The following is a 50532-nucleotide window of genomic DNA, read 5'->3' on the forward strand; positions in this document are numbered from 1 at the left end:
AGGGTTTGTTTTGTTGCCGCGACGCTGGGTTGTTGAGCGGACCTTTGGCTGGCTGAACCACTCACGCCGTCTGAGCAAGGACTACGAGCGCTTGATGTCGAGCAGCGAAGCCTGGATTTATCTCGCAATGATTCGACTGATGGCTAACCGCTTGGTTTGAGGCGGTAGTTTCCAAACAGCTTCTGAGACGCTTGCTGAAGAACCCGTTGGTGTGTCCAACCGAGATCATGCAGCCGTTGGCGATGGCCGAACTGGCGCAGGCGGCCCGTCACGATCAGACGGTGTGCCTGAGTCTGGATCAAACCGATTTTGGGGATCGGATGGCGTTGCTGGTGTTGGCCTTGCGCGTGGGCGAGCGGGCGTTGCCGTTGGTTTGGTGGGCCAGGAAAGGCGCGGCGAACATCGGCTGTGCGGGCCAGAAGCCCTCCTGGAGACGGTGTTGGCTTGGCTGCCGGCTGGGGCGCGGGTGCTGCTGTTGGCGGATCGGTTCTACCCATCGGCGACGTTGTTCGCGTGGTTGCATGCGCACGAATGGGGCTACCGGTTGCGCTTGAAGGGGAATCTGCGGTGGACACCGGCGTGGCGGAGACCACGACCGGGGATTTGGCCAAGGGTGTGCGAGAAGCGTATTTCCGGGTGTGCGCCTGTTCGCCTCTGGGGTGGTGACCCACCTGGGAATTGTGCATGAATCCGGTCATCCGGAGCCGTGGATGATTGCCATGGATGCGGATTCGACCCGTGCGCGCGTACTGGACTATGCCACGCGCTGGGGCATCGAGCCGATGTTCTCCGACTTCAAGGGGCGAGGATTTGGCTTGGGGGATTCGCACCTGCGCCCTGCGGATCGTTTGGAACGCCGGGTGTTGATCATGGCCTTGGCGATGTATGGGTGTGTGCGCATTGGGCGCGAACAGGCGTGCCACCCTCCGACCCCGCTCGAAAAAAAACCAAGCACAGGACGATCCGAACCACTGGAGCTTCCGCAAGCTCGCCCGCAGCCTGGTTTCGTGGTTCACACGTGGCTTGCGCTACCTGATGCGCTGTCTGCAAAACGACCTGCCGCTGCCGGCTTTTCGTGCCCGTGAGTAAATTGATAGGTGGTAAGGGGCGCAGGGTTGCATGGCGCTCCATAGAATGCGGCATCAAGATGATGCCGTCACGAAAAACTCCCCTCCTTTTTAAGGAGGGGTGGCGCGCAGCGCCGGGGTGGTTTAAAAAGCCTTAAAACCAACCCCCTCCCCGCCTGCGGCGGGACTCCCCCTTGGCAGGAGGGAGAGTTTTTGACGTGGCGCTATGTGGTGGTATTGAGGGCGGTTATGCGGGTGTATTCCTGCATCCCTAAGACCAGGGTGCGCAGGTCTAAGACCAGTAGCACTGAGCCGTTGCCCAGCAGGGCGGTGCCGGAAAAGCCGTGGAGTTTGCCCAGAAAGCCTTCCATGGGTTTGAGGATGATTTCGATGCCTTCATGAAAGGCATCGACGATGACGCCGACCAGTTCTTCGCCGATACGAATCACCAAGACCGGGAGTTCTTCGCGTGCCCGGTGGTTTTCATGCAGATCAAGCAGTCGTGCCAGACGCACTAATGGCACGACCTGTTCGCGTAGCACAAAGGTTTCCTGGTGTTTGATGATATTGATGGCTCGCGGGTTGATTTTGACGGTTTCGGAAACCACGTCAATGGGTACGCCAAAGCGCTGTTCGGCGACGGTGACGCCCATTACCTGGGTGACGGTCATGGACAGCGGCAGACTGAGTTTGACCTGGGTTCCCTGACCCAGTGTGCTGCTCAGTCGCAGGCTGCCGCCGGAGGCGTTGACTGCCTGGCGCACCACATCCATGCCCACGCCGCGCCCGGAAAGGTCTGACACAATGGCCGCTGTGGAAAAACCGGGCAGCAAGACCAGTTGAATGGCCTCTTCATCGGTGATTGCTTCCAGGCGTTCTTCGGATAATAAGCCCTTTTCAAAGGCTTTGAGTTTGACAATCTGGGGGTCAATGCCCTTGCCATCGTCGGTGATGTCAATGATCACCCGGTCGTTGTCCGGGTAAGCCTTGATGCGGATGGTGCCTTCCTCGGGTTTGCCGGCGGCCTTGCGCTGCTCGGGCAGTTCGATGCCATGATCAATGCTGTTGCGCAGGATATGGATCAAGGGATCGGCCAGCGACTCGATGATGTTTTTATCGGCCTCGGTTTCCTCGCCTTCTACCACCAGATTGATGCGTTTGTTGAGCTTGCGGGACAAATCGCGCACCAGGCGCGGAAAACGCTGAAAAATATTAGAAACAGGGAGCATCCGCACCTGCATGATGGCGCCTTGCAATTCCTGGCTGATGCGATGCACGATGCTGTATTGCTCCTTGATCTCGCGGGATAATTCGCGCACGCCGAATTGTTGCTCGGCGCGGTTGGCCAGATAGGGCAGGGCATTTTTGGCCACCACCAGCTCGCCGATGAGATCCATGAGCAGGTCAATGCGCGCCTGATCAATCTTTAATACCTTGGGAATCAATTGTTCGCGGCGTGTCCCATCGGCGGCGCTGGCCGCACTGCCGCCTTCGGCTTTGTGGCTGATGGGGCTGGTGCTCTCCTCGGCGGTGTCTTCTTCCAGGGGGAGATGCATGGCAATATCGCTTAAGATGTCGCCGAGCAGATTCACCAGGGTTTCGCTGCTTTTGTGTTCCAGGGCGCTTTCGCGGCATTCTGCGACCTCATCAACCAGATCGACCAGCCCCACATAGCGCAGCGCGTTGCTGACGGTTTCGCTCATTGACAAAATCCGCCCGCGCCAGCATTCCTCTTCCACCGGAATCACCAAAATGGCCAACTGCGTTTGCAACAGGGCGGCAAAGCTGGCCCATTCTGCGGGGCTGACCTCGCGTGTTTTATGAAGTGTGACGGTGCCCTGTGTCGAGGATGCCCGCGCTGAGGAATCTGCCGCTGTCTGTTCATCGGCATGCCTTTGCAGGGGTATCCAGTCCGGAGCTTGCTGGGTACGCATCGCATCGAGCAAAGCCTGTAGCACGGGGCGCTCGGGCTGGGTCTTGAGCAGGCACTGTAGCCAACGCAGGATGGAGGCGGGCCAGGATTCGGGATTGGCCAATGCCAGCAGCGTCTGGGCGGCACGTTCCAGGCTGGCCAGATCGTTTTGCGCAAGCCATGTTTGTGCCTCTTCCATAAAGTCTTCATAGACCGGCCCCTCGTTCGGGGTGCCGGTGGGGATGACATAATCCAGTGCATGCAGCGGGGTGATTTCAACTGCTTCGGCCATGTAACGGAAATGTTCCACCAAGGCGCTGCGTTCACTATCACAGACCAGGCGCAAATCCAGGCTGCACTGATAGGGGTCGAGTTCTGTCGGGGGCGGTAAGGGGGCGGTCAGGGCAATCGCCCGACCAACCACCCCAGGGGCATTGCAGACCACAAACAGGGGGTCTTCACCGCTAAAAAAAGCGTCGCGTATGGGGCGGTAACGTACTCCGAACAGGGGTGACGAGGGTTCACCGTCGGGGCGGCCTTCGGCATCGACGCCCAGGGTGCGCAGATAAAACCCCACGCGCTGGCTTTCGGGCAGGTCTTTAAGCCACGCCACCGATTTGACCGGCGGGGCACTCGCCGTTGCAGAGCTTAGGTCGGCCTCCTCATCGCTTTCTTTGGGCACCAGGGCGCGCAGCCGAACGGCCAAGGCCTGCGAAGGCTCCTCGGCATCCGCTGGCAGCGCCTCGTCGGTTTCCAGGACATCAATCCACAAAGACACCAGATCGAAGGTGGCCAGCAATAAATCACCGATTTCGGCGCTGTAGCTCAGGCGATGGTCACGCAAGGCATCCAGCAAATCCTCCGCCGCATGCACCAGCCGCGTCATGGGGAGAAAATCAAACAGGCCCGAGGCCCCTTTGATGGTGTGTACGGCGCGAAAGACCTCATCAATCACCGCGCTATCATCGGGGTGACGCTCCAGTTGCAACAAACCACGACCGGTGGTTTCCAGCAGGTCACGGCTTTCGCTGATAAATTGTGCCAGTATCGGTGTCATGGAAATTAGCCTTAGCCTTCCCCGGTGAGCATGCGCACCTCAAGGATGAGTTTGTCTGGATTGACGGGCTTGACCAGATAATCATTGGCGCCAGCGGCAAAGGCACGGTTGGCGTCTTTTTTTTTGGCCTCGGTGCTGATCATGACGATGGGAATATGCGCCAAGGTCCGCTCCTGGCGAAATTTGGTCACGGTGGTATAGCCATCCATGACCGGCATATTCACGTCGCACAGCACGAGATCGAAGTGGTGTGAGAGCGCTTTTTCCAGACCTTCCAGGCCGTTGGTGGCCTCATCGACATAAAAGCCCTCGGCTTCCAGCACTTGACGCACATATAAACGCACGGTGGCGGCATCATCAATCACCAGGATTTGTTTCATCACCATCCCCTACAGCGGTTTTTGGTACACGATGGCCTCTGGAAACTTGCGCACCGTAAACAACGAAGAAATGCGGCTCATCGATTCCGAATGCCCCAGACAGATAAACCCGCCGGGATTGAGCGCACCAAAAAACACTTCTGCGGCCTCGCGCCGCGAAATATCATCAAAATAAATCAACAAGTTGCGGCAAAAGATGATGTCAAAGCCCCGGTATTGTCGAGTGGTGGCGCGATCCGAGAGATTCACCTGGGTAAATTCCACCGAGCCACGCAAATCCTCAATGATCTGATGTTCCTGATTCCCGACCGGTTTGAAATATTTGCGCAACAGGTTGGGCGGGAGATTCTGTAAAGAGCGGGTGCCATAGCGCCCTTCTCGTGCCAGATCAAGGATTTTGGTATCAATATCCGAGGCGACGATCTCGATATCCCATTCATCCACCTGCGGCCAGTATTCCAGCAGCCAGATGGCAATGGAGTAAGGCTCTTCCCCCGAGGAGCTGGGAATCGACCAGATCTTGATCGGGCGCTTGGCGGCGCGATAGGCGGTAAGCTCGGGCAGCATTGAACGCACCATGCAGCGAAACTGGTAATCCTCGCGAAAGAAATAAGTCTCGTTGACCGTCATCGCGTTGATCAGGGTTTGCAATTCCCGTCCTGATGCCTCAAAGCGCAGATTCATGAAATAGGCATGAAAGCTGTCTACGCCGGTTTTGGCCATGCGCTCTAAAATGCGCTTATCGACGAAATAGCGCTTGCTTTCTTCAAAGTAAATGCCTGTCTTACGATAAAAATATTCCCGAAACTTAAGAAATTCTTCATTCGTGATCACAGGCTCAGGCTGGCCATGCATAACACCCCCACCGCCGCGTTTCAGGTCTGTATCAAGATACAAGCAGGCATCTCTCCGCTCAGTTTGGATTGGCGCCACGGATCCGTCGGATCGCGATATCGGCGGCGAAGCGTAAAAATGGGTCATTGGCAAACCGTCCCGGCAAGGCGTCAATGCTTGCAATCATTTCTGGTGAGCCCACCTCGGCCAATAAATCCACGGCGGTGGCGCACACGTTGATGTGAGTGTCTTCCTCAATGACCCCCAGCAGCCACTCCGGGGTCATCGGGTGACATAAGGATTCGAGCACATTCACGGTAAAAATACGCACATCGGAATCCGGGTCATGCAACATATCCTGCATATATGGGGCCAAGGCATCGGGCATCTGGCGCAGCGCCTCAATGACTCCATTGCGCAAGGCCGCATCTTCGCTTTTTAACAGCGGAATCAGCCCCTTGACGGCGGCATTGTTATTGATGCGGATGAGGCTGGTAAACAGGGCATCGCGCACCGCCATGTTTTGCTCTTCTTCCAGACAGCGGCACAGGATTTCGGCGGCCTCGCTGTGTTCGCTCAGATCCAGCGCGGCCCAGCGGCGAATATCAGGTTTATCGGAACGCAATTGTTCCAGCAAGCCCGACAGATCACGCGCACTGTGACGGTGTTCCTCCGGGGGCGCTGAAACCGTTTTTTTGATCAAAGCCATGTGTACGACCTCAACGTAATAGGGATTGCCGGTCAGTAGTAAGGTATGCCGCCACCGTCATGCGCTTATTTGCTCCGGCGATGTGACACCGGCCCCGCACTAGGCCGAGGCCCAGCGATTCAGATGGCGCGCCACCTCATCACTGCGGCAGATAACATCCGCCCCGCCACGGGCAATCAATTCCGCCGGCATCCCAAAGACCACCGCCGAATCCTCCGATTCAGCGATACAGCGCCCGCCGCGTTTGCGCACCTCGGTCATGGCATCGGCCCCATCATAGCCCATGCCGGTGAGCATCACGCCGATTAACTGTTCAGCCGGATAATGCTCCAGGGCACTGCGCACCATCAGCTCGACCGACGGATGCCACAGATGCTGCGAAGATTCCGGACGCGGCAACAGCATCGGCCCGCTAGAGCGGCGGGTAAACACCAGATCCCCGCCCCCACGGGCGACGTAGATATAGCCCGGCTGTACTGGCGTAAGCGCCGTGACCTCCACCACCTCCAGCGCACATAAATCATTCATCCGCTGGGCAAAGGTGTGGGTGAAATTCGGGGGCATGTGCTGGCAGACCACCACCGGGAAGGGATAATCCGCCCCCAGCAGCGGTAAAATCTCTTCTAAAGTACGCGGCCCGCCGGTGGAAACACCGATCAACACCACATGCATCTCCAGCTTGCCCGAGGTTTTTGCCGTGGTGCTGCGGGTGGTGCGGGTTGAGGCCGCCTTGGTATTGGCCTCGCGAATCCGTTGCGTGAGTCCTTTCACGCTGCGCAACTTGGCCCGGGCCGCTGCTCGCACCTTGGCGACAATCTCCTGACCGACCTTGTCGATGTTAAGCGAAATGGTGCCGCCGGGCTTGGCGACATAATCAATCGCCCCCATATTCAGGGCCTCAAAGGTCGCCAAGGCACCCTTTTCTGTCAGCGAAGACACCATGATCACTGGCGTGGGCCGCTCCACCATGATATGTGACAGGCAGGTCAGCCCGTCCATCTCCGGCATATTGATATCCAGGGTGATCACATCCGGCTCAAAGGATTTAAGCTCCTCCAGGGCCTCCTTACCATTACGGCAGGTGGCGATGCGAAAATTACCCTCTGCCTCAAACAGCGTCACCAGATGACGGCGCATCAAGGCCGAGTCTTCGACAATCAACAGCTTGATCACAGCGCATCCTCGGCAGATTGAGCCACGGCATCAGCGGGTTCAGCCGGTGCCGGGGCTGCCGGTTTGGCCGGAGGTGCTGGCGGTGGGGCCGCCTCTGCGGGTTTAACTGGCACTGCAGGTTTAGCCGAGGCGGCTGCCGGCGCTGCGGGTTTGGCCGGAGGTGCTGGCGGTGGTGCCGCCTCTGCAGGTTTAACCGGCGCTGCCGGTGTCGGGCTGGCGGGTTTTTCTACCGACGCGCGCGCTGCACCGTTGGCACCGTTACCATTGCCATTAAAGCCTTGGCCGACCGCAACCTTGGATAAGACCTCAATCTCGTGGGCATCCATCATCTGGTCCACATCCAGCAGCAGGATCATGCGATGCTGCGCTTCCAGATTGGCGACGCGCTGAATGATTTCGGCCTGTTCGCTGGAAAGGCGCGGGGCGGGGCCTATAACGGCCTTGGGCACCTTCAGCACCTCCGAGACAGAATCGACGATAAAGCCGGTGCGCGTCCCGTTGATCAAAAACACCATGATGCGCTGGCGGTCATTGCGGGTCATATCCGGCAGACCGAAACGCCGCCGCTGATCCACCACCGGCAACACCGTGCCGCGCAGATTAATGACCCCTTCGACAAAGACCGGCGCCTTGGGAACCCGCGTCAAGACCTCGGGCACGCGCACAATCTCCTGTACAGAAGCAATCGGCACGCCGAATTCCTCATGCGCCAGCCGAAACACCACCATCTGCTCATCATCATCCATCACATAACTGCTCTCATCATCCAGGGTGCCCTCGTGGGCGGTGTCTTCGGTGTCTTTCATGGATTCCACAGTCTTGATGGCCTCATGAATGCTCTTGTGATTAAACATGCGCTCGGCGGATAAAATGGACACCAGGCGCTTGCCGCCATCAATGCGGCAGATCGATTCGATCTCCTGAATATCCTGATTGCGCGCCAGCAGCCCCGGCATCTCATCGACAATCGAGCGTTGCACCCGCAACACCTCGTTGACCGTATCCATCACAATCCCCACCGACACGCCTTCATCCAGCGAAATCACCACAATGCGATTATGCTCAGACAAGGCCTCCATCGGCAGATTAAACATCAGCCGCAGACTGACCAACGGCAACAGGCGATTGCGCAGCGTCATGATACCCAGCACATGCGAGCGGGAATTGGGTACCTGCATGATATGCTCAGGCACCTGCACAATCTCTTGCACCCGCTCAATGGCAATGGCGTATTCCTGCTCGGCCACGACAAAACTCACCAACTGCAACTCATCGTTATTGGCGCGGCCAAGCATATCGTGATGCTGCGCACTCCCGCCCTGCATCAAGGCCAGGCTGGAAGCATCGCGCATATTTGCGGAAAGCTCGGCAAATTCACGCTCAATCAGGGCGGAAAAATCCAGAATCATGATCATCTCATGACCGCCGGCGTTATTGATCACCCCTTCGAGAAAATCGCTGTTGACGGTGGACTGAATGCTGGTCACATCTTCAATGTGTTGAGGTTCCACCGAAATCACGCTGGCCACCCGGTCAACCACAAAGCCGACCGGGATACCATGATCAATCACCAGCACACGGGTACTGTCATCATCTTCACGCACCGAAAAATTAAAGATATGGCGCAGGCTGATGATCGGTAGCACCTGCCCGCGCAGGTTGGAAAGCCCTTTTAAACTGGGCGGTGACAAGGGAACGGCCATCACCTCCGGGGCACGAATGATCTCACGCACCGGGGCCATGGGCACGGCAAAGACCTCCTTATCCACCAAAAAGGTGACAAACTGGCGGTTTTCGCCTTGTTCCGATAAATCCTCTGTGCTGGCTTGCATATTCTTCTCCCGAAGGCATCGGTAAATGGCGATGATCAGGCATTGCTTTGCAGTTCATCGGCCAGCGAGGCAATCTCCTCAATGGCCGCTGCCAGTTCTTCCGCCCCCTGTGCCTGCTGCTTGCTGGCGGCTGCGGCCTGGCCCGATGCCTGCTCGGCCTCAGCGGCTGCCGCCGCAATCTGATCCGCGCCTTTTTTGGCCTCAATCAACTGCTCGACGATGCTTGCCGAACCGGCAGAAATGGTGCGATTACCCTTCAATACCTCGGTCATCTCGACTTCCATGCTTCCCAGGTTTTTGGTGATGGCAGCGGTTTTTTCCACCTCGGAGGTGGTATTGGCGGTAATATCATCCAGATCATGGCGCACCATCGCAATCTGATCCTGCACCGATTTCACCAGATCCTTGATACGATCCGCATTTTCGGCGGAATCATGCGCCAGATTGCGAATATCGGTGCTGACCACCGCAAAGCCTTTGCCAAACTCACCGGCACGGGCGGCCTCAATGGCCCCGTTGACCGCCAGCATATTGGTCTGAATCGACACTGTGGTAATCGCATCGACAATCTTGTCAATGCGCCGCGACACCATCTCCAGGGCATTGATCTGATCACGGCTTCTGCGCGCCTCATCCAGCGCCTTGGTAATCCCGTCGACCAGATTGTCCACGGACTCCTTGTTTTCATTCATAACGGCTGCCATGGTTTCGCATTTTTTCACCGCATCAGTGGAACGCTGGTCGGAGAGCTTGGCCCCCTTTTCAATCTGCGCTACTGCCGCACTGGATTCTTGCGAGGCGGCTGCCTGCTGCTGTGCGCCTTTGCGGATCTGATCAATGGCCGCCATAATCTGCGCCGATGAACGATTGATTTCCTGCACCGCTGAAGATAATTGCTCGGCGGCGGAGGCCACCTCTTCGGCGCTTTTGCTAATGTCAGTACTGTTTTTGAGATCCTCGGCCAGCTCGGAGAGATTTTGCGCGGCCTGTTCTGACTCCATCAGGGCCTGGGTTTGCTCGCCAACGGTTTTTACGGCCTCTTCACAGGCGGAGGACTGCTCTTCAGCGGCAGCGGCAATGTCTTCAGCGCCTTTTTGCGCATCTTTGCCCGCCCGTTCAGATTCCTGCGAGGTGCGCAAAATATCCTGGGCACCTTTCACAATGGAGTCCAGATCGGAGCGCATCTGGTTGAGTTGGGCGATGATCGTCGAACTTTTTTCGACCTCTTTGGAGACGGTATCCGCCGAACGGTTGATGCCCTCGGCGATGACCTTGACCTCCTTTTGAATCTGCGTCACCAGATCCTGAATATCCTTGGCGCTTTTTTCCGAGGTTTCGGCCAAGGTACGCACCTCATCGGCTACCACCGCAAAGCCCTTGCCATGCTGCCCGGCGCGGGCCGCCTCAATCGCCGCATTCAGCGCCAACAGGTTAGTCTGATCGGCAATCCGCGCCACCGCCTTGACAATATCACCGATATTGGCCGCCTGACGCTCCAGCTCCTCAACCCGCTTGACCGAACCGCTTTGCTGTTCAGCCGCCGCCCGCACCGCGACGACGGTCTTCTCAATCTCTGAGGCCACCGACTGCACCAGAGTCTGCAACGACTCGGAGCGGTGCATAGAATTGCGCGCTGCCTCTGAGGTTTCTAAAATATTGCGCGCAATCAGTGTCATGGCGCGCTGCGATTCCTGTGCCGCGCCGGAGGCCTGCTCGGCACCGCTGGCGATTTGATCCATCGCCCGTTTGAGTTCTTCAGCGGCAGAACTGGCCTCATTGATACCGCTGGAAAGCTGCACACTGGCTGAGGCAATGCGCTCCGCCACCTGCTGCTGTTTGGCCAGTGTGCGCGCCTTGCGGCGCTGTTCGTCCGCCATACGTTGCGACTGGCGCTGGGCGGCATCCTCAGATGCCTCATGCCCGCTGGCCAATCGACCCTGATTTTTCTTTACTAAAGTCATAACGGCCCCCTTGTGACCTGATTCAAGCACGTTTCGCCAAACATCTCAAAAGCCTTAATCCCGACACCCACGCTCGCCGTATAACTCCCTGCACAGCGGCGCTACACACCCTGCAAAGCAAGGCCCTGCCACCGCAGCTACCCAGGAAACGAGGAAAGAAAAGATCGCCACCTGCCTGCGCCGCGCCTGCCTGCCGCGACGCACGCGGCGCAGGCAGGAATGCGTGTTGTGTGCCCGGATAGTTAAGCCAACCGCCTTAACTTAATCATTTTTGATGCAAAATACCCGCCAAACCCCCTGCCTGCGCCGCGGCAGGCAGGCAAGTACGCCCCAAACAGGCCGGTAGCGCCAAGCGCTGCGGATGGCATCTTCACGGAGCGTGACAAACAGCGGCCCACGCCTGCGCAGATGAGGCAGATATTGCCGCTTGATCCAAGCGCTTGCTGCGTGTTTTTCTGATTTTGGATGATCTGGGCAAAGCATACAGCGACGACACTCTGGTGCTATGTGATGTATCGGCCAGACGGCCAAATAGTTGAATGGGCATTATAACGCCCCATAGAAAATAATGATCCTGCCTGTTATGGCGCAGCAGGGCTTGACTTCAGGTGATATCCCCCAGAGGTGCCATGAAACTTTAGTCGTTAATCGGTTATCATAGCCGCCCCTAACACAGCAAATTGACTCGTTCACTACATCATGCTCACCGGTATCATCAAAAAGATTTTCGGCAGTCGCAACGATCGCATCGTTAAACGCTATAGCAAGCACGTTGCCCAGATCAACGCGCTGGAAAGCCAGTATCAAGGGCTTGATCTGGCTGCACTGGCGCACAAGACCACGGAATTTCGGCAGCGTCTGCAACAAGGCGAGGCGCTGGATGCCTTGCTGCCGGAGGCCTTTGCGGTGGTTCGCGAGATGGGCCAGCGAGTCTTGGAGATGCGCCATTTTGACGTGCAGCTGATCGGCGGCATGGTGTTGCATGATGGGCGTATTGCCGAGATGCGCACCGGTGAGGGTAAAACCCTGGTGGCCACGCTGGCGGCGTATTTGAATGCTTTGCCTGGTCAAGGCGTGCATGTGATTACAGTCAATGATTATCTGGCGCGCCGCGACGCGGTATGGATGGGGCGCTTGTATCATGCGCTGGGACTCAGCGTCGGGGTGATCAATTCCTCCGGCGGGCTGGGGCCGGATATGGCCTCGTATCTTTATGACCCGGAGTATCAGCCGGAAAACGGTCAGGGCTTTGCCCATCTGCGCCCGGTCAGCCGTAAAGAGGCCTATGCGGCAGATATTATTTACGGCACCAATAACGAATACGGTTTTGATTATCTGCGCGATAACATGGCCTTTCGCGCCGAGGAGCGGGTGCAGCGCGGGCTGAATTACGCCATCGTGGACGAGGTGGACTCGATTCTGATCGACGAGGCGCGCACGCCGTTGATCATTTCGGGCGCTACCAACGAAAACTCCGATCTGTATCAGCGCATGAATGCCATCGTGCCCAAGCTCTCACGTCAGGAAGAGGAGGAGGGTGCGGGGGATTACAGCGTGGATGAAAAGCTGCGTCAGGTCTTTTTGACCGAAGAGGGTCAGGAAAAGAGCGAGCAGCTTTTACAGGAGGCGGACATCCTGCAGCCGGGGCAGGGGCTGTATGATGCGGCCAGCATTTTGGTGTTGTATCACCTGAATGCGGCACTGCGCGCCCATGCCCTGTTTCAGCGCGATGTGCATTATCTGGTGCGCGATAACCAGGTGCAGATCATTGATGAATTCACGGGCCGCATCATGAGCGGGCGGCGCTGGTCTGAGGGACTGCACCAGGCCATTGAGGCCAAGGAAGGGGTCACGATTCAGCGCGAAAATCAAACGCTGGCCTCCATCACCTTCCAGAATTATTTCCGCCTGTATCAGAAGCTGTCCGGCATGACCGGGACCGCTGACACCGAGGCCTTTGAGTTTCAGCAGATTTATGGGCTGGAAGTGGTGATTATCCCGACCAATAAGCCGATGATCCGCAATGATATGCAGGATCTGGTGTATCTGACCCAGGAAGAAAAATTCCAGGCCATCATTGAAGACATCAAGGACTGTCAGCAGCGCGAGCAGCCAGTGCTGGTGGGCACGGCCTCGGTGGAGACCTCGGAATATCTGGCCGGTTTACTGAAAAAAGCCGGGATCAAGCATCAGGTGCTCAATGCCAAGCAGCATGATAAAGAGGCGCTGGTGGTTGCCCAGGCGGGTCGTCCAGGCGCGGTAACCATTGCCACCAATATGGCCGGACGCGGTACCGATATTGTGCTGGGCGGCAGCCTGGAGGCCGAACTGGAAGATCTGGGCTCAGGGCTTGATGCTGCCAAGCTTGCCCAGGTCAAAGCCGACTGGCAGGCTCGTCATCAGCAGGTGTTGGACGCCGGTGGTCTGCATATTATCGGTTCGGAACGCCACGAATCCCGCCGTATCGACAACCAGCTGCGCGGCCGTGCGGGGCGTCAGGGCGATCCGGGTTCTTCGCGTTTCTTTTTGTCACTGGATGACAATCTGATGCGCATCTTTGCCTCTGACAAGATCAAGCACATGATGCAGCGCCTGGGCATGGAAAAAGGCGAGGCCATTGAGAATGCCTTGGTGACGCGGGCGATTGAAAACGCCCAGCGCAAGGTCGAGGCGCATAACTTTGATATCCGCAAAACCTTGCTGGATTATGATGATGTCGCCAACGATCAGCGCAAGGTGGTCTATGAACAGCGCCGCGAGCTGTTAGAAGTCGATGATATCAAGGAAACCATTGAGGCGATCCGCCACGATGTGGTTGACGGTGTTATCAGTCAATATGTCCCCGAGCAAAGCCTTGAAGAACAGTGGGATATTCCTGGCCTGACCCAGGCCCTGCAGCATGAATTCGGGCAAACGCTGGAGCTGGCCACTTGGCTGGCCGAAGACGATGAACTCAATGAAGAGTCGCTGCGGGCGCGGATTCATGCAGCCATTGCCCAGGCGATAGAAGATAAAGAGGCGGCAGTGAGTGCCGAGATTTTGCGGCGAGTGGAAAAGGATGTGATGCTGCAAGTGCTGGATACGCAGTGGAAAGACCACCTGGCGGCGATGGATTATCTGCGCCAGAGTATCGGTCTGCGTGGCTATGCGCAGCGCAATCCCAAGCAGGAATACAAGCGTGAAGCCTTTGAGATGTTTCAGGCCCTGCTGGAGCGCATCAAGCATGATGCCATCTCCATGCTCTTGCGCATTCAGGTGCGTTCCGCCCAGGATATTGAGCGTATGGAGGCACAGACCCAGCAGGCGCAGAATCTGCAATACCAGCACGCCAGTCCGCAAGGGCCGTTGTCCGCTTCAGAGACGAATCAGGACGAGGACAACACCCCGGCGCAGCCCTACAAGCGCGATACGCCCAAAGTCGGGCGCAATGATCCCTGCTGGTGTGGTTCCGGTAAAAAATTCAAGCAATGTCATGGCAAATTATCGTAAACGAGAGGACGCATGACGGTGCGTAGCGACACCTTGGGCGGTGTCGCCTACCACGCTTTTGCATGGAACATGCGCAATGAGTGGCTGACGTGGGTCACAGGGGCTTGTTCTGAGATGGCATCGAATACGCTACATGGCGGCATTAGCACGCCAACACAGGAATGGCTCCCAGAATCATGGTTTTTTCGCTATCATCATCGTGTTTGTGCAAAAATAGCTGTTTAGCCCTCCGCCAAAAAACTCAACGGACGGATCAACGTATGGGCAGTCACGGCAACACGCCAACCTCTAAATCCACCGCAAGCTCTGATGCTTGCCAGCCAACCGCTTGATTTAACGACTGTGGAATCGAATCACTATAATCGTACGCTGGCCTTAGCGGCAGTTTTTCAAAGTGCCTACCTGGTCAGGGAGGTTGCCTGGAATGGGCAGTGTGATCAAGCGCTGCTGGACATCATGATTTCCAGTCTGCTGACCTTTGAGGCGCAAAGCATTGAGCATGTCTATGATGGCGTGCATCATCTGCGCAAGGGACTGGAAGTGTGTGCGGCGATTTTGCTCGAATCGGGCAGCTCGGATCCAGAGCATGTGGAAATCGCCCGTTATGTTGTGGTGCTGTTATTTTTGCAGCGTAAGCTGATGAAGCGCCCGGATATGCTGGACACGGTGCGGGTGGGTATTGAAGCCGCTCAGGCGCAAACGGAATACTTTGATAAATTGCATGAAAATGTCATTGCCCGGCTGGCAGAGACCTATCAGAGCACGATCAGCCAGATTGGCCCACGGATTATGGTGCAAGGGGATCAGGTACATCTGGGACAGCGTGACAAAGCGGACAAGATTCGCGCCCTCTTACTTGCAGGGATTCGTGCGGCAGTGCTGTGGCAACAGGCGGGCGGCAGTCAGTGGCGCATGCTGTTTTCCCGCAAGGCGATGCAGCAAGAGGCGGCACAGATTTTGGCGCGTCTGGACAGTGCCTAAAGCGTGGCATCCTTGCGCTTGGTTGCGTGGGACGGTCGGCTTGGCTAGACTGCAGACTTAAGCCTTGCTCAAGGCAGCATCATTTCCAGCAACGTTCACATTATCTAGGATAATCAGATCCACGGGATACCCAGCAAATGCGTGCAATAAACGGCGAACTGCAAAGAATTATCGACGCCCGCCACCATGATCCGTTCAGTCTGTTGGGCTGGCATCCATTGGCAGGTGATCGCGCCGTTGTCAGAGCCTATCTTCCTGGCGCGCACGAGGTCGTGCTCGCCGATATCAACGCCCCGATGAAGCCTGTCGGCTCTACGGACATGTTTGAATGGAAAGGAAAAAAAGACGCCTTACCGATGCCGTATCGCATCCGCTGGAGCGATGGCCACGGCCATGAGCACATCGCGCACGATCCTTACTGCTTTCCGCCGCAGATCTCGGAGTTCGATCTGCATCTGTTCAATGAAGGTCGCCATTGGCACGCCTACCGCTTTTTGGGGGCGCACCTGCATTGCGTAGATGGCATTGATGGGGTGTTGTTTGCGGTCTGGGCACCCAGTGCCGAGCGGGTCAGCGTGATCGGCTCCTTTAATCAGTGGGACGGGCGCCGTCATCCGATGCGGGTGCGCGGGGGCAGCGGCGTGTGGGAGCTATTTATTCCGGGGCTGCAGGCCGATTGCCTGTATAAATATGAGATTCGCCAGCGCGACAGCGGGCAGATTCTGCTTAAATCCGATCCCTATGGCCAGCAGTTTGAGCTGCGGCCGCACACGGCCTGTGTGGTCACCGCGCCGAGCAAATTTGCCTGGGAAGATCAGGCCTGGTTACAGGCCCGTGGGGAAGATAACTGGCTCAAACAGCCCATGTCCATCTATGAGGTGCATCTAGGCTCCTGGCGGCGCGATGCCAACGGCCAGTTTCTGGATTATCGCACCCTGGCCCATGAGCTGGTGGCCTATGTCAAGCAGATGGGCTTTACCCACATTGAGCTATTGCCGATCACCGAGCATCCCTACGATGCTTCCTGGGGCTACCAGACCACCGGTTACTATGCTCCGACCTCGCGCTTTGGCAAACCCGACGATCTGCGCTATTTTATCAATCAATGTCACCTCAATGGCATCGGCGTATTGCTGGACTGGGCACCGGGCCATTTTCCCAAGGATGCGCACGGACTGGCGCGTTTTGACGGCTCTGCCCTGTATGAACATGAAGACCCCCGGCTGGGCGAACACCGCGACTGGGGCACCTTGATTTTCAATTACGGGCGCAATGAAGTCCGCAATTTTCTGGTGTCCAGTGCCATGTACTGGGTCGAGGAATTTCATATTGATGGCCTGCGGGTGGATGCCGTGGCCTCCATCCTCTATCTGGATTACTCCCGCGAGGCCGATGACTGGCTGCCGAATAAATACGGTGGCAATGAAAACCTCGACGCCATTGATTTTCTGCGTGAACTCAATGGCACCGTCCAGGGCCAGCATCCGGGTGCTTTGATCATTGCCGAGGAATCCACCGCCTGGCCACAGGTGACGCGCCCGGCCTGGCTGGGCGGGCTGGGCTTTGCGATGAAGTGGAACATGGGCTGGATGCATGACACCCTGGAGTACTTCAAGCACGATCCCGTACACCGTCACTATCATCACGACCAGCTTACCTTCGGTCTGCTCTACGCCTTTACGGAGAACTTTGTCCTGCCCTTCTCGCATGATGAAGTGGTCCACGGCAAACGCAGCCTGCTCTACCGGATGCCGGGCGATGAATGGCAGCGCTTTGCCAACCTGCGCCTGCTGTACACCTATATGTACACCTATCCGGGCAAAAAATTATTATTCATGGGCTGTGAATTTGCCCAAGGGCGGGAGTGGGATGCCGCCGCCGCGCTGGACTGGTATGTTCTGGATTATCCCTTGCATCAGGGGATGCAGCGTCTGGTGAGTGATCTCAATCACCTGTATCGTGACCAGGAGGCCTTGCACCGGCATGATTTTGACTGGCAGGGCTTTGCCTGGATTGATTGCCATGATGCGGCCCAGTCGGTGATCTCCTTTGTGCGCAAAAGCGAACGCGGCCAGACCATTCTGGTGGTGTTGAATTTTACCCCGGTGGTGCGCCATGACTACCGCATCGGTGTACCTAAGCCCGGCTGCTATCGTGAATTGCTTAACTCAGATTCCATGTACTACGGCGGCAGTAATGTGGGCAATTTAAGCCTGCACAGCGAACCGCAGGCCTGGATGGGACATCCCCATTCCATCAACCTGACCCTGCCACCTCTGGGGGCCTTGGTGCTATGCTGTGACGCTGCCACCGACGAGCCTTGTGCATAATGTTGCGCAGCGCCAATGCTAAGCACAAATAGACACATGTGCATTCGTGGTTCAAACCCCCGCATGGAAAGCGATTCGCACGGGTACTGATTTGATGCGTGATCCGGATACATCGCCCGCGATCTTTGTTCCGACGCAATTACTCTCACGCTTGATGGGGGATCAGGCCTTTGCTGAGCTGCTCTTGGATGCCTTCTTGGAAGACACCCCCAAACAGCTGCAGCGCTTGGCAGAACAGGCCCGGCAAGGTCAACTGATGGAAGTCAAGCGCCTGGCGCATTCGCTCAAAGGGGCCGCCGGCAACGTGAATGCCCCGCGCTTGCAGGCGTGTGCGCAGGTCATCGAACACGCCGCAGATAGCGGCAATACCGTCGAAGTTTGCGCAAAACTTCCCGAATTAACGGGACATTTTCACGAACTGGCGCACGCCATTGAAACCTTCAAAAGGCAACGCCGCTAACGGGCTTTGCTGTGATAGAGACACGGCAGTAGATAGGCTTTTGCATGAGAACATTGATCGTCGAAGATGACCTGACCAGCCGCTTGCTGCTGCAAACGATTTTACAAGATTATGGCACCACCCATGTTGCCGTCGATGGGCTTGAGGCGGTTGAGGCGGTGCGCCTGGCCATTTTGTCCGGTGAGCCTTATGAGCTGATCTGTCTGGACATCATGCTGCCTGAGTTAAGCGGACATGATGCGCTCAAACAGATTCGGGCGCTGGAAGAGACCCATGGCATCTTTTCTCCCGCTAATGCGAAAGTCATCATGGTGAGTGCGCTCAATGACCTGAAAAATATTCATGTGGCTTTTCATAATTTGTGTGATGCCTACCTCACCAAACCGATTGCCAAGATTCACTTGCTTGAAGAACTCAAAAATCTCAAGCTGATCTAGGGGGCCAAGGCGTGCAAGCGTCGCCAGCCGCAGTGAGTGATCGAGATTCATGCATTTTTGCTTTTTTATCTTAAAATAAGGAGCGGGCAAAAACGGACTGAGGTGCATTCATGGTGTGCCACAGGCTTTGGCGCGCACGCGATACTTAAAACAACATCATGGCTGGTAACGATGTCATCTGATCACACCGCTGACAGTATGCATAAACGGCATTCCCTTTCATTAGAACCCGAGCAGGTGCTGGTGATTGCCGATGATGATCAACGTATTGACCAAATCCGCATTGTCCTTGAGTTTATGGATGTGCGTCCGGTTCTGGTCAGTGCCCGACAATGGCAGGTTTCCGTCAATGGGCAAGATACAACATGGCTTGCCGCCTTGGTCAGTGATTGCGCCCAGGTGGATCTGGCAAAGCTGCTGACAGAGCTTAACCGTTGGAGTCCGCGCTTACCGCTGGCGCTCATCGGTGAAGATCCGCCAACTCCCGAAGATGTCCGTCTATCCACTCAGGTGGTCCGCTGTCTAAGCTATCCCCTGCGTCATCCTGAACTGGCCGATGCCTTGCGCCGTGCCCGCTATTTCTGGATCAGTGGCGATGCCACGCAGACCCAACGGCAGACAGAACTGATGCACTCCCTGGTGGGACGTAGCCAGACCATGCAACGCCTGCGCTATTTGATCTGTCAGGTGGCCGAATCGGATGCCAACGTCCTGGTCTTAGGCGAGACCGGCACGGGCAAGGAGGTCGTGGCGCGCAATATTCATTCGCTCTCCAGTCGGCACAACAAGCCTTTTGTCGCGGTCAACTGCGGTGCCATCCCCCCCGATCTGCTGGAAAGCGAACTGTTCGGCCACGAAAAGGGGGCTTTTACCGGCGCGATCACCTCGCGCCAGGGGCGTTTTGAACTGGCCAATGGCGGCACTTTATTCCTTGATGAAATCGGCGACATGCCCTTGCCGATGCAGGTCAAGTTATTGCGGGTCTTGCAGGAAAAAACCTTTGAACGGGTGGGCAGTAATAAAGCCTTAACCACCGATGCGCGCATCATCGCCGCCACCCACCGTGATCTGGATACCTGCATCAAGGAGGGGAGCTTTCGTGAAGACCTGTATTACCGGCTGAGTGTCTTTCCGATTGAAACTCCGCCGCTTCGCAATCGCAGTGAGGATCTCCCCTTATTGATCAGTGAACTGGTGGCGCGCCTGGAAAGTGCGGGCCGTGGCAGTGTGCGGGTGTCCAGCGGGGCCTTGCAGGTGCTGGCGCGCTATGAATGGCCAGGGAATGTGCGCGAACTGGCCAATCTGATTGAGCGTCTGGCGATCATGCATCCTGGCGAGACGGTCGAGGTGGCCGATCTGCCGCGCAAATTCCGCGAACACCTCGACGAGAGCACCCTCTCCGAGCTGTCCCAGAATCAGTCCATCTCCGGGCCTTTGGCCCTGCCTGCCGGGCGCTTACCGGAATCGGGCATTGATCTGAAAGAATACATCAGCGAACTGGAAATGCACATGATTCGCCAGGCCCTTGACGAAAGTGCCGGCGTGGTCGCCCATGCCGCCAAGCTGTTGGGAATGCGGCGCACGACCTTGGTAGAAAAGATGCGTAAATTTGGCATCCAGCGCGATGATGAAATGACGGGAATTTGACGGGCCGTGCGCCCGCCGCCCACTCATTACCGCTTCCTCCCTCCTGAGTTATTGTCTTTAAAGCCAAAATCATTCTTGGCACACAATCTGCTTAAAAGCATATAAACGTCATTTGACGTATCGGTATCTACCTGGGTACGCCATCCCCAAAGCGCCATACAGCGGTCTTTTGCGGATATGCGACCACTTCTTGATCTGCGAAATCATGCAAGAAGGGTAGGTCACAGAAGTATGTGCAACGGGTAGTTCAAGTGGAGCCAAGAGAACTCATGAATTCCAAAAGCGTATTGATTGCGGATGAAGACGAGGATTGGCGTGTCCGGCTCGGTGAGGCCCTCTCCGGTGAGCGTTACCGGGTGATTGACACGGCCGACGCGGCTCAAGTCCCGGCCATTCTAGAGCGTGAAACCATTCACGTCGTCGTCGCTGCGCTCAAAGGTCGTGGACTTGACGGCATCAGTTTACTGCGTCGTCTGCGGCGGCGTGGTGGTTTACTGGCCCCGGTACTATTGACCAGTCACGCCACCGGCATTGGGGTAGCCGTGGAAGCGATGCGCGAAGGGGCTGCCGATTTTGTCCTCAAGACCGCAGGCACCGAGGCCGTGGTCGAAGCGATTCGCCGCCTGATCGGAGGCATGCCAGATACTTCCACCGTGGATTTAATCGCCAAAGATCCCAAGAGTATGCAGCTACTCTCCCTGGCTGCCAAAGTCGCCGCCTCGGAGGCTACCGTGATGCTCAACGGCGAATCCGGGGTTGGCAAAGAAGTGTATGCCCGCTTCATCCATGCCCATTCCAGCCGTTGTGACGGTCCTTTTGTCGCCATCAACTGTGCAGCGATCCCGGAAAATATGCTCGAAGCAGTGCTGTTCGGGCATGAGCGGGGCGCCTTTACCGGGGCCTATGAAGCCCGCGCCGGGAAGTTTGAGCAGGCTCAGGGCGGTACTTTGCTGCTGGATGAGGTGTCCGAGATGGACATGGGCCTGCAGGCAAAGCTGTTGCGTGTCTTGCAGGAGCGCGAGGTGGAACGTCTCGGCGGACGCCGCGTGATCTCTTTGGATGTGCGCGTGCTGGCAACCTCTAATCGCAATCTGCGCCAGAGTGTCGAAAGCGGCCATCTGCGCGAGGATTTGTATTATCGCCTGAATGTTTTTCCCCTGTGGATTCCACCGTTGCGCGACCGTCCCGACGACATCCTGCCGTTGGCACAGCGCATGATTGAACTGCACGCCCGTGGCACCCGCCAACCCCAACTGACTTCATCCGCCATGGCGCGTTTGCTGGATCATCCCTGGCCGGGCAACGTGCGCGAACTCGATAACGTCATTCAGCGTGCCTTGATTCTGGCACCCGGTGAGCGTCTGGATGCCAGCGTCATCCGCTTTGAGCCGATGGGCAATGAGCCTGTCTCCGTCATCAGCGCCTTCGATGATCTCGATGATCTAGATTTCGATCACGATGAGGATGAAGATGATTTGCCGGGCTATCTGGATATGGATTTGCGCTCGCGTGAAGAGCGCCTGATCCTTGAAGCTCTGCGCGCAGAAAGCGGCAAGCGCAAGGAGGCAGCCGCCCGCTTAGGGATCAGCCCGCGCACTCTGCGCTACAAACTCGCCCGGCTGCGTGAGGCCGGTGTGGCCATACCCGGCTAAGCAAAAAGCCCTGCCGTGGCGATATCACCACGGCCCAAACACCTTAGAAAATCCCCGCTTCGGCGGGACTTACCAAGCAACCTACGTTCAAACAGGAGATTATCCTAATGAGTCAGCAAATTAACGACGTTGTATTCCAAATGCGCCATCTGGCCCACCAATCCGGTCTGGAGGTTGAGCTGCCCGCTGCGCGTGATGATGGCGTCAGTTTTGCATCAGCCCTTAAGTATTCGCTGGATCAGGTCAATGCCCTCCAGCAAGAGTCCAACCAGCTCTCCACCCGTTTTGAGCTGGGTGATCCAGAGGTGGATCTGGGTGAGGTCATGGTCGCCATGCAAAAATCCAGTCTGTCGTTTACCGCGCTCACTCAGGTTCGCAACAAGCTGTTAGAGGCGTATCAAGACATCATCAAGATGCCGATTTAGGCCCAAATCCATGCCCGGCGCCGTCCTGAATACAGGCGGCCCGGCAGTTCAGGTTTTCACATTACTCACAATTATTCGCCATTAAGAAAAGAGCAAAGAGGCAAAATCCATGGCCACCGCATTAAGCACCGTGCTGAACGACCAGGTACAAGGCTTTACCAAGCTGCCGGCACAGCAGCAGGTAGGCATCATGGTAGCTGCCGCCGCCGTGGTGGCCTTGGTTATCACTCTGTTTATCTGGATCACCCGTCCAACCTATGCACCGCTGTACAATAATCTCAGCGAACAAGATGCCGCACAGATCACCGAGGCATTAAGGATCAACGGGGTAAACTACCGTCTGGATCCAGCCACGGGCGCCATCATGGTGCCGGAAAGCAATATCCATGAGGCACGCCTGCAAATGGCCTCCGCCGGGCTGCCCAAAACCCCCGGCTTTGGCTTTGAGATTTTAGAGCGTGATCAGGGGCTGGGCACCAGTCGCATGGTGGAAACGGCCCGCTATCATCATGCCCTGGAAGGTGAGCTGGCACGCACCATCAGCACCATCGCCAGCGTGGAAAGCGCCAGGGTGCATCTGGCCTTACCGCGTGACTCCGTGTTTGTACGCGAACGCACCAAAGCCACAGCCTCGGTCATCGTGACCCTGCTGTCGGGGCGCTCACTCAATGAACAACAGGTCACCGGCATCGTGAATCTGGTGGCCTCCAGCATCGCCACCCTCGACCCGGAAAACGTCACCGTGGTGGATCAACAGGGCCGCCTGCTGACCAATCACGATGATAAGGATGAAATGAGCCTGCGGGCGGATCATCTGGAATACGCACAACGGGTTGAAGAAGGCTTTGAACGGCGTATTGTGCAAATCTTAAGTCCGCTGGTAGGTCTTGAAGGCGTCCGCGCTCAAGTGACTGCTGATCTTGATTTTTCACGGGTTGAGCGCACCCAGGAGGCCTATGACCCGCAGTTTTCGGCACTGCGCAGCGAACAGATCAGCGAAGAAGAAACCCGTGGCATGATCGGTATCATGGGGGTTCCGGGTGCGTTGGTGAATCAACCGCCTCCCGGTGGCGCCATTGCCCAGGGTGAAGGCGTGGAAGGCCAGCCTGAGCCAGAACTGCCCAGCAGCATGAGCCGTCGCAGTACCCGTAATTTTGAAGTGGATCGTACCATCAGCCATATCCGCGAAGCCCCCGGTTCCTTGCGCCGCCTGTCGGTCGCCGTGGTGGTCGATCATCGCCAGGTGGCCAATGCAGAAGGGGTCTTGGTACGTGAAGCCTGGCCTGCCGAGGAAATGGAGCGTATCAATGCCTTGGTGCGCGATGCGGTCGGCTTTGATGCACGGCGCGGAGATAGCGTCAATGTGATCAATGCCTCCTTTAGGCCCGCGCCGGTGGAGATGATGGCCGAACAGCCCTGGTGGCGTGAAGCCTGGATTCAGGAACTGGCCAAAACCGCTTTAGGTGCCTTGCTGATCCTGATTCTGATTCTGGCGGTCCTGCGTCCCTTGTTACGCACCTTGGCTGAAAAAGGCGCCGCAGAACGTGAAGCCCTTGAACAAATGGCCCTGGAGGACCAGATGGAAGATGACCAATTAACGCTGGGCCATGATGGTGAACATGCCCAGGGGCAGCTTGAAAGCCCTGAGAAAAAAGCCGAAAGCTTTCAGGATAATCTGGAACTGGTGCGCAATTTAGTGCGCGAAGATCCCAAACGTGTGGCCCAGGTGATTAAAGTCTGGATCGCCACCGACGCAGCCTAAGAGAGTGTGCTATGGAACCTGAAAATGCCACCCCGGTAACCCAAGGGGCAGAAACCATCCTAAATAAAAGCCGCCTCAATGGCGCCGAACGCGCCGCCGTGTTGATGATGAGTTTGGGCGAAGAGGTTGCGGCTGAAGTGCTCAAGCACATGGGACCCAAGGAAGTGCAGCGCATCGGGGCCACCATGGCCGCCTTGCAAAACATTACCAAAACCGACATCGGCCATGTGGTGGATGACTTTATCCGCCTGGTCGAGGAACAAACCGCGCTAGGCATCGGTTCAGATGAATACATCCGGCGCATGCTGGTCACCGCGCTCGGTGAGGATAAGGCCGGCAGTCTGATTGATCGCATCCTGCTGGGGCGCAATTCCAAGGGTCTGGAGGCGCTTAAATGGATGGATCCACGCGCAGTGGCAGAAATCATCAGTCTGGAACATCCGCAGATCATCGCCATTGTCTTGACGCATCTGGAGCCCGATCATGCCGCCGAGGTGTTATCCAATCTGCCCGAGCGTCATCAACCTGACGTAATCATGCGCATTGCCACGCTCAACGGCATTCAGCCCAATGCGCTCAAAGAACTTGACGATATTCTGGAAAAACAGTTTGCCGGGGAAAATGTTGCCCGTACCTCGAATATCGGTGGCGTCAAAACGGCGGCAGAAATCCTTAACTTTGTCGATCCCTCCAAGGAATCGATCATCATGGACAGCATCCGTCAGGCCGATGACGATTTGGGCCAGACCATTGAAGATTTGATGTTTGTGTTCGATAACCTGGTTGATGTGGATGATCGTGGCATTCAGGCACTGCTGCGTGAAATCTCCTCCGATGCGCTGGTTATGGCGCTCAAAGGGGCAGACGAACCGCTCAAGCAAAAGATTTTCCGCAATATGTCCAAGCGTGCCGGCGAAATGCTGCGCGATGACTTGGAGGCCAAAGGGCCGGTTCGTCTTAGCGAAGTCGAAGCCGCTCAAAAAGAAATTATTGCCATTGCCCGCCGCATGGCCGAGGAAGGCGAACTGGTCTTGGGCGGCAAGGGTGGCGAACAAATGCTCTAGGCGCTAAGGCAAACGCCTGGCGTGGCTATTGATGAGGATATATGAAATGACAGGCGTGATTCCTGAAAAATCGGCTGAGGCTGACAATGTACAGCGCTGGCAGGCCCCCGAATTGAGTGAAAAACCCACCAAAGCAAAGACCCCTCCCAAGGAGGACGCTGAAGCGGTGGAACCTGCCCCGGCTACCCCGGAACCGCATCGGCTGACCGCCGAGCAGATCGCCGAGATCCAAAAACAGGCCTATGACGAGGCCTACAGCCAAGGCCATGCCGAGGGTATGGTCAAGGGTGAACAGGATGGAATAGCGGCAGGCAATAAAAAGATTCAGGCGGCCGAGGCGAAACTGCGCGAGGCGGAAAAACAGACCCAGGCGGTTGCCCACACCTTCCAGACGCTGATGCACAATCTGGCCGATCCGGTGGCAACCCTGGATGAGGCCCTGGAAAAAGAAATTGTCGCCCTGGCAATTGCTGTGGCGCGGCAGTTACTGCGACGTGAAATCCGCCAGGATCCCAAGCAGATCATCGCCGTGGTGCGTGAGGCGCTGCGCGCCCTGCCCAGCGCAGAACGCAACCCCCGGCTGCACCTGCACCCTGATGAGGCCAAAGTGGTGCGCGACACCTTGCATCTGCAGGATGGCGGTCATGCCTGGTCTGTGGTTGAAGACCCGGCCATGACCCGTGGCGGCGTGCGAGTGGAAACCGAACGCTCCTACATCGACGCCACCCTGGAATCACGCTTTAATGCCGTGGTGGCGGCCATTTGGGGCGGCGAACGTCAGGCCGACATGCTCCCCGCCAATGCCATGGCGGAAGATGACAAACTCGAAGGCCTGGAAAAAATTGATCTGCCGCCTCCCTTAGCCCCGCCTGCGCCGCTGGAAAGCGCCCAGGAGGCTGAACCGGAGCCAGCCCCTGAAGCAGAGCAGATCCCCACGGAGGCCATGGACACAAACGCCGAGGCCGAGGCGCTGCCCGATGATCTGCCGCTCGAAAAAATCGAGATCGCCCCCAAGGCGAAAGCAAAGCCGGTGGAGGACACGGAAGAAACCGAGCCGCAACCTGACTTTGGAGCCTTGTTAAACGAGGAACTCGGCCCGGATTATCCGCTGGAGCCGATTGACTACAAAAGCGCGGGCAAAGCACCGGCTGAGCCGGTCGAAGCGCTTTCGGATGATGTTCCCACGCCAACCGATCCTGTGGCAGACGCGGTGGATGAACTCCCGGAAAGCAGCGAGGCCGTGGCGGAAGACGCGCTGCCTGCAGAAGAACTCCCTGCCGAAATGGCAGAAGCCGAGACGTATGCCGAAGAACCGGCGGCAGAGACAGAGGCGCTGACCGATGCCGAACTGCCGGAAAGCGAAGCAGTGGAAGCCTATCAAGAAGCAGATGAAACCGCTGCGGTTGAGGCCGTTGCAGAAGAAGAACAAGCTGCGGAAATAGCCGAGGCTGAAGCCTACGCGGAAGAACCGGCGGCAGAAAGTGAAGCGGTAGAAGCCTATCAAGAAGCAGATGAACCTGCCGTTGCTGAAGAAGAACAGCCCGCAGAAATAGTCGAGGCTGAAGCCTACGCGGAAGAGCCTGCGGCAGAAAGCGAAACACTGACGGAAGCTGAACTACCCGAAAGCGAAGCAGTAGAAGCCTATCAAGAAGTGGCCGAAACTGCCGTCGCTGAGGATGAAGCTGCTACGGTCGAGGCCGTTGCGGAAGAAGAACTACCCGCAGAAGAAGTTTCTGCCGAGATGGCCGAGGCTGAAACCTACGCGGAAGAACCGGCGACAGAGACAGAGGCGCTGGCCGAGGCCGAACTGCCGGAAAGTGAAGCAGTAGAAGCCTATCAAGAAGCAGATGAAACCGCCGTTGCTGAAGAAGAACAGCCCGCAGAAATAGCCGAGGCTGAAGCCTATGCCGAAGAACCGGCGGCAGAGACAGAGGCGCTGGCCGAGGCCGAACTGCCGGAAAGCGAAGCAGTAGAAGCCTATCAAGAAGTGGCCGAAACTGCCGTCGCTGAGGATGAAGCTGCTACGGTCGAGGCCGTTGCGGAAGAAGAACTACCCGCAGAAGAAGTTCCTGCCGAGATGGCTGGAGCGGAAGCTTATACCGAAGAAGCGGCAGCAGACAGCGAAGTCTTGACCGAGGAATTACCTGAAGTAGAAGCGGTAGACCCTTATCAAGAAGTCGCTGAAACGGCGGTTGATGATGAAGCCGTAGAAGCAGCGCCCGAAGAAGCTTATAGTGAAGAAGCGGCAGCAGACAGTGAAGCCTTGGCTGAAGCCGAACCCGAGGTCGCTGAAGATGACCGGCAAGCCGATGAAGCCATGCTGGAAGAAGCCATGTCTGCTGAACTGGGTGAAGATATCGCCTATGCCGAAGAACCGGCGGCAGAAAGCGAAGCAGTAGAAGCCTATCAAGAAGTGGCCGAAACTGCCGTCGCTGAGGATGAAGCCGCCGCCGTTGAGGCCGTTGCGGAAGAAGAACGACCCGCAGAAGAAATCCCTGCCGAGATGGCAGAAACCGAGGCTTATGTCGAAGAACCGTCGGCAGAGAGCGAAGTACAGACAGAAGCCGAATTGCCCGAAAGCGAGGCCGTAGAAGCCTATCAAGAAGTCACTGACAGCGCTGATGTCGTAGAAGCTGCACCCGAAGAGGCCTTGCCTGCTGAAATGACGGAGCAGGATGCGCCGACAGAGCCTAGCGCGGTCGCCAAGGCCGAGTTGGATCCTGATCCACCGATCTGGCCAGAGACGGATACCCCGTCAGATGCTGAGGTAGCGCTGAGCGCAGACACCGGTCCCGCACTGGATGAAAATCCGGATTTTTGGCCAGACATTGACACGGTTGAGCCCGATTTTGATGAAGACCGGCCAGAAACGCCAACGGCGTCAGGCATCCCTGCTGAAATGGCAAACTCCGTTGCCAGCGCGCTCACCGAGCAAGCAGCGGCACCCGAGGCAGCACCTGCCGCCCTGGCCGCAAAACCCGCAACGCCTGCGCCTAAACCAGCAGCACCCGCCGCCGCCCCGGCCGCAAAACCGGCAGCGCCTGCAGCTAAACCAGCAGCAGCACCCGCCGCCCCGGCCGCTAAACCGGCAGCGCCTGCGCCTAAACCAGCAGCACCCGCCGCCCTGGCCGCTAAACCGGCAGCGCCTGCGCCTAAACCAGCGGCACCCGTTGCCCCGGCCGCCAAACCGGCAGCGCCTGCAGCTAAACCAGCAGCACCCGCCGCCCCGGCCGCAAAACCGGCAGCGCCTGCAGCTAAGCCAGCGGCACCTGCCGCCCCGGCCGCCAAACCGGCAGCGCCTGCGCCTAGACCAGCAGCACCCGCCGCCCCGGCCGCCAAACCGGCAGCGCCTGCAGCTAAGCCAGCGGCACCTGCCGCCCCGGCCGCCAAACCGGCAGCACCCGCCGCCAAACCAGCGGCCAGGCCGCCAGCACCACCGCCACAAGGCTGATGGTTTAGGGCGAGACACCATTCAACGACACCACCCACACAAGCGGTGGGTGGACGGTTTCAACAAACGAAGGTGGCTGAATCGACGCGTGAGGGCCACTGTTATTCATTCAGCACAACAGGAGGGTGGGCTACTGAGCCACATTCGCAACGCCGCAACAAGCCGCCAGTGTGCCCACAAAACTTATGAATCAGTTAGTCACCGAAACCCAGACCTTGCCCAGCGAGCTTGCGCCAATACAGCGTAATGCACGCATCGCCGGGCATTTAGAACGCTATCGCAAGCGCGCCGAGCAAACCAAGCCGATGATGGCCGAGGGCCGCCTGGTGCGGATGATTGGTTTAACCCTGGAAGCAGAAGGCTGCCAGGTTCCCGTGGGCGGACGCTGCAAGGTGGTTTCCGCCGGCGGCCATGAGCTTGAAACCGAGGTCGTCGGCTTTTCCGGGCAGCGCACCCTACTCATGGCCGTGGGCGAACTGGTGGGCCTAACCCCTGGAGCGCGAGTCATTCCCACGCTCAGCGCCAGCGATACCCCGGTCGGTGAAGCCCTGCTGGGACGGGTTCTGGATGGTGCGGGGCGCCCGCTGGATGGACAACCCCCGCCGCAATGCGATACCCGCGTACCGCTACTGGGGCGCTCCATCAATCCCTTGGCCCGCCGCCCGATCAGTGAACCCCTGGATGTCGGTGTGCGCGCTATCAACGGTTTATTGACCGTGGGACGTGGGCAACGCATGGGCCTGTTTGCGGGCAGCGGCGTGGGCAAAAGTGTGCTCTTAGGCATGATGACCCGCTACACCGTTGCCGATATTACCGTCGTCGCGCTCATCGGCGAACGAGGCCGCGAAGTCAATGAATTCGTGCAAAATATTCTCGGCAAAGAGGGGCTGGCGCGGGCCGTGGTGGTCGCTGTACCGGCGGATCACTCACCCTTGATGCGCCTGCATGGCGCGATGTTAGCGACCAGCATCGCCGAATACTTCCGCGATCAGGGCATGAATGTCTTGTTATTGATGGACTCACTGACCCGCTTTGCCCAGGCCCAGCGCGAGATTGCCCTGGCCATTGGAGAGCCACCCGCCACCAAGGGCTATACCCCCTCGGTGTTTGCCAAATTGCCGCAACTGGTTGAGCGGGCAGGCAATGGCGATCACGGCGGCGGCTCCATCACCGCATTTTATACCGTGCTCACCGAAGGCGATGATGTCAATGACCCGATTGCCGATGCAGCGCGGGCCATTCTCGACGGACATGTGGTGCTGTCTCGCGAAATCGCCGAAGGCGGACGCTATCCAGCCATTGATATTGAGGCTTCCATCAGCCGCGTGATGAATGAAATCGCCCCGCAGGCCCAGATCCAGGCCGCCCGGCGCTTCAAGCAACTATATGCCACCTTCAGGCGCAATCGTGACCTGATCAGCGTAGGGGCCTATCAGAAAGGTGCCGATCCGCGGGTTGATGAGGCCATCGGCTTTTATCCGCTGCTAGAACACTATCTGCAACAGGATCTGCGTGAAGGCGTACAATTCAATGAAAGCATCATCTCGCTGGAGCGTCTGGTGGGCGATTCAGCCCCAGGCGGTGCCCGCTAGACGATCCATGACACGCCCCGGCCATCCGCTTGTGGGCGGTCGTAAAGACTTGGAGGCAAAACATGACCAACAACCGCTCCAGACGCATGGAACCGGTGGTGCAAGTGGCCCACGAGCGCCAGCAATCCGCAGCACGCCGCCTTGGCGACCGTCAGCGAGCGCTGGACAGCCACCTGCACCGCCTGGAAGAATTGGAAAGCTTTCAGCAAGAATACCTGCGCCGTTTTGATGCCGATGTCGGCGGTGGAATGTCCGGCATCGGCATCCGCGACTACCGGCTGTTTTTATCGCGCATCAACGAAGCGATTGAACAACAAGCGCAGATGATTGAACTGGCCCGCAAGGAAGTTGAAGCCTCACGCCATCAATGGATGCAAACCAAAATCAAAAGTGACGCGATTAACAAAGCCGTCGATCGTTTCCGCAAGGAAGAATATCAAGTCAGCGAACGCCGCGAACAATATGAAAACGACGAACGCTGCCAGCAGCTCTTCTTAAGAAAAAACAACATCACCTCATAGCCTTACCGGGAGCGCGGAGCTAAAGCTCCGCAGCCGTGAAAAACTCTCCCCCTGCCAAGGGGGAGTCCCGCCGCAGGCGGGGAGGGGGTCAGGTTCTCAGGTGTTTGCTTTTTACAACCACCCCGCCGCTACGCGGCACCCCTCCTTAAATAAGGAGGGGGTTTTTGACGTGGCGACACCTTCCAGGTGTCGCTTTTTTTCAGCGGCATCTGGAAGATGCCGCCACGTTTCTTGCCGTTCAGGATTTAGGTCGCAGCACTTGCAAGATATCCTCCAGTTCGATGCGCATCTGGCGGATGATTTGCTTGCTTTTGGAGACATCATCTTTGGCCTGATTGCCCGCAAGCTTTTGGCGTGCGCCGCCGATGGTGTAGCCCTGCTCGTATAGCAGGCTGCGAATCTGGCGTATCAGGATCACGTCCTGGCGCTGATAATAGCGCCGGTTGCCACGCCGTTTCGCTGGTTTGAGCGAGGGGAATTCTTGCTCCCAGTAGCGCAATACATGCGGCTTGACGCCGCACAGTTCGCTGACCTCGCCAATCGTAAAGTACCGCTTGCCGGGAATGACCGGCAGCTCTTTGTTATTACCGGCTTCCAACATAGGTTTCTACCCGCGCCTTGAGTTTTTGCCCGGGACGGAAAGTCACCACCCGGCGGGCTGAGATCGGAATCTCTTCACCGGTTTTGGGGTTGCGTCCAGGACGTTGGTTTTTATCTCTTAATGTAAAGTTTCCAAATCCAGACAATTTCACCTGCTCGCCCTGCTCCAGGGCACAACGAAGCTCCTCAAAGAAAAACTCGACAAACTCCTTGGCCTCGCGTTTGTTGAGACCCTGCTCATTAAAGAGCTTTTCTGCCATATCGGCCTTAGTGAGAGCCATGCTCAACCCCTTAAACGAATGCCTAAATGTTGTGCTAATTGTTGCGTAATCTGTGCCATGATGGCATCGACTTCCGTATCTGTAAGAGTGCGTGATAAGTCTTGTAAAATCAAGCCTAAAGCAAGACTTTTACAGGCATCAGGCAAACCTTTTCCAGTATACACATCAAACAGCACAATGTCTTTGACCTCTTTGGGTGCAAAGGTGCGTACTGCGTTGATCACGGTATCGGCACTTAGCGTTTGATCGACCAGCAGTGCCAAGTCCCGACGAATCAGCGGAAAGCGTGATTGTTCCTGATAACGCACCTGGGTGCTGCGTCTGAGGCGATCCAGCGCTATCTCAAATACATAGACCGCGCCGGGCAGATCCAGTTGTGCCTGTACCTGGGGATGCAAGGCCCCCAGACAGCCGATGGGCTGTTCATCCAGCAGCAGGCGCGCACTTTGCCCAGGGTGTAAGGCCGGATGGGTCTGTGCCTGATAAACGACCCTCTGTTCCAGACCCGCCAGCGCCAGCACGGCTTGCAGATCGCCCTTGAGATCAAAAAAGTCCACCGGACGCGCCGCACTGCCCCATTGTTCCGGCAACACCGGTCCGCACACCAGCACGGCGAGCTGGGCCTGTTGTTGCAGTCCCTGCGGCGTGGGCACAAAACTCAGCCCGGTTTCAAACAGGCGAATCCGCTCTTGCTGGCGATTGAGATTGTATTGTGCCGCCTTGATCAGGCCCGGCCAGAGCGTGGTGCGCATCGCGGCCATTTCGCTGGAAATCGGATTGACCAGGGACAGCGGCGATTGCTCGGGCGCTAACAGGGCTTCAATCGCCGGGTCTACAAAGCTATAGGTAATCGCCTCCCGATAGCCTCGCGCACTGAGGCTGCGGCGGATGGCGTGGATGGAGACCTGGCGTTCATCCTGCGCCCGGATACTGGCTTGCAGCGGCGGCATCTGGCGCGGGAGCTGATCATAGCCGTAAACGCGGGCCACCTCTTCGATCAGATCTTCCTCAATCGCCAGATCAAAGCGGAAACTCGGCGGCCAGACTTGCCATGTTGCTGTCTGCGCAGACTCCAGACGACAGCCCAAGGCCTGTAACAGGCGCTGCATCTGTGCGCTGGGGATCTGTGCGCCCAACAGTTGCTCCACCCGCGCAGGCCGTAAGGCAATCGCGGCGGGTTGGGCGATGCCTTGCGGCGCGATTACATCATGTACCGGCCCGGCCTGTCCGCCGACAATCTCCAGCAAAAGGGCAGTGGCACGCTCTAAGGCCTGCACCGGCAGTTGCGGATCAACGCCGCGCTCGAAACGGTGCGAGGCATCGGTGTGCAGACCATGACTGCGGGCGCGTCCAGCTATCGCCTGTGGACTGAAATGGGCGCTTTCCAGAAAGACATCGCGGGTGGTTTCGTCCACACCGCTCATATCGCCGCCCATAATCCCGGCCAGGGCCAATGGCCCTCGCCCATCGGCAATGAGCAAATCTGCCTCGCTGAGCTCAATCTCTTGCCCGGCCAGCAGCTGCAGGCGCTCACCAACGCGGGCACGACGTACCACAATGCCTTCATGCAGATGCGCCAGATCAAAAGCGTGCATCGGCTGGCCGAGTTCCAGCATCACATAATTGGTGACATCGACCAAGGGGCCCAAACTGCGAATCCCGCAGCGGCGCAGGCGCTCCCGCATCCACAGCGGGGTGGGCGCTTGCGGATTGACCCCACGGATCACCCGCCCGGCATAACGCGGACAATCCTGCGGCGCCTCCAGCGTGATCGGGAAGGTTTCGGTAATGGTCGGCGGCACGGGAGTTATCGCCAAAGGGATCAAAGGCCGCTCAACCAGGGTAGCCACCTCACGCGCCACCCCGGAAATACTCAGACAATCCGCCCGGTTGGGGGTCAGATCAATCTCCAGCACCACATCATCCAGGCCCAGCAGGGTGCGGACATCCATCCCCGGCGGACTGTCATGCGGCAGACCCAGCAGACCATCGCTGCTTTCCGCAAGCCCCAGCTCTTTGGCAGAACACAACATGCCAAAGGATTCCACACCGCGCAGCTTGGCCTTTTTGATCTGAAAATTATCCGGCAACACCGCACCGACACGGGCCAAGGGGGCATACATGCCCTCATGCACATTCGGGGCGCCGCAGACCACCTGCTGCAGTGTGCCGCTGCCATCGTCAACCTCACATACCCGCAACTTATCCGCATCAGGATGCGCCTGGACGCGCTGTACACGCCCGACCACCACGCCGCTAAATTCGGCGGCCACGGGTGTAATGGCATCCAGCTCAAGCCCGGCCATGGTCAGCCGGTGCCCCAGTGCCTCGGGTGTCAGGCCATGATCCACCCAGCTTTGTAGCCATTCGTTACTGATTTTCAAATAATTCTCTCCGGCAAAATGCGTAGCACACGTTCAGCGGACATCGTGACCGTCTCATACATCAGCGGGCGGTGTGCCTGGCGGATGTGGCTGGATGTCCCGCAACGAGCGGTGCCGTCAATAAATTACAGACAAGTGGCGTGATCAAGCCCGGATCGGCTAGGCAAACTGCCTGAGAAAGCGAATATCGTTGTCAAAAAACAAACGCAGATCGTTGACCCCATAGCGCAGCATCGCCATGCGTTCGACACCCAGGCCAAAGGCAAAACCACTATAGCGCTGCGCATCAATGCCCACATGGGCAAATACATTGGGATGCACCATGCCACAGCCCATCACCTCCAGCCAGCCGGTGTGCTTGCAGACCCGGCAGCCCTGACCGAAGCACTGCACACATTGAATATCCACCTCGGCAGAGGGTTCCGTAAACGGAAAATACGAAGGCCGGAAACGGGTTTGCAGATCCGCTTGTTCAAAAAATGCCTGCAAGAACTGATCCAGGACACCGCGCAGATGCGCAAACGTGATGCCTTCATCCACCAAAAGCCCCTCCACCTGATGAAACATCGGGCTGTGGGTCATGTCCGAATCACAGCGATACACCCGCCCTGGAGCAATTACCCGGATTGGCAACTGACCGCTTTCCATCACCCGCACCTGCACGGGCGAGGTGTGGGTACGCAGCAAGGTGCTGGCATCAAAATAGAAGGTATCGTGCATCGCACGGGCGGGATGATGCGCGGGAATATTCAGGGCCTCAAAGTTGTGGTAATCATCCTCCACTTCCGGCCCCTCGACCACACTGAACCCTGCCTGCGCCAATAAGTGTTCAATGCGCTCAATGGTCAGTGTCAGGGGATGTAAACCGCCGCTTTCCTGGCCGCGTCCCGGCAGCGTCACATCCAGCGTATCCGCTGCCAAGGTCTGTTGATGCGCCTGCTCTGCCAGCCGCTGATGACGCTGCTCCAGTGCTTCAGTGAGCGTCTGCTTGGCCTGATTGATCCGCTGACCATCGCTGCGCCGTTGTTCTGGCGGGAGCTGGCCCAGCGATTTCAGTTGTTCGGTAATGATGCCCTTTTTGCCCAGGTACTGTACCCGCAGGCTGTCAAGGGCCTTTAGTGATTGACAGGCCTTGATCTCATCCAGGGCTGTCGCAATAACATCGTTAAGATCCTGCATCGGTATTTCCACAAAAAAGCTCAGCATCTGACAAAACGCACCGGCAGCGTGCGATCCCAAATCACCCAAAGCCCATAGCGCCTTGTGCCGCCATCGCAACAAAAAAAGGGGAAAGGTATGGCCTTTCCCCTTGATTTTAGCACTTTATCTGTGCCGCATACGGCCTAAAAGCCTGTGATCCGCGTGGGATGCCAGGCACTCAGACTGCCGCAACCGCCGCCTTGGCCTTGGCGGCAATCTGCCCGAAGGCCTCAATATCATGCACCGCCAAATCCGCCAACACCTTGCGATCAATCTCGATATTGGCCTTATGCAGACCGTCCATCAGGCGGCTATAGGACAGCCCGAACTGGCGCGCTGCGGCATTGATACGCACAATCCACAGGGCGCGAAACTGACGCTTACGCTGGCGGCGGTCACGATAGGCATATTGACCGGCTTTGGTTACCGCCTGCTTGGCAACCCGGTAGACGTTTTTACGCGCACCATAATAACCTTTGGCCTGCTTTAAAACCTTCTTGTGACGGGCGTGAGCGGTCACACCTCTTTTTACTCTTGGCATTGACTAGCGACTCCCGTTATAGATTTGGCAACATCTTGCGCACAGCGGCCACATCGCAGGCAGCCACCAAGGTGGTGTCACGCAGTTGACGCTTACGCTTGGGGCTCTTTTTGGTCAGAATGTGGCGTCTATGCGACTGATTGCGCTTAAAGCCACCTGAACCGGTAGGCTTGAAACGCTTGGACGCGCCACTGTTATTTTTTACTTTGGGCATGTTGAGCTCCTTAAACACTAAAGGCAATGCACACAACAGCGTGTGCGGAAAACCCACGTCGGCCGCCCGTGCGCCGTGCGTGGAATAAAAAGCAAAAGCCGCGCGGGGCTTACGCTTCACGCGGCTTTTACTCGATGATAATGACAAGCCGATCATACAACTCAACGCGGGATGCCCGGCCAATAGCCCGGCGCGCCCCATACCAAGAACCGCTTAGCGCTCAGGCATCAGCGCTTTTTCGGCGCAAACACCATCACCATCTGGCGGCCTTCCATTTTGGGACGCTGTTCCACCGTGACCAGATCGCCCAGATCCGTCTCGATCCGGTTAAGCAGTTTACCCCCCAACTCCTGATGGCGCATTTCACGGCCACGGAAACGGATGGTCACCTTGGCCTTGTCGCCATCATTGAGAAAACGTATCAGGCTGCGCAGCTTGACCTGGTAATCCCCCTCGTCGGTGCCGGGTCGAAACTTGATTTCTTTAAGCTGCACCTGCTTTTGATTTTTTTTGGCGACTTGCGCTTTTTTGCTCAGTTCAAACTTGAATTTGCCGTAGTCCATGACCCGGCAAACCGGCGGATCGGCATTGGGCACGATCTCCACCAAATCAAGCTCCGCCTCATCGGCAATCTTTTGTGCCTCACGCACGGGCAAAATACCTACATTTTCGCCATCGGCGCCGATCAGGCGCACGCGCGGACAGGTAATCTGATCGTTGAGGCGGTTTTCTTTTCCGGTACTGATGCTTTAATCCTCCAAAACAAAATGAGTCTGCGGGACACGCTCAGGCTCAAGACGCACAATCAGCTCATCGAGATTCATGCTTCCCCAGTCTTCGCCGCTGCGCGTGCGCACCGCCACCGTGTGGGTTTCTTCTTCCCGATCGCCCACAATCAAGAGATACGGGATGCGTTGTAATGTATGCTCGCGGATTTTAAAGCCAATTTTCTCGTTTCTCAAGTCAATTGCAGCGCGTAGCCCCTGCTTTTGCAGACGCGCCTGCAAGGCCCTGGCATAAGCATCCTGACGATCCGTAATCGTCAGTACCGCCACCTGCACCGGCGCCAGCCACAACGGGAATACCCCGGCATAATGCTCAATCAATACCCCAAAGAAACGCTCCAAAGACCCCAGCAAGGCCCGATGAATCATAATCGGACGCTGGCGGCTGTTGTCTTCGGCCACATATTCCATGTCAAAGCGTTCCGGCAGATTAAAATCAAGCTGCACCGTCGAGCACTGCCATTGGCGCCCAATCGCATCGCGAATCTTGATATCAATCTTCGGCCCATAAAAGGCTCCGCCACCGGCATCAATGGCAAACGCCAGTCCTTTTTTCTCCAAGGCCGCCGTCAGGGCCTGGGTTGCATGTTCCCAGATCGCCGCAGAACCCACCGCCTTATCCGGGCGCGTTGACAGGTTAATATCAAAATCCTCAAAGCCAAAGGCCCGCAATACCCCCAAGGTCAGCTCAAGAATGCGTAAAATCTCGCCCTCGATCTGATCCTCACGGCAAAAAATATGCGCATCATCCTGCGTAAAGCCGCGCACCCGCATCAAACCATGCAAAGCCCCCGACATCTCGCGCCGATACACCGTCCCCATTTCGGCCCAGCGCAGGGGCAAATCACGATACGAGCGCAAACGATCCTTATACACCAGCACATGAAACGGGCAATTCATCGGCTTGAGCTGGAAGGACTGATGCTCATCCTCCATCGGCTCATACATCGACTCGGCATAAAAATCCGCATGCCCCGAGGTTTTCCATAAGGCCAGATTGGCAATATGCGGGGTATACAACAACTCATAGCCGGCGCGCTCGTGCATGGTATACCAAAACTGCTCAATCACCCGCCGCATCCGGGCACCATGAGGATGCCAAAACACCAATCCACCCCCAGCGGCCTCCTGCACCGAAAACAGATTCAACTCCGTACCGATACGCCGATGATCTCGCCGCTCCGCCTCCGCCAAGCGCTGCAAATAATCATCCAGCTGCTGCTTATTGGCCCACGCCGTGCCATAAATGCGCTGCAACATCTCATTTTGCGAATCACCGCGCCAATAGGCCCCAGCCACCTTGGTCAGTTTGAAGGCCTTAAGCTTACCGGTACTGGGTACATGCGGCCCGCGACACAAATCCACAAAATCATCCTGACGATATAAAGACAAGGCCTGATCCCTGGGAATATCCTCAATAATCTTAGCCTTGTAGTGCTCACCCTGGGCCTGGAAAAACGCCACCGCCGCCGCAGGCTCCATCACTTCCCGGCTCAAGGGAATATCCGCCTTCACCAGCGCCTTCATCTTCGCCTCAATCCGTTCTAAATCCTCCGGATGGAATGGCCGCTCAAAGGCAAAATCATAATAAAAGCCATCCTCAATCACCGGCCCAATGGTCACCTGTGCTGTCGGAAAAAGGCTTTTCACCGCATGGGCCAGCAAATGCGCGGTAGAATGGCGAATAATCTCCAGCCCCTGTGGATCACGCTCGGTAATCAAGGCCAGCGAGGCATCCACAGCAATCACATAGCTGGTATCCACCAGCCGCCCATCCACGCATCCCGCCAACGCTGCTTTGGCAAGACCAGGACCAATCGCCAACGCGACGTCAGCTACAGAAACCGGATGATCAAAACTACGCTGATTCCCATCGGGAAGGGTAACAACAGGCATGCAAACACATCTCCTGCGCCGACCTGTACGCGGGGCCGTGCGCCATTGGCTCAAAATAACAAACCGGCAACCGCCAACACAGCGGGCCAGAAAAAGGTCGATCAGGGTATCACAGCGCCCGCTAAATTGACATTGTTTGCGCAAGACGTGTTAGCCCAAAGCAGTAATGTCCCCTTCGTCCAATTCTAAAATGTCCCCTTTATATTTAAGCGGGAGGGGCACGCATGACGAAGGAGCACATTACGATGAGTCACAAAGAAATTGACCGACTAGAGATGATTCAGGCGGTGGCGAACAAGCATCTGCGGCAGGCCGAGGCGGCCCAGCGCCTGGGGTTGAGCGTGCGCCAGGTCAAGCGCCTGGTTCGCCGCTATCGTGAGCATGGGGCGACAGGGCTACGCAGTGGCCACCGTGGCCGACGTCCCAATAACGCCATTGCCGAGACAGTACGCCAGGAGGTGCTCGCCTTGGTCAAGACGCACTACACCGACTTTGGCCCCACCCTGGCCTGCGAAAAGCTGGCCGAGCGCCATGGTCATCATCTCTCGGTCGAGACCCTGCGCCAGTGGATGGTGGCCGATGGGCTATGGCAGCCCAAGCAACGCAAGCAAGCCCGCATTCATCAGCGCCGTCCACGCCGCCCCTGCCTGGGGGAGCTCATTCAAATCGACGGCTCGCCCCATGACTGGTTTGAGGTGCGCGGCCCGCGCTGTACCCTCATGGTGTTCATCGACGACGCCACAGGGCGCCTGATGGCCCTGCGCTTCGTGCCCGCCGAAACCACCCAGGCCTACATGGAGACCCTACAGCAATACCTGGATCAGCACGGACGTCCGGTGGCCCTCTACTCAGACAAACACAGCATCTTCCGTGTCAATCATCCTGAGCACGACGGGGAGCTGACCCAGTTTTCCCGCGCCCTCAAGACCCTCGACATCGCCGCCATTCATGCCAACACGCCTCAGGCCAAGGGGCGCGTGGAGCGGGCCAACCAGACCCTGCAAGACCGTTTGGTCAAGGAGCTGCGCCTGCGTGAGATCTCGGACATCGACGCCGCCAACGCCTTCCTCCCCACCTTCATGGCCGACTTCAACGCCCGCTTCGCCGTCGAGCCACAAAGCCCCCAGGATGCCCACCGACCGGTGCTGCACAGCCCCGAGGAGCAGGCCCTCATCCTTTGCCTGCACCATACCCGTAAGCTCTCCAAGAACCTTTGCTTCCAGTTCAAGAACCGGGAATATCAGCTTCAGGGACAGGGCAAGGGCTACCGCCTGCGGGGTGCCACCCTCACCGTCTGCGAGGCCTTCGACGGCACCATCACCCTCCTGCACCAGGGGCACATCATGCCTTACCGTCTGTTGGCTGAGGGCGAACCGCCCACACCGCTGGATGATGAAAAAAGTGTCCACCACAGCGTCGACCAGGCCAAGGCAAAACAGACCGCCAAGCCAACCTACAAACCGGCGCCGGACCACCCTTGGAGAGGTCGGGGCAACATCACTCCGGCACCAGCCCAAACACCATAACCACGCATTCTACGGGGGACACTTCTGCTTTGCACAAAAGGGGACTTTTCTGAATTGGGTTGACATTGTTTGCGCAAGACGCCCTCGCCCCCACCCGCCTTATTTGGCCGTTGGCTCGGATTTTTTGCCAGCGAACCTTGCCATGTAAACGTCAACAAAAAGAGATCAAGCTGTCATACGCGCTTGTGCATACTTCCCCGCCATAATCTATCAGCGAATCATGAGGCGGTTTGATGATGCACTATCGCAGCGTATTTATCTCGGATGTTCATCTGGGCACGCGTGAATGCCGCGCTGGGGAGTTATTGCAGTTTTTGCAGTCCATGCACTGCGAAACGCTCTATCTGGTGGGGGATATTCTGGATCTGTGGGATATGCACCAGCGGGTTTATTGGCCCGCCACGCATACGCAGATCGTGCAGACGATACTCGATAAGGCGCGCCAGGGAACGCGGGTGATTTATATCCCCGGCAATCACGACGCGGCGGTGCGGGCGCTGGTGGGTAAGCAGATTTATGGGGTGGAGATTGCCGCCCATGCCGTACATACCACCGCCGACGGGCGCCGTTTCTGGGTCAGTCATGGCGATGAATTTGATACTCAGTTGACGGTTAACCCGCTGCTCAAAGCGGTTGCAGATCAGTTTTATCAGGGTCTGATCCGGCTCAACCGGCTGTATAACGGCTGGCGGCAGCGCCGGGCCAAGCCGTATTGGTCCTTGTCGCTGTACCTGAAGGAACGCCTGCCCAGTGTGCGCCGCTATATTCAGCAATTTGAGCAGGCGGCGGCCGCTGAGGCTAAAGCGCGTCGGTGTGATGGTTACATCGGCGGGCATATCCATAAGGCCGGGATGAGCCTGATGGAGCACAGTCTGTATTGCAATATCGGTGACTGGGTAGAGCATTGCAGCGCCCTGGTTGAAGATGCCCAAGGCCACTTGCAGATCCTGTGCTGGCATGAACAGCACCGCCTACACAGCAGCCCACGGATCGCCGAGTTGCAATCGGCTGATGTTTAATCCGTGTCCTGACTGGCCGGGTATAACTCGGCGCTTTGCAGATTTAGCATCAACAGGGCCGGGGTTTGCCGCTCAATCTCGGCGCGAATGCGGGGGTCGAGTTTTTTAAGCCAGGCACCGGGAATCCCCTCAAGGCCATAAAAAGCCCCGGCGATCATGCCGGCAATCGCGCCGGTGGTGTCAGCATCACCGCCGCGATTGACCACTTCAATCAGGCATTGCTCAAAGGATTCGGTATCAAACAGGCCCTGAAAGACGGTCTGCAGGGTGTGCACGATGTAGCCGCTGGGATTGTCGCTGCGGCGTCGGCGAAAATTGAACTCCGGATGCAGCGCGACCAGCTTCTGGGCCATCCCCAGCAGGGTATTGATGTCGTTCAGCCCGCGCAAGGAGGCTTGCACCATCAGACTGACGGTCTCGCAGGCAGCATCGGAGAGCGCATGATGATGGGTGATATGTGCCTGCACCTGGCAGGCGTGACGCACAAAGGCGGTATCGGCCTCCAGCGTCGCCAGCGCCACCGGCAAAACCCGCATACACGCCCCATTACCCGCGTCATTGTCGCTATACGGCATCTGCGTATGGCCGGTGTTGCGGTAATGCACGATGCCCCGGCGCACCGTATGCCCCACATCGACCGGCTTGGCGCGCAGCCAGTCGCTGAAAGCCTCGGCCATTGCGGTGGCATCCAGCGCACCGGCACTCAAAAGCGCCTGACCCAGGGCCAGGGCCATGGTGGTGTCATCCGTGACCTGACCGGGTTTCAGATGCAGCCAGCCGCCGCCGCGAATCTGGGAATGTACGCCATATTCTGCCTGAATCTCGCGCGGCATCATGAATTCCACCGTCGCCCCCAAGGCATCCCCCAGCGCCAGCCCCAAATAGGCCCCCAGGGCGCGTGATTCGATGCTGGCCGGGGGCATTCCTCAAGCCGCCGTGGTGCTGCAATTGGCCAAGGCAGCGGCTTTGTTCATCAACTCACGATAGATGCCGATCACCGCCTGTTCGATCATCAGACCATCATGTTCGCCGCTGGGCAGGATTCCGGCAGCTTCCAGCCCTTGCCATGCCTCAAAGCCCACTTTGGCACACAGCACCGCCGCGCAATCATGCAGGGTGTCGATAATCCGCTCCAGGGCACTGACACCCGCGCCATCCGGGGATGATCCGGCGCAATAGGGTAAAACCTCGCGCGTTTCCAGCGGCCAGATGCCCTCCGGGGTGGCCTGATAAATCATAAAGCTCGTTGCCCGACCAAAATGCTCGCTGACCCGACCATCACCAAGACTGGCCACCGCCACCCGCACCGGGCGCAGATGCGCACCCGTGAGCGGCGGAATAATGGCCACGGTCTCGGAGCGGGCGGCTGACAGGCTATTGCACTGACAGCCCGCTGTGGCCCTGTTTCCCTTGGCCGGTTTAGTGCGTCCCAGGCGTGAAATATCAATCACCGCTGAGGAGGCTGTACCGGGCGAGGCCGGGGTGTGCAGACTGCGCTTGATGGCCGCTTGTACCGCCGCCCGCTGGGGTTGTGCCTGGGCGTAGTCAATCTCGACATGCTCAATCTGTGCAAGGGTGAAGTCTTCATGACGATCCTCGCCCAACATCCCGACGGCATCTGCCCGACACTGTTGGCAATGACTCATGATCTGCATATCTTGCCCGCAGCGCGCCTGCAAATCCGCCAGCGCCTCTGGGGTAGGCTCGGCCTGACCGTTGAGGCCGTAAAAGGTGCCGTGTTCGGGGCGCGCAATCAGCGGGATGATATTGTGCAAAAACGCGCCCTGTTCACGCATCTTTGCGGCAACCTCAACCAGATGCGCATCGTTAATACCGGGAATCATCACCGAGTTAATCTTGACGAGAATGCCCCGCGCCACCAGCATCGCCAGCCCTTGCAGCTGCTGCTCGATTAAAATCCGTGCCGCCTCCACCCCATACACCCGCCGCTTATTCCAGATAATCCAGGGATAAATCTGCGCACCGATCTCAGGGTCCAGGCAATTGATGGTAATGGTCACATGACTGACCTGATAGCGAGCCAGCTGCTCCACACTTTCGGGCAAGGCCAGGCCGTTGGTCGAGATACACAGACGCAAATCCGGGGCGGCCGTGGCCAGTCCTTCCAGGGTTGCAAAGGTGCGCGCCGGATTAGCCAGCGGGTCGCCCGGCCCGGCAATCCCCACCACCGTCATATTCGGGATCTGGCTGGCCACCACCAGCGCCTTATGCACCGCCTGCTCTGGCTTGAGCACCTCAGACACCACGCCTGGGCGCGACTCATTGCTGCAGTCATATTTACGATTGCAATAGTGACACTGGATATTACAGGCGGGTGCCACCGCCAGATGCATCCGGGCAAAGTGCTGGTGCGCCTCGGGTGAGAAACAGGGATGATCCTCAATCTGTGCAGCCACTGCATCAGGAAGCAAGCGCGTAACACCAGAATGTGAGGAGGTGCTGGATACAGGGGTAAGTGCCATTGAATGTTCTCCGCCATAGCACCTTAAAACCACGATGCTTATTGTTGTTGAATGCGTACCTTAATGGCGGGGATGCAAGGGCTGTGCCCTGAGAATTTTCAAAATAAAATATTATTTTTAAAGTTATTTTTAAAACAAACGCTTTGTTGCAAACGCGACACGGGCAGCCATTTCTCGTACGGCTGTGACATCTTTGGTGGGCCGTTGCAGACAGTGCGCATCCGCCCAAGCGGTTTGCTATGATTCCCCCCGAACTTAAACCCCTAGCCGTAAAGGATCTCTGCCCCATGCAACTACGAACTGTGCAAACCCAACCGTTTAACGACCAAAAACCCGGCACCTCGGGTCTGCGCAAAGCGGTCAGCGTATTTCAACAGCCGCATTACCTGGAAAACTTTGTCCAGGCGATTTTTGATACGCAAAGCGATTTACGCGGCAATACCCTGGTTTTGGGCGGTGATGGGCGTTTTTATAATCAGGAGGCCCTGCAAATCATTGTGCGCATGGCGGTCGCTAACGGTATCGGGCGGGTCTTGATCGGTCAGGACGGGATTCTCTCCACCCCGGCGGCCTCCGCCATCATTCGGCGTTATCAGGCTGCCGGCGGCATCATCCTCTCGGCCAGCCACAACCCCGGCGGCCCGGACGGCGATTTTGGCATCAAATTCAACATGCCCAGCGGTGGCCCGGCTCCGGAACGGGTGACCGATGCCATCTATCGCCGCTGTCTGGCACTGACGCACTACCAGATCGCCGAGGAACTCGCGCCGCTGGACCTGCATCGCCTGGGCACTCATCGCTACGGCGATACCCAGATTGAAGTGATTGATTCGGTGAGCGATTACGCGCAACTGATGCAATCTCTGTTTGATTTTGACCGGATTCGCCACATGCTCGATTCCGGCGGTTTTAGCCTGTGTTTTGATGGCATGAACGCCGTCACCGGCCCGTATGCCCGGCGCATCATTGACCAACTGCTGGGTGCCGGCCCTGATGCGCTGATCCGTGCAGAGCCGCTGCCGGATTTTGGGGGTGGCCATCCGGATCCCAATCCGATGCACGCCAAGGCCCTGATGGCGCGCATGTTTGCAGCCCAGGCCCCGGATTTTGGCGCGGCCTCGGATGGTGATGGGGATCGCAACATGATTCTGGGGCGGCGCTTTTATGTCACCCCCAGCGACAGCCTCGCCATACTGGCCGCCAATGCACATCTGGTCCCCGGCTATCGTCAAGGGATTCGCGGAATTGCCCGCTCCATGCCCACCAGCCAGGCCGCCGACCGGGTCGCCGAGCGCCTGGGCGTAGAATGTTTTGAAACCCCGACCGGCTGGAAATTTTTCGGCAACCTGTTAGACGCCGAGCGCGTCACCCTGTGCGGTGAAGAAAGCTTTGGCACCAGCTCTAACCATGTGCGCGAAAAAGACGGTCTGTGGGCAGTGTTATTCTGGCTAAACCTGTTGGCGGTGCGGCGTGAATCGGTTGAACAGCTGGTGCGTGACCATTGGCGCATCTACGGGCGTAACTACTACACCCGCCACGACTACGAAGGCATCGACAGCACCCGCGCCGAGGAACTGATGGCCGACCTGCGTACCCGCCTAAGCAGCCTGCCCGGCACCGATCACAACGGCCTGCAGATTGCAGCAGCGGATGATTTTGCCTACACCGACCCGATTGACCACTCCCTGACTGAACATCAAGGACTGCGCATTCTCCTGGCCGGTGGCAGCCGGATCATTTACCGTCTCTCCGGCACCGGCACCCAGGGCGCGACCTTGCGGGTCTACATCGAACGTCACGAACCCGATAGCCACAAACACGACATCGACACCCAGGAAGCCCTGCGCGAACTGATCACCCTGGCCGACCACCTCGCCCAGATCCGCCAACGCACCGACCGCACCGTCCCGGATGTCATCACCTAAAAACCTTGCCTCGTGCCTGACCGTTCGGGAGATTATCCCAAGTCCCCATTTGCTTTTATCCCGTTAACGCGGCAGGCTGCTGTTGACGATGCTAACGGTGCCATTGGATATGCTCAGGGCGATGGGGGCTGGCTGTGCAGCGCCGATGGATACCGGAGGCGTTAGGCCCTGTGCATTGACGGGCAGGGTTAAAACCGGCAGGGTGTGAGTATCTGCAAACACCTCCACCCGCCCGGTTCTGGCATTAAAAACATAGCGGTAGGCCAAGCCTGGATACAGCGAAAATTGCGCTCTGTGGGCGATGGCGGCCTGGGGTTCTACCCGCGCTGTGGCGCTACTGAGCACAACCTGGATGTCTTCATAGCGTGCATTGGGTGTGGGTAACAGCCTCACCGGGTTATGGATGGTCAAATAATGCGCGCCGCTCTCTAAATACCTGCTGGATGGCTGTGCTGCAGGGGGCTCTGGCAAGGCACTGCGATAGGCTGCAATCACATGGCGCGTGCTGTTGAGGGTGCGTGCGTTATCACCCTCACTGGCATGGCCAGTGGGAACTCCGGCATAGTAGACCTGCGGATTGGAAAAATAGGGCACCAGTGTGTGCGTGCGCCGGTCTGCATAAAATTCGCCGTCTTCATAGGCCATCACGGAGCTGTAATACTGGCCGTCCTGTCCGCGCCAGCGCCAGCCGGCAGAATAGGAAAACAGTCCCGGACCGGCTTGATAGTTTTGCTGTTTATGGTGGTCTGCTCCCTTGTTATGCCCCAGCTCATGGATCAAGGTGTAGCTGTTGTGTGCCTGCTGTATGCGGATCAGACTGAAGGCATAATCGGGTTCACCACGGGCATCTTCGAGCTGCCAGGCAATCCCGCCAACATCTTCGGCTTGGGCAAATAAAGTCACCAGATCGGCACCATATTGATCACGCCAGCGGTGTGCCTCGTTCATTGATGCGCTGCATTGGATCTCATAAGGGGCATGATCTGGGTCAAAGGTTAAGCAATCCAGGTCGGTTTCCGCATTCCCGCTTTCCGTGTAATTGATCTGGGCGCTGTGTACCAGATTCAGACGAATGCCGATCTCACTGTTATCCAAAACCAGCTGACTGCGCTGCATGGCCTGACTGATGACGTGGCTAATACTGGTAGCTGAGCGATTCGCCCACCGCTGGGCCGCCGGGGTGTATAACACCATCAGATCAATGACCACCGGGGCCGTTGCAAGGCTAAAACGCGGTGTACTTTCCAGCAATGGCAAGGCGGCAGGCCGTCGCTGTGATACCGGCACGCGCCGTGCAGGGGCGGAGGGCAGGCGATCTGCTGTATGCAAGATCCGCTCTTCCAGCCGATGCCAGGACTCGTCTTGACCGCGCCGCAGTACATACTCCTGAGAACGTTCGGGAATCAGGAGATGTGCCAGCATGGCTTGCGTGTCAAATGAAAGCAGCATGATGCCATCTGCCGTGTCTTTGATAGGCCCGCGAAGGCTGCGAATACCGTTGATATCCACGGCAACGGATTCAATCTCCGCCCAAAGCTGGATATCATCAAATAATCCCAGATAGACCTGATCGCCCACACCCAGGCGATCCGGGACGAATACCTCCGGATTGATCTGCACCGCCCGCTGGCGTTTAACCGCTTGGGATGTTTGAACATCCAGCGTCGCCTCCGGCAAGGTCAAGGCTTTTTTTGAAGCCTCCGGAATTTCAGCTTCCAGCAACAGCGCAATGCCCGGCTGCGTTAATCCCAGCGCCGATGCGGGCAAAATCAGCCACATCAGTATCAGGCAATGCAGAACCATCCGTGTACGCCCGGTTATCCAGCGTGGAAATACAGGCCATTGATGTAGCGTGCTCATGAGATACCTCATCAGGGTTCTGCAGCACGGGGTTTGCAAAGGGAACCCCACGCTGAATGGTTTGGAAGCCTTCATCACAGCCAAGGCTGAAGCTTATCGCCGCTCATAAATGCCTCAGATAATCACGAAAATCTGTGACAATCTTTGGCATGTTCACGCCGTCAACACCCATGCTGCCGAAGCAGTCTGACTTGGCTCTTGCGTGCGTTTAACGTCCGGCCTGAGCGCGTCCAGACGATCCAGACCATAACGGTCTAAATTTTTTGCGGCATTGAGATCACGATCCATTACATGCCCACAGTCACACGCCATTGTGCGCTGATTCAGTGGCATGTCATGGATTTTCCCGCAGGCGTGACAGGTCTTTGAAGACGGATAGAACCGATTCGCAAAGATCACGGTCACGCCGCGCCACGCCGCTTTGTATTCAATTTGTCGCCGCAATTCGCCAAAGCCAGCATCGGCAATAGCGCGGGCAAGACAATGGTTTTTGATCATCCCGGAGACATTCAGGTCTTCCAGGGTAATGACCTGATAGGTGCGGGTCAGCTTATCGGAAAGCTCATGTAAAACGGCCTTACGTTGATGGCTGATCCGCTGGTGCAGTCGTGCAACGGAGAGCTTGGCTTTCGCGCTCCGACGACTACCCTTCACTTTGCGCGACAGGTTCCGTTGCCGCCGCTTTAAATATTTGAGGTGTTTCTTAAGGCGCTGATTGGCGGGGATGACTTCGCCGGTGCTTAATGTCGCTAAATCCTTGATACCCAGATCAACACCGACTGAAGCGTGTTCGGGGGCGTGTGGGTTGTATTCGTCAGTGTCTACCAGAATAGAAGCATAGAACCGGCCTGCCCGCTTGCTGATCGTGACCTGTTTGGTCTGCCCGGTAAAGCGCAAGCCTTGGCGCATCTTGATGCGGGTCTTGAGCTTTTCAATGCGCAGTGTGCGCCCGTCTACGTCGCACTTGCCTGACTCGCGCAGGGCAAAGGAGTCATGGAGGTCTTTTTTCTTGAAGCGGGGATAGCCTGGCTTGTTGGCCTTGGCTTTCACGCGCCGAAAGAAATGCTTGAATGCGTTGTCAAGATCATCAATCGCGTTGCGCGTTACCCGGCTGGACACTTCCGCATACCACGAAAATTGAACGCGCAATACCTGGATATAATACGGATACGCTGCGGCTTTTGACCATTTTACGCCGTCCTGACTGAAATAATGCAGCAGTTGGTTGTCGCAGTGCCGACGCGCGCCACAGGCCCGATTAAGATAATCGGCTTGCTCAGGGGTTGGGCGCAGTTCAATCTTGTTTGCGATGAGCATTATGGAGTCCGAGGTCTTCTGCGATCACGTCTGCCGAGGCTTGCAGGTCTTGCAGCAGCTTGCGGTGTTTCTTGGAGCGACTGCCATAGAGGCGCGCGGAAAAGACCGTAATGATTTCTAAAACATCCTGTGCCAAATCTTCCTCAAACGAGGGTTGTTCGCCTTTATGGATGATGACAATCTCAATGCCTTGCATCTCACACAAGGCAAAGACAAGCTCTGAACCGAAGCGTAACAGCCGATCCTTGTGGGTAATGACCAGCCGCCGCATTTGCCGCCGCAAGATCATTTCTAATAGGCGTTGCAGTCCTTTTTTGCGGTCATTCATGCCCGATCCAAGGTCACGGATGACCTCTGCCCGCCATCCCTTAGCCGCGCAGTACGTTTCTAACATTTCTTGCTGGCGGTCGAGGTCGGCTTTCTGGTCATGACTGGATACGCGGGCGTAACAAATGGTCGGCGCGTCTACATCACCTAGACCAAGCAGGTGCGCGGTGTCGTAGTAGCGTGTACCGCCTTTGGTCTTACGCGCAGGGAGCAATTCTCCGGTGGCCTCCCATCGACGCAAAGCGTCTATGGAACACCCCAGGAGTTTTGCGGCCTCGCCTATCTTAACTAATCGCTTTTCCATTATCGTAGATTATCAGAGGTAATCAGAGGTTGTAAGCGTCAGTTAAAAACCCCCGACCGGACAACGTTGTCTCAAACGCAAGCTGGATGCTTTGCCGTTCACAGCGGGCGAGTTCTCGCAAAAAAAGATGCCCTGCCGCAATGCGCCCAGATTCAGGCGCCAAGGGCGACAGACCTGTTCGCGTCGTGATTCATCAGTTTGCGCTATCCCTCCCCGGCCTGAAGGCCGGGGAGGGATAGCGCAGCACGCAAAGCGTGCTCCTGTTCCCGACGCCTCCTCTTTGGTAGCTTGCTCTCTTTAATAGATGGATGCTATCTTTATTTCAACCGCCGGGCTGGCGGGGTTAGTCTGTGGAGAAACTGTAAGTCCGATGTCTCTTTGAGGCATTTGGCAGGTCGCGGCGAAGCAGAAAGCTCTCAGCAGCAATGCTGGGAATCCCCGTCCTTCTAGGGCGGGGAGGATGTCAAGTTAATTTTCCTCGTTTTGTCTGCGTGGTGGTCATTTGGGTGTATAGGTCGAAGAGTTTTTCGAGGCGTTCCGTGTCGTTTTTGAAGCGGCGGCCGATGTAGATGCGTTCTATGATTTCGTCGTTGTAGTCGTGGGCGGCGCGTAGGTCGGCGGGCATGGTGTCGGGGTTGTAGAGTTCGGCGATGGTGGCGGGGAAGTGGTGTTCTCGGGTCAGGAGCAAAAAACAGTTCTTGATTTTTTCTTCATTATTTATCAGAATTCTCCATTGTAGATAGGTTATCTACAAACGCGAAGGTTTCGCGTTCTATGGTCGGGGTCGAAGTCGAATCGCAAAGTTGTTCTCTGTTCAGGATGAACGCCGAGGCCACTTTTATGGCGCAAGCTGGGTTTCGACGGCTGAAACCGCCCATGTTGCCGGTGTTGACCGGCCATTCGGTTGGGACTGCTCAACCAGGACTCCAGTTGCTCGCCCGCAAGGGTGTTATCAACGGAGAGCGAAGTGCCTAAAAATCGCATAAGCAACTTTGTTTAGGTTTTTAGGAGCAGCCATAAATTGTAAGCTCGTGTTGAGCTTGCGCTCAGCGTTTTTCCAAAGTCGCCGGTGCTTTTCCAGCCAGGCGAAGCTGCGCTCTACCACCCAGCGCGTGGGGATGACCTTGAAGGTAT

39 protein-coding genes and 3 pseudogenes are annotated in these 50532 nt (G+C 57.2%); 20 read left to right on the forward strand and 22 right to left on the reverse strand.

Annotation, left to right across the window (positions count from 1 at the left end):
- The 3 genes from THISIDRAFT_RS12425 to THISIDRAFT_RS14945 form a co-directional block, all read left to right on the forward strand.
- A partial coding sequence (locus THISIDRAFT_RS12425) for a transposase (protein ID WP_221914049.1) occupies window positions 1-160 on the forward strand: 160 nt, incomplete at its 5' end.
- Window positions 161-191: 31 nt separating this feature from the next.
- A complete protein-coding gene (locus THISIDRAFT_RS14940; protein WP_246585393.1) occupies window positions 192-554 on the forward strand; it encodes a hypothetical protein in 363 nt (120 codons plus the stop codon).
- Between the two features lie 84 nt (window positions 555-638).
- Complete coding sequence (locus THISIDRAFT_RS14945) at window positions 639-1085, forward strand: hypothetical protein (protein WP_246585394.1); 447 nt, start codon at window positions 639-641, stop codon at window positions 1083-1085.
- Between the two features lie 206 nt (window positions 1086-1291).
- Here THISIDRAFT_RS14945 and THISIDRAFT_RS12435 read toward each other — a convergent pair whose 3' ends face one another.
- The 7 genes from THISIDRAFT_RS12435 to THISIDRAFT_RS12465 form a co-directional block, all read right to left on the reverse strand.
- Window positions 1292-4036, reverse strand: a complete 2745-nt coding sequence (locus THISIDRAFT_RS12435) for a chemotaxis protein CheA (protein WP_006787733.1) — start codon at window positions 4034-4036, stop codon at window positions 1292-1294.
- An 11-nt stretch (window positions 4037-4047) separates the two neighbouring features.
- On the reverse strand, window positions 4048-4416 hold the full coding sequence (locus THISIDRAFT_RS12440; protein ID WP_006787731.1) for a response regulator: 369 nt from the start codon (window positions 4414-4416) through the stop codon (window positions 4048-4050).
- Window positions 4417-4425: 9 nt separating this feature from the next.
- Complete coding sequence (locus THISIDRAFT_RS12445) at window positions 4426-5313, reverse strand: CheR family methyltransferase (RefSeq protein WP_246585395.1); 888 nt, start codon at window positions 5311-5313, stop codon at window positions 4426-4428.
- 16 nt (window positions 5314-5329) lie between these two features.
- The gene (locus tag THISIDRAFT_RS12450) at window positions 5330-5959 is read right to left on the reverse strand and encodes a HEAT repeat domain-containing protein (protein WP_006787729.1); all 630 of its coding nucleotides are present in this window, start codon (window positions 5957-5959) and stop codon (window positions 5330-5332) included.
- A 99-nt stretch (window positions 5960-6058) separates the two neighbouring features.
- A complete protein-coding gene (cheB, locus tag THISIDRAFT_RS12455; protein WP_006787728.1) occupies window positions 6059-7132 on the reverse strand; it encodes a chemotaxis-specific protein-glutamate methyltransferase CheB in 1074 nt (357 codons plus the stop codon).
- Entirely contained in the window at window positions 7129-8964 is a 1836-nt protein-coding gene (locus THISIDRAFT_RS12460; RefSeq protein ID WP_006787727.1) for a chemotaxis protein CheW, read from the reverse strand. The genes cheB and THISIDRAFT_RS12460 overlap by 4 nt, the downstream gene beginning before the upstream one ends.
- 35 nt (window positions 8965-8999) lie before the next feature.
- Complete coding sequence (locus THISIDRAFT_RS12465; RefSeq protein ID WP_006787726.1) at window positions 9000-10925, reverse strand: methyl-accepting chemotaxis protein; 1926 nt, start codon at window positions 10923-10925, stop codon at window positions 9000-9002.
- Between the two features lie 699 nt (window positions 10926-11624).
- On the opposite strand from THISIDRAFT_RS12465, the pseudogene secA reads away from it, so the two are divergent.
- From secA to fliJ, 14 genes and pseudogenes are all read left to right on the forward strand, one after another.
- Window positions 11625-14190 (forward strand): annotated as a pseudogene (gene secA, locus THISIDRAFT_RS12470) (preprotein translocase subunit SecA); the annotation flags it as partial.
- A 128-nt stretch (window positions 14191-14318) separates the two neighbouring features.
- A pseudogene (locus tag THISIDRAFT_RS15410) lies at window positions 14319-14414 on the forward strand (SEC-C metal-binding domain-containing protein); the annotation flags it as partial.
- 342 nt (window positions 14415-14756) lie between these two features.
- Entirely contained in the window at window positions 14757-15395 is a 639-nt protein-coding gene (hflD, locus tag THISIDRAFT_RS12475) for a high frequency lysogenization protein HflD (protein WP_040852492.1), read from the forward strand.
- A 137-nt stretch (window positions 15396-15532) separates the two neighbouring features.
- Window positions 15533-17725 (forward strand): 1,4-alpha-glucan branching protein GlgB, encoded by a 2193-nt coding sequence (glgB, locus tag THISIDRAFT_RS12480; protein WP_006787723.1) that lies wholly within the window; start codon window positions 15533-15535, stop codon window positions 17723-17725.
- Window positions 17726-17771: 46 nt separating this feature from the next.
- Entirely contained in the window at window positions 17772-18185 is a 414-nt protein-coding gene (locus THISIDRAFT_RS12485) for an Hpt domain-containing protein (RefSeq protein WP_139064034.1), read from the forward strand.
- A 44-nt stretch (window positions 18186-18229) separates the two neighbouring features.
- The gene (locus THISIDRAFT_RS12490) at window positions 18230-18622 is read left to right on the forward strand and encodes a response regulator (RefSeq protein WP_006787721.1); all 393 of its coding nucleotides are present in this window, start codon (window positions 18230-18232) and stop codon (window positions 18620-18622) included.
- Window positions 18623-18793: 171 nt separating this feature from the next.
- The gene (locus tag THISIDRAFT_RS12495; RefSeq protein ID WP_006787720.1) at window positions 18794-20269 is read left to right on the forward strand and encodes a sigma-54 dependent transcriptional regulator; all 1476 of its coding nucleotides are present in this window, start codon (window positions 18794-18796) and stop codon (window positions 20267-20269) included.
- Between the two features lie 269 nt (window positions 20270-20538).
- Entirely contained in the window at window positions 20539-21921 is a 1383-nt protein-coding gene (locus THISIDRAFT_RS12500; protein WP_006787719.1) for a sigma-54-dependent transcriptional regulator, read from the forward strand.
- A 107-nt stretch (window positions 21922-22028) separates the two neighbouring features.
- On the forward strand, window positions 22029-22346 hold the full coding sequence (gene fliE / locus THISIDRAFT_RS12505; protein WP_006787718.1) for a flagellar hook-basal body complex protein FliE: 318 nt from the start codon (window positions 22029-22031) through the stop codon (window positions 22344-22346).
- A 109-nt stretch (window positions 22347-22455) separates the two neighbouring features.
- Window positions 22456-24108 carry a flagellar basal-body MS-ring/collar protein FliF gene (gene fliF, locus THISIDRAFT_RS12510; RefSeq protein WP_006787717.1) on the forward strand — a complete coding sequence of 551 codons (1653 nt, stop codon included), beginning with the start codon at window positions 22456-22458 and terminating at the stop codon, window positions 24106-24108.
- An 11-nt stretch (window positions 24109-24119) separates the two neighbouring features.
- Window positions 24120-25172 (forward strand): flagellar motor switch protein FliG, encoded by a 1053-nt coding sequence (gene fliG / locus THISIDRAFT_RS12515; RefSeq protein ID WP_006787716.1) that lies wholly within the window; start codon window positions 24120-24122, stop codon window positions 25170-25172.
- Between the two features lie 46 nt (window positions 25173-25218).
- Window positions 25219-28623 (forward strand): flagellar assembly protein FliH, encoded by a 3405-nt coding sequence (locus THISIDRAFT_RS12520; protein ID WP_221914014.1) that lies wholly within the window; start codon window positions 25219-25221, stop codon window positions 28621-28623.
- A gap of 185 nt (window positions 28624-28808) precedes the next feature.
- A complete protein-coding gene (fliI, locus tag THISIDRAFT_RS12525) occupies window positions 28809-30215 on the forward strand; it encodes a flagellar protein export ATPase FliI (protein ID WP_006787714.1) in 1407 nt (468 codons plus the stop codon).
- 62 nt (window positions 30216-30277) lie between these two features.
- A complete protein-coding gene (gene fliJ / locus THISIDRAFT_RS12530; protein ID WP_006787713.1) occupies window positions 30278-30736 on the forward strand; it encodes a flagellar export protein FliJ in 459 nt (152 codons plus the stop codon).
- Between the two features lie 238 nt (window positions 30737-30974).
- Here fliJ and THISIDRAFT_RS12535 read toward each other — a convergent pair whose 3' ends face one another.
- The 8 genes from THISIDRAFT_RS12535 to thrS form a co-directional block, all read right to left on the reverse strand.
- Window positions 30975-31337: a MerR family transcriptional regulator gene (locus tag THISIDRAFT_RS12535; RefSeq protein WP_006787712.1), complete on the reverse strand. Its 363-nt coding sequence runs from the start codon at window positions 31335-31337 to the stop codon at window positions 30975-30977.
- Entirely contained in the window at window positions 31321-31617 is a 297-nt protein-coding gene (gene ihfA, locus THISIDRAFT_RS12540) for an integration host factor subunit alpha (RefSeq protein ID WP_006787711.1), read from the reverse strand. Before ihfA ends, THISIDRAFT_RS12535 begins: the two co-directional genes overlap by 17 nt.
- A 2-nt stretch (window positions 31618-31619) precedes the next feature.
- The gene (gene pheT, locus THISIDRAFT_RS12545; protein ID WP_006787710.1) at window positions 31620-34001 is read right to left on the reverse strand and encodes a phenylalanine--tRNA ligase subunit beta; all 2382 of its coding nucleotides are present in this window, start codon (window positions 33999-34001) and stop codon (window positions 31620-31622) included.
- Window positions 34002-34160: 159 nt separating this feature from the next.
- Window positions 34161-35180 carry a phenylalanine--tRNA ligase subunit alpha gene (gene pheS, locus THISIDRAFT_RS12550; RefSeq protein ID WP_006787709.1) on the reverse strand — a complete coding sequence of 340 codons (1020 nt, stop codon included), beginning with the start codon at window positions 35178-35180 and terminating at the stop codon, window positions 34161-34163.
- 199 nt (window positions 35181-35379) lie between these two features.
- A complete protein-coding gene (gene rplT, locus THISIDRAFT_RS12555; protein ID WP_006787708.1) occupies window positions 35380-35742 on the reverse strand; it encodes a 50S ribosomal protein L20 in 363 nt (120 codons plus the stop codon).
- A gap of 16 nt (window positions 35743-35758) precedes the next feature.
- Window positions 35759-35956, reverse strand: coding sequence for a 50S ribosomal protein L35 (gene rpmI / locus THISIDRAFT_RS12560; protein ID WP_006787707.1), 198 nt, complete (start codon window positions 35954-35956; stop codon window positions 35759-35761).
- A 227-nt stretch (window positions 35957-36183) separates the two neighbouring features.
- The gene (gene infC / locus THISIDRAFT_RS12565; protein ID WP_083824623.1) at window positions 36184-36702 is read right to left on the reverse strand and encodes a translation initiation factor IF-3; all 519 of its coding nucleotides are present in this window, start codon (window positions 36700-36702) and stop codon (window positions 36184-36186) included.
- 3 nt (window positions 36703-36705) lie between these two features.
- A complete protein-coding gene (gene thrS, locus THISIDRAFT_RS12570; protein WP_006787705.1) occupies window positions 36706-38637 on the reverse strand; it encodes a threonine--tRNA ligase in 1932 nt (643 codons plus the stop codon).
- Window positions 38638-38861: 224 nt separating this feature from the next.
- On the opposite strand from thrS, the gene THISIDRAFT_RS12575 reads away from it, so the two are divergent.
- Window positions 38862-40163: an ISNCY family transposase gene (locus THISIDRAFT_RS12575; RefSeq protein WP_246585396.1), complete on the forward strand. Its 1302-nt coding sequence runs from the start codon at window positions 38862-38864 to the stop codon at window positions 40161-40163.
- Window positions 40164-40396: 233 nt separating this feature from the next.
- Window positions 40397-41182, forward strand: a complete 786-nt coding sequence (locus THISIDRAFT_RS12580) for a UDP-2,3-diacylglucosamine diphosphatase (protein ID WP_006788669.1) — start codon at window positions 40397-40399, stop codon at window positions 41180-41182.
- Here THISIDRAFT_RS12580 and draG read toward each other — a convergent pair.
- On the reverse strand, window positions 41179-42105 hold the full coding sequence (gene draG / locus THISIDRAFT_RS12585; protein WP_006788668.1) for an ADP-ribosyl-[dinitrogen reductase] hydrolase: 927 nt from the start codon (window positions 42103-42105) through the stop codon (window positions 41179-41181). The two genes, THISIDRAFT_RS12580 and draG, sit on opposite strands and share 4 nt — an antisense overlap.
- A 3-nt stretch (window positions 42106-42108) precedes the next feature.
- Window positions 42109-43665 (reverse strand): nitrogenase cofactor biosynthesis protein NifB, encoded by a 1557-nt coding sequence (nifB, locus tag THISIDRAFT_RS12590; protein ID WP_006788667.1) that lies wholly within the window; start codon window positions 43663-43665, stop codon window positions 42109-42111.
- 287 nt (window positions 43666-43952) lie between these two features.
- On the opposite strand from nifB, the gene THISIDRAFT_RS12595 reads away from it, so the two are divergent.
- A complete protein-coding gene (locus THISIDRAFT_RS12595; protein WP_006788666.1) occupies window positions 43953-45590 on the forward strand; it encodes an alpha-D-glucose phosphate-specific phosphoglucomutase in 1638 nt (545 codons plus the stop codon).
- Window positions 45591-45653: 63 nt separating this feature from the next.
- Here THISIDRAFT_RS12595 and THISIDRAFT_RS12600 read toward each other — a convergent pair whose 3' ends face one another.
- The 5 genes and pseudogenes from THISIDRAFT_RS12600 to THISIDRAFT_RS12620 form a co-directional block, all read right to left on the reverse strand.
- Complete coding sequence (locus tag THISIDRAFT_RS12600) at window positions 45654-47450, reverse strand: reprolysin-like metallopeptidase (protein WP_006788665.1); 1797 nt, start codon at window positions 47448-47450, stop codon at window positions 45654-45656.
- A 153-nt stretch (window positions 47451-47603) separates the two neighbouring features.
- Complete coding sequence (locus THISIDRAFT_RS12605; protein WP_221914016.1) at window positions 47604-48767, reverse strand: RNA-guided endonuclease InsQ/TnpB family protein; 1164 nt, start codon at window positions 48765-48767, stop codon at window positions 47604-47606.
- Window positions 48745-49398, reverse strand: a complete 654-nt coding sequence (locus THISIDRAFT_RS12610; protein WP_221914017.1) for an IS607 family transposase — start codon at window positions 49396-49398, stop codon at window positions 48745-48747. The genes THISIDRAFT_RS12605 and THISIDRAFT_RS12610 overlap by 23 nt, the downstream gene beginning before the upstream one ends.
- 463 nt (window positions 49399-49861) lie before the next feature.
- Window positions 49862-50086, reverse strand: coding sequence for a type IIL restriction-modification enzyme MmeI (locus THISIDRAFT_RS12615; RefSeq protein ID WP_006788661.1), 225 nt, complete (start codon window positions 50084-50086; stop codon window positions 49862-49864).
- Window positions 50087-50350: 264 nt separating this feature from the next.
- Window positions 50351-50532: pseudogene (locus THISIDRAFT_RS12620) on the reverse strand (hypothetical protein); the annotation flags it as partial.

Origin of the sequence: Thiorhodospira sibirica ATCC 700588, from assembly GCF_000227725.2 — a bacterium.
In the GTDB taxonomy this organism is placed as follows: Bacteria; Pseudomonadota; Gammaproteobacteria; order Ectothiorhodospirales; family Ectothiorhodospiraceae; genus Thiorhodospira; species Thiorhodospira sibirica.

Coding starts and splice junctions, on each gene's coding strand:
- rpmI (WP_006787707.1), bottom strand. CDS start 35,956: ATGCCCAAAGTAAAAAATAACAGTGGCGCGTCCAAGCGTTTCAAGCCT.
- nifB (WP_006788667.1), bottom strand. CDS start 43,665: ATGGCACTTACCCCTGTATCCAGCACCTCCTCACATTCTGGTGTTACG.
- THISIDRAFT_RS12495 (WP_006787720.1), top strand. CDS start 18,794: ATGTCATCTGATCACACCGCTGACAGTATGCATAAACGGCATTCCCTT.
- fliI (WP_006787714.1), top strand. CDS start 28,809: ATGAATCAGTTAGTCACCGAAACCCAGACCTTGCCCAGCGAGCTTGCG.
- THISIDRAFT_RS12500 (WP_006787719.1), top strand. CDS start 20,539: ATGAATTCCAAAAGCGTATTGATTGCGGATGAAGACGAGGATTGGCGT.
- THISIDRAFT_RS12460 (WP_006787727.1), bottom strand. CDS start 8,964: ATGCAAGCCAGCACAGAGGATTTATCGGAACAAGGCGAAAACCGCCAG.
- fliJ (WP_006787713.1), top strand. CDS start 30,278: ATGACCAACAACCGCTCCAGACGCATGGAACCGGTGGTGCAAGTGGCC.
- THISIDRAFT_RS12595 (WP_006788666.1), top strand. CDS start 43,953: ATGCAACTACGAACTGTGCAAACCCAACCGTTTAACGACCAAAAACCC.
- THISIDRAFT_RS12435 (WP_006787733.1), bottom strand. CDS start 4,036: ATGACACCGATACTGGCACAATTTATCAGCGAAAGCCGTGACCTGCTG.
- THISIDRAFT_RS12575 (WP_246585396.1), top strand. CDS start 38,862: ATGACGAAGGAGCACATTACGATGAGTCACAAAGAAATTGACCGACTA.
- THISIDRAFT_RS12520 (WP_221914014.1), top strand. CDS start 25,219: ATGACAGGCGTGATTCCTGAAAAATCGGCTGAGGCTGACAATGTACAG.
- THISIDRAFT_RS12605 (WP_221914016.1), bottom strand. CDS start 48,767: ATGCTCATCGCAAACAAGATTGAACTGCGCCCAACCCCTGAGCAAGCC.
- THISIDRAFT_RS12580 (WP_006788669.1), top strand. CDS start 40,397: ATGATGCACTATCGCAGCGTATTTATCTCGGATGTTCATCTGGGCACG.
- fliE (WP_006787718.1), top strand. CDS start 22,029: ATGAGTCAGCAAATTAACGACGTTGTATTCCAAATGCGCCATCTGGCC.
- ihfA (WP_006787711.1), bottom strand. CDS start 31,617: ATGGCTCTCACTAAGGCCGATATGGCAGAAAAGCTCTTTAATGAGCAG.
- THISIDRAFT_RS12535 (WP_006787712.1), bottom strand. CDS start 31,337: ATGTTGGAAGCCGGTAATAACAAAGAGCTGCCGGTCATTCCCGGCAAG.
- THISIDRAFT_RS12465 (WP_006787726.1), bottom strand. CDS start 10,925: ATGACTTTAGTAAAGAAAAATCAGGGTCGATTGGCCAGCGGGCATGAG.
- fliF (WP_006787717.1), top strand. CDS start 22,456: ATGGCCACCGCATTAAGCACCGTGCTGAACGACCAGGTACAAGGCTTT.
- THISIDRAFT_RS12450 (WP_006787729.1), bottom strand. CDS start 5,959: ATGGCTTTGATCAAAAAAACGGTTTCAGCGCCCCCGGAGGAACACCGT.
- pheS (WP_006787709.1), bottom strand. CDS start 35,180: ATGCAGGATCTTAACGATGTTATTGCGACAGCCCTGGATGAGATCAAG.
- THISIDRAFT_RS12490 (WP_006787721.1), top strand. CDS start 18,230: ATGAGAACATTGATCGTCGAAGATGACCTGACCAGCCGCTTGCTGCTG.
- fliG (WP_006787716.1), top strand. CDS start 24,120: ATGGAACCTGAAAATGCCACCCCGGTAACCCAAGGGGCAGAAACCATC.
- THISIDRAFT_RS12440 (WP_006787731.1), bottom strand. CDS start 4,416: ATGAAACAAATCCTGGTGATTGATGATGCCGCCACCGTGCGTTTATAT.
- THISIDRAFT_RS12610 (WP_221914017.1), bottom strand. CDS start 49,398: ATGGAAAAGCGATTAGTTAAGATAGGCGAGGCCGCAAAACTCCTGGGG.
- draG (WP_006788668.1), bottom strand. CDS start 42,105: ATGCCCCCGGCCAGCATCGAATCACGCGCCCTGGGGGCCTATTTGGGG.
- thrS (WP_006787705.1), bottom strand. CDS start 38,637: ATGCCTGTTGTTACCCTTCCCGATGGGAATCAGCGTAGTTTTGATCAT.
- THISIDRAFT_RS12600 (WP_006788665.1), bottom strand. CDS start 47,450: ATGAGCACGCTACATCAATGGCCTGTATTTCCACGCTGGATAACCGGG.
- rplT (WP_006787708.1), bottom strand. CDS start 35,742: ATGCCAAGAGTAAAAAGAGGTGTGACCGCTCACGCCCGTCACAAGAAG.
- glgB (WP_006787723.1), top strand. CDS start 15,533: ATGCGTGCAATAAACGGCGAACTGCAAAGAATTATCGACGCCCGCCAC.